The organism is Actinomycetospora sp., from assembly GCF_036497245.1.
GTDB lineage: Bacteria > Actinomycetota > Actinomycetes > Mycobacteriales > Pseudonocardiaceae > Actinomycetospora.
Window position 1 is genome coordinate 1 of sequence record NZ_DASXJS010000226.1, and the last position, 56,642, is coordinate 56,642.

54 protein-coding genes and 1 pseudogene (1 of these 55 running past the window's edge) are annotated in these 56,642 nt (G+C 72.8%); 36 read left to right on the forward strand and 19 right to left on the reverse strand.

Annotated elements, in window-relative coordinates; genetic code table 11:
* On the forward strand, positions 1-712 hold a 712-nt coding region (rho, locus tag VGI02_RS23675; RefSeq protein WP_331631489.1), incomplete at its 5' end, for a transcription termination factor Rho.
* 148 nt (positions 713-860) lie between these two features.
* On the opposite strand, the gene VGI02_RS23680 is transcribed toward rho, so the two are convergent.
* Together VGI02_RS23680 and VGI02_RS23685 are read right to left on the reverse strand one after the other, a co-directional pair.
* Positions 861-1,511 (reverse strand): class F sortase, encoded by a 651-nt coding sequence (locus VGI02_RS23680; RefSeq protein ID WP_331631491.1) that lies wholly within the window; start codon positions 1,509-1,511, stop codon positions 861-863.
* A 70-nt stretch (positions 1,512-1,581) separates the two neighbouring features.
* Positions 1,582-2,397 (reverse strand): GVDTG sorting domain-containing protein, encoded by an 816-nt coding sequence (locus VGI02_RS23685; protein WP_331631493.1) that lies wholly within the window; start codon positions 2,395-2,397, stop codon positions 1,582-1,584.
* A gap of 270 nt (positions 2,398-2,667) precedes the next feature.
* Between VGI02_RS23685 and rpmE the strand changes: the two genes are divergently transcribed.
* From rpmE to VGI02_RS23780, 20 genes and pseudogenes are all read left to right on the forward strand, one after another.
* A complete protein-coding gene (rpmE, locus tag VGI02_RS23690) occupies positions 2,668-2,886 on the forward strand; it encodes a 50S ribosomal protein L31 (RefSeq protein ID WP_331631495.1) in 219 nt (72 codons plus the stop codon).
* Positions 2,887-2,990: 104 nt separating this feature from the next.
* Positions 2,991-4,148: a peptide chain release factor 1 gene (prfA, locus tag VGI02_RS23695; protein WP_331631497.1), complete on the forward strand. Its 1,158-nt coding sequence runs from the start codon at positions 2,991-2,993 to the stop codon at positions 4,146-4,148.
* Complete coding sequence (gene prmC / locus VGI02_RS23700) at positions 4,145-4,990, forward strand: peptide chain release factor N(5)-glutamine methyltransferase (protein ID WP_331631499.1); 846 nt, start codon at positions 4,145-4,147, stop codon at positions 4,988-4,990. The genes prfA and prmC overlap by 4 nt, the downstream gene beginning before the upstream one ends.
* Positions 4,991-4,999: 9 nt before the next feature.
* A complete protein-coding gene (locus VGI02_RS23705) occupies positions 5,000-5,644 on the forward strand; it encodes an L-threonylcarbamoyladenylate synthase (RefSeq protein ID WP_331631501.1) in 645 nt (214 codons plus the stop codon).
* 49 nt (positions 5,645-5,693) lie between these two features.
* Complete coding sequence (tsaE, locus tag VGI02_RS23710; RefSeq protein ID WP_331631503.1) at positions 5,694-6,185, forward strand: tRNA (adenosine(37)-N6)-threonylcarbamoyltransferase complex ATPase subunit type 1 TsaE; 492 nt, start codon at positions 5,694-5,696, stop codon at positions 6,183-6,185.
* A gap of 28 nt (positions 6,186-6,213) precedes the next feature.
* Positions 6,214-7,479, forward strand: coding sequence for a Sua5/YciO/YrdC/YwlC family protein (locus VGI02_RS23715; RefSeq protein ID WP_331631505.1), 1,266 nt, complete (start codon positions 6,214-6,216; stop codon positions 7,477-7,479).
* Entirely contained in the window at positions 7,476-8,486 is a 1,011-nt protein-coding gene (gene tsaD, locus VGI02_RS23720) for a tRNA (adenosine(37)-N6)-threonylcarbamoyltransferase complex transferase subunit TsaD (protein ID WP_331631507.1), read from the forward strand. The genes VGI02_RS23715 and tsaD overlap by 4 nt, the downstream gene beginning before the upstream one ends.
* Before the next feature lie 137 nt (positions 8,487-8,623).
* Positions 8,624-9,913: a serine hydroxymethyltransferase gene (glyA, locus tag VGI02_RS23725; RefSeq protein WP_331631509.1), complete on the forward strand. Its 1,290-nt coding sequence runs from the start codon at positions 8,624-8,626 to the stop codon at positions 9,911-9,913.
* Positions 9,914-10,001: 88 nt separating this feature from the next.
* The gene (locus tag VGI02_RS23730) at positions 10,002-11,156 is read left to right on the forward strand and encodes a glycosyltransferase family 4 protein (RefSeq protein WP_331631511.1); all 1,155 of its coding nucleotides are present in this window, start codon (positions 10,002-10,004) and stop codon (positions 11,154-11,156) included.
* A gap of 267 nt (positions 11,157-11,423) precedes the next feature.
* On the forward strand, positions 11,424-11,630 hold the full coding sequence (locus VGI02_RS29170) for an AtpZ/AtpI family protein (protein WP_414638360.1): 207 nt from the start codon (positions 11,424-11,426) through the stop codon (positions 11,628-11,630).
* 28 nt (positions 11,631-11,658) lie between these two features.
* Positions 11,659-12,045, forward strand: a complete 387-nt coding sequence (locus tag VGI02_RS23735; protein ID WP_331631513.1) for a hypothetical protein — start codon at positions 11,659-11,661, stop codon at positions 12,043-12,045.
* Positions 12,042-12,776, forward strand: a complete 735-nt coding sequence (atpB, locus tag VGI02_RS23740) for a F0F1 ATP synthase subunit A (protein WP_331631515.1) — start codon at positions 12,042-12,044, stop codon at positions 12,774-12,776. Before VGI02_RS23735 ends, atpB begins: the two co-directional genes overlap by 4 nt.
* 76 nt (positions 12,777-12,852) lie before the next feature.
* A complete protein-coding gene (locus VGI02_RS23745; RefSeq protein WP_331631517.1) occupies positions 12,853-13,140 on the forward strand; it encodes a F0F1 ATP synthase subunit C in 288 nt (95 codons plus the stop codon).
* A 32-nt stretch (positions 13,141-13,172) separates the two neighbouring features.
* On the forward strand, positions 13,173-13,760 hold the full coding sequence (gene atpF / locus VGI02_RS23750) for a F0F1 ATP synthase subunit B (RefSeq protein ID WP_331631519.1): 588 nt from the start codon (positions 13,173-13,175) through the stop codon (positions 13,758-13,760).
* Positions 13,760-14,587, forward strand: a complete 828-nt coding sequence (locus VGI02_RS23755; protein ID WP_331631521.1) for a F0F1 ATP synthase subunit delta — start codon at positions 13,760-13,762, stop codon at positions 14,585-14,587. The genes atpF (VGI02_RS23750) and VGI02_RS23755 overlap by 1 nt, the downstream gene beginning before the upstream one ends.
* An 85-nt stretch (positions 14,588-14,672) precedes the next feature.
* Positions 14,673-16,241, forward strand: a pseudogene (gene atpA, locus VGI02_RS23760) (F0F1 ATP synthase subunit alpha); the annotation flags it as partial.
* Positions 16,242-16,255: 14 nt separating this feature from the next.
* On the forward strand, positions 16,256-17,251 hold the full coding sequence (locus tag VGI02_RS23765; RefSeq protein ID WP_331631523.1) for a F0F1 ATP synthase subunit gamma: 996 nt from the start codon (positions 16,256-16,258) through the stop codon (positions 17,249-17,251).
* 5 nt (positions 17,252-17,256) lie between these two features.
* Positions 17,257-18,684, forward strand: a complete 1,428-nt coding sequence (gene atpD / locus VGI02_RS23770; RefSeq protein WP_331631525.1) for a F0F1 ATP synthase subunit beta — start codon at positions 17,257-17,259, stop codon at positions 18,682-18,684.
* A 68-nt stretch (positions 18,685-18,752) separates the two neighbouring features.
* Positions 18,753-19,139, forward strand: coding sequence for a F0F1 ATP synthase subunit epsilon (locus VGI02_RS23775; protein ID WP_331631527.1), 387 nt, complete (start codon positions 18,753-18,755; stop codon positions 19,137-19,139).
* 56 nt (positions 19,140-19,195) lie between these two features.
* A complete protein-coding gene (locus VGI02_RS23780) occupies positions 19,196-19,678 on the forward strand; it encodes a DUF2550 domain-containing protein (protein WP_331631529.1) in 483 nt (160 codons plus the stop codon).
* Positions 19,679-19,751: 73 nt separating this feature from the next.
* On the opposite strand, the gene VGI02_RS23785 is transcribed toward VGI02_RS23780, so the two are convergent.
* Positions 19,752-20,333: a cob(I)yrinic acid a,c-diamide adenosyltransferase gene (locus VGI02_RS23785; protein ID WP_331631531.1), complete on the reverse strand. Its 582-nt coding sequence runs from the start codon at positions 20,331-20,333 to the stop codon at positions 19,752-19,754.
* A 90-nt stretch (positions 20,334-20,423) separates the two neighbouring features.
* On the opposite strand from VGI02_RS23785, the gene murA reads away from it, so the two are divergent.
* Positions 20,424-21,704 (forward strand): UDP-N-acetylglucosamine 1-carboxyvinyltransferase, encoded by a 1,281-nt coding sequence (murA, locus tag VGI02_RS23790; RefSeq protein WP_331631533.1) that lies wholly within the window; start codon positions 20,424-20,426, stop codon positions 21,702-21,704.
* Positions 21,705-21,709: 5 nt separating this feature from the next.
* On the opposite strand, the gene VGI02_RS23795 is transcribed toward murA, so the two are convergent.
* Entirely contained in the window at positions 21,710-22,063 is a 354-nt protein-coding gene (locus tag VGI02_RS23795) for a hypothetical protein (protein ID WP_414638362.1), read from the reverse strand.
* 69 nt (positions 22,064-22,132) lie between these two features.
* Here VGI02_RS23795 and VGI02_RS23800 point away from each other — a divergent pair, with 69 nt between their 5' ends.
* Positions 22,133-24,244, forward strand: a complete 2,112-nt coding sequence (locus VGI02_RS23800; RefSeq protein WP_331631535.1) for an ethylmalonyl-CoA mutase — start codon at positions 22,133-22,135, stop codon at positions 24,242-24,244.
* A 4-nt stretch (positions 24,245-24,248) separates the two neighbouring features.
* Here the strand turns inward: VGI02_RS23800 and VGI02_RS23805 are convergent, their stop codons facing one another.
* Together VGI02_RS23805 and VGI02_RS23810 are read right to left on the reverse strand one after the other, a co-directional pair.
* On the reverse strand, positions 24,249-24,971 hold the full coding sequence (locus tag VGI02_RS23805) for a hypothetical protein (RefSeq protein WP_331631537.1): 723 nt from the start codon (positions 24,969-24,971) through the stop codon (positions 24,249-24,251).
* Between the two features lie 77 nt (positions 24,972-25,048).
* A complete protein-coding gene (locus tag VGI02_RS23810; protein WP_331631539.1) occupies positions 25,049-25,588 on the reverse strand; it encodes an NUDIX domain-containing protein in 540 nt (179 codons plus the stop codon).
* A gap of 117 nt (positions 25,589-25,705) precedes the next feature.
* Here VGI02_RS23810 and atpF (VGI02_RS23815) point away from each other — a divergent pair, with 117 nt between their 5' ends.
* From atpF (VGI02_RS23815) to VGI02_RS23840, 6 genes are all read left to right on the forward strand, one after another.
* The gene (atpF, locus tag VGI02_RS23815; protein WP_331631541.1) at positions 25,706-26,194 is read left to right on the forward strand and encodes a F0F1 ATP synthase subunit B; all 489 of its coding nucleotides are present in this window, start codon (positions 25,706-25,708) and stop codon (positions 26,192-26,194) included.
* A 10-nt stretch (positions 26,195-26,204) separates the two neighbouring features.
* Entirely contained in the window at positions 26,205-26,996 is a 792-nt protein-coding gene (nucS, locus tag VGI02_RS23820) for an endonuclease NucS (protein ID WP_331631543.1), read from the forward strand.
* A gap of 53 nt (positions 26,997-27,049) precedes the next feature.
* The gene (locus tag VGI02_RS23825; RefSeq protein ID WP_331631545.1) at positions 27,050-27,529 is read left to right on the forward strand and encodes an HIT family protein; all 480 of its coding nucleotides are present in this window, start codon (positions 27,050-27,052) and stop codon (positions 27,527-27,529) included.
* Positions 27,530-27,556: 27 nt separating this feature from the next.
* Positions 27,557-29,092, forward strand: a complete 1,536-nt coding sequence (locus VGI02_RS23830; RefSeq protein WP_331631547.1) for an aldehyde dehydrogenase family protein — start codon at positions 27,557-27,559, stop codon at positions 29,090-29,092.
* Positions 29,093-29,213: 121 nt separating this feature from the next.
* Positions 29,214-30,992 carry a 3-hydroxyacyl-CoA dehydrogenase family protein gene (locus VGI02_RS23835; RefSeq protein WP_331631549.1) on the forward strand — a complete coding sequence of 593 codons (1,779 nt, stop codon included), beginning with the start codon at positions 29,214-29,216 and terminating at the stop codon, positions 30,990-30,992.
* A gap of 60 nt (positions 30,993-31,052) precedes the next feature.
* Positions 31,053-31,313, forward strand: coding sequence for an Rv1322 family protein (locus tag VGI02_RS23840; RefSeq protein WP_331631588.1), 261 nt, complete (start codon positions 31,053-31,055; stop codon positions 31,311-31,313).
* Between the two features lie 16 nt (positions 31,314-31,329).
* Here the strand turns inward: VGI02_RS23840 and VGI02_RS23845 are convergent, their stop codons facing one another.
* From VGI02_RS23845 to mce, 3 genes are all read right to left on the reverse strand, one after another.
* Complete coding sequence (locus tag VGI02_RS23845; protein WP_331631551.1) at positions 31,330-32,523, reverse strand: DivIVA domain-containing protein; 1,194 nt, start codon at positions 32,521-32,523, stop codon at positions 31,330-31,332.
* Positions 32,524-32,720: 197 nt separating this feature from the next.
* Positions 32,721-34,007, reverse strand: a complete 1,287-nt coding sequence (gene ccrA, locus VGI02_RS23850; RefSeq protein WP_331631590.1) for a crotonyl-CoA carboxylase/reductase — start codon at positions 34,005-34,007, stop codon at positions 32,721-32,723.
* Between the two features lie 124 nt (positions 34,008-34,131).
* Positions 34,132-34,584 (reverse strand): methylmalonyl-CoA epimerase, encoded by a 453-nt coding sequence (gene mce / locus VGI02_RS23855; protein WP_331631553.1) that lies wholly within the window; start codon positions 34,582-34,584, stop codon positions 34,132-34,134.
* 123 nt (positions 34,585-34,707) lie between these two features.
* Here mce and meaB point away from each other — a divergent pair, with 123 nt between their 5' ends.
* Positions 34,708-35,679 (forward strand): methylmalonyl Co-A mutase-associated GTPase MeaB, encoded by a 972-nt coding sequence (gene meaB, locus VGI02_RS23860; protein WP_331631555.1) that lies wholly within the window; start codon positions 34,708-34,710, stop codon positions 35,677-35,679.
* A 240-nt stretch (positions 35,680-35,919) separates the two neighbouring features.
* Here meaB and VGI02_RS23865 read toward each other — a convergent pair whose 3' ends face one another.
* Both VGI02_RS23865 and VGI02_RS23870 read right to left on the reverse strand, forming a co-directional pair.
* The gene (locus VGI02_RS23865) at positions 35,920-36,846 is read right to left on the reverse strand and encodes a M56 family metallopeptidase (protein WP_331631557.1); all 927 of its coding nucleotides are present in this window, start codon (positions 36,844-36,846) and stop codon (positions 35,920-35,922) included.
* 32 nt (positions 36,847-36,878) lie between these two features.
* Positions 36,879-37,253: a BlaI/MecI/CopY family transcriptional regulator gene (locus VGI02_RS23870; RefSeq protein ID WP_331631559.1), complete on the reverse strand. Its 375-nt coding sequence runs from the start codon at positions 37,251-37,253 to the stop codon at positions 36,879-36,881.
* A 110-nt stretch (positions 37,254-37,363) separates the two neighbouring features.
* Between VGI02_RS23870 and VGI02_RS23875 the strand changes: the two genes are divergently transcribed.
* The 3 genes from VGI02_RS23875 to cydC are packed head-to-tail and all read left to right on the forward strand — an operon-like array spanning position 37,364 to position 43,181.
* Entirely contained in the window at positions 37,364-38,812 is a 1,449-nt protein-coding gene (locus VGI02_RS23875) for a cytochrome ubiquinol oxidase subunit I (protein WP_331631561.1), read from the forward strand.
* A 14-nt stretch (positions 38,813-38,826) separates the two neighbouring features.
* A complete protein-coding gene (cydB, locus tag VGI02_RS23880; RefSeq protein WP_331631562.1) occupies positions 38,827-39,828 on the forward strand; it encodes a cytochrome d ubiquinol oxidase subunit II in 1,002 nt (333 codons plus the stop codon).
* Positions 39,825-43,181 (forward strand): thiol reductant ABC exporter subunit CydC, encoded by a 3,357-nt coding sequence (gene cydC / locus VGI02_RS23885; protein WP_331631564.1) that lies wholly within the window; start codon positions 39,825-39,827, stop codon positions 43,179-43,181. The genes cydB and cydC overlap by 4 nt, the downstream gene beginning before the upstream one ends.
* On the opposite strand, the gene VGI02_RS23890 is transcribed toward cydC, so the two are convergent.
* A complete protein-coding gene (locus VGI02_RS23890; protein WP_331631566.1) occupies positions 43,174-43,677 on the reverse strand; it encodes a MarR family winged helix-turn-helix transcriptional regulator in 504 nt (167 codons plus the stop codon). The genes cydC and VGI02_RS23890 overlap by 8 nt on opposite strands.
* 41 nt (positions 43,678-43,718) lie before the next feature.
* Here VGI02_RS23890 and VGI02_RS23895 point away from each other — a divergent pair, with 41 nt between their 5' ends.
* Positions 43,719-44,048, forward strand: a complete 330-nt coding sequence (locus VGI02_RS23895; protein ID WP_331631568.1) for an MTH1187 family thiamine-binding protein — start codon at positions 43,719-43,721, stop codon at positions 44,046-44,048.
* Positions 44,049-44,134: 86 nt separating this feature from the next.
* The gene (locus tag VGI02_RS23900) at positions 44,135-45,097 is read left to right on the forward strand and encodes a tetratricopeptide repeat protein (protein ID WP_331631591.1); all 963 of its coding nucleotides are present in this window, start codon (positions 44,135-44,137) and stop codon (positions 45,095-45,097) included.
* Positions 45,098-45,100: 3 nt separating this feature from the next.
* Here the strand turns inward: VGI02_RS23900 and VGI02_RS23905 are convergent, their stop codons facing one another.
* The 6 genes from VGI02_RS23905 to VGI02_RS23930 form a co-directional block, all read right to left on the reverse strand.
* Positions 45,101-46,465, reverse strand: a complete 1,365-nt coding sequence (locus tag VGI02_RS23905; RefSeq protein ID WP_331631571.1) for a neutral zinc metallopeptidase — start codon at positions 46,463-46,465, stop codon at positions 45,101-45,103.
* Between the two features lie 115 nt (positions 46,466-46,580).
* Positions 46,581-48,905, reverse strand: coding sequence for a 1,4-alpha-glucan branching protein GlgB (gene glgB, locus VGI02_RS23910; RefSeq protein ID WP_331631573.1), 2,325 nt, complete (start codon positions 48,903-48,905; stop codon positions 46,581-46,583).
* 81 nt (positions 48,906-48,986) lie between these two features.
* Positions 48,987-50,420 carry a maltokinase N-terminal cap-like domain-containing protein gene (locus VGI02_RS23915; RefSeq protein WP_331631575.1) on the reverse strand — a complete coding sequence of 478 codons (1,434 nt, stop codon included), beginning with the start codon at positions 50,418-50,420 and terminating at the stop codon, positions 48,987-48,989.
* Positions 50,420-52,180: a maltose alpha-D-glucosyltransferase gene (gene treS, locus VGI02_RS23920; protein WP_331631593.1), complete on the reverse strand. Its 1,761-nt coding sequence runs from the start codon at positions 52,178-52,180 to the stop codon at positions 50,420-50,422. Before treS ends, VGI02_RS23915 begins: the two co-directional genes overlap by 1 nt.
* Before the next feature lie 66 nt (positions 52,181-52,246).
* Positions 52,247-52,795: an FxsA family protein gene (locus VGI02_RS23925; RefSeq protein ID WP_331631578.1), complete on the reverse strand. Its 549-nt coding sequence runs from the start codon at positions 52,793-52,795 to the stop codon at positions 52,247-52,249.
* Positions 52,796-52,914: 119 nt separating this feature from the next.
* Complete coding sequence (locus VGI02_RS23930; RefSeq protein ID WP_331631580.1) at positions 52,915-54,123, reverse strand: FAD-dependent monooxygenase; 1,209 nt, start codon at positions 54,121-54,123, stop codon at positions 52,915-52,917.
* A gap of 85 nt (positions 54,124-54,208) precedes the next feature.
* Between VGI02_RS23930 and VGI02_RS23935 the strand changes: the two genes are divergently transcribed.
* Entirely contained in the window at positions 54,209-54,769 is a 561-nt protein-coding gene (locus VGI02_RS23935) for a TetR/AcrR family transcriptional regulator (protein WP_331631582.1), read from the forward strand.
* 90 nt (positions 54,770-54,859) lie between these two features.
* On the opposite strand, the gene VGI02_RS23940 is transcribed toward VGI02_RS23935, so the two are convergent.
* Positions 54,860-56,642: the 3' portion of an alpha-1,4-glucan--maltose-1-phosphate maltosyltransferase gene (locus VGI02_RS23940; RefSeq protein ID WP_331631595.1), read on the reverse strand. The gene runs 293 nt beyond the window's last position; 1,783 of the gene's 2,076 nt are visible here — the last part of the coding sequence; its start codon lies off the right edge, out of view; it ends in the stop codon at positions 54,860-54,862.

A 56,642-nucleotide genomic window follows, 5' to 3' on the forward strand; every position in this document is an offset into this window, starting at 1 on the left:
GATCGCGAACGCGATCACCACGAACAACCCCGAGGTCCACCTCATGGTCGTGCTCGTCGACGAGCGGCCGGAGGAGGTCACCGACATGCAGCGCACGGTGAAGGGCGAGGTCATCGCCTCGACCTTCGACCGGCCGCCGTCAGACCACACCTCGGTCGCGGAGCTGTCGATCGAGCGGGCGAAGCGCCTCGTCGAGCAGGGTCACGACGTCGTCGTGCTCCTCGACTCGATCACCCGCCTCGGCCGGGCCTACAACCTGGCCGCGCCTGCGTCGGGCCGCATCCTCTCCGGCGGCGTCGACTCGACGGCCCTCTACCCGCCGAAGCGCTTCCTCGGTGCGGCGCGCAACATCGAGGACGGCGGTTCGCTGACGATCTTCGCGACGGCGCTGGTCGAGACCGGCTCGACGATGGACACGGTGATCTTCGAGGAGTTCAAGGGCACCGGCAACGCCGAGCTCAAGCTCGACCGGAAGCTCGCCGACAAGCGCATCTTCCCGGCCATCGACCCGGACGCCTCGTCCACCCGCAAGGAGGAGCTGCTCCTCTCGCCGGACGAGACCGCGGTCATGCACCGGCTGCGGCGGGTGCTCGCGGCGCTCGACTCGCAGCAGGCGATCGAGCTGGTGCTCGACCGGCTGCGCAAGACGCGCACCAACATCGAGTTCCTCATGCAGGTCGCCAAGACGACGCCGGGCAAGGACGACGTCTAGTCGGTCCGCTCATGACGACAGGCCCTGCCGGGACTCCGGCGGGGCCTGTCGTCGTCTGTCGTGGGCCGGCCCCGCCGCGCCCGAGTGAGTGGCCCTGTCGGCGTGCTCCCCTTGTTGCTCGTCAGGTGACAGGAATGGGCCATCGCTGTCATGGGCTGATCTGGTTCGCGTACACGACCGTGTTGTCGACATAGGAGCGGGCGGCCGAGTCGAACGCCCCGCCGCACGTGATGAGCCGGATCTCCGGGCGCGTCGTCGGGCCGTACACGGCCTCGGTGGGGAAGGCGTCCTTGGGATAGCTCTTCACCGAGTTCACCTTGTAGACGACCGTCCGCCCGTCGGAGCGCGTCACGGTGAACTCGTCCAGGGGCTGCAGCGCGCCGAGCCGGTAGAACACCGACGGCCCGTTCGCCGCCGAGTCGATGTGGCCGAGGACGACCGACGGCCCGGGCCGCCCAGGGGTGACCGAGCCGGTGTACCAGGCGGCATCGTCGTAGTGCGGGCCCGGCGCGGGGACTCCGACGGTCCCGTCCGGGTTCAGCCCGACCGTGCCGACCGCCGAGTCCACCCCGATCGCCGGGATCGCGATCCGCGCCGGGGGTGACACCGGCAGCTCGACCGGTGCCGCCGTCGTCGTGGGCGCCGGCGCGGACACCGTGACGGGCGCGCGGGTGTCCGCCGCCGCCACCGGAGCCGCGGTCCGTGGACCGGTCGTCAGCGCCAGCCCGATCAGTACGGCCCCCGCGACGACGAGGAGGGCGACGGCGACGATCCACCCGCGACGTCGGGTCGGTGACATGGCGGGTCCTCACAGGAGACGGGTTGCCGCGCGCGGAGGCAGGAGTCCGGGGCTCCGCGCGCGGCGGTGATCAGCCGCGGTCCGCGGAGCGACGCCGGACGACGACCAGGGCGCCACCGGCCAGCGCGAGGGCCAGCACGCCGCCGCCCAGGAGGGTCGGGTCGACCCCGCCGGTGGCGGTGCTACCGCCGCCGGTCTCGGCCCCGCCCGCCGGCATGGTGCCGGGCATGGAGCTGGTGCTGCCGCCCTTGCCGGGCAGGTTCACGACGATCGTCGCGATGCCGACGGTGGTGCCGCCCTTGAGCGCGTCGGTGGAGAACGCCTTGTTCAGCGCCGAGGCGGCGTCGGAGGACAGGCGCACCGTGGTGCCGGTCAGTGTCGCGGTGCCCGCGCCTGCGTCGGTCATGAGCGGCTTGAGCGTGGACCCGTCGAGGTCGAAGAGCGTCACGGAGTCGGCCACGGTCGAACCGTTGGCGGACACCTTGCCCTTCAGCGTGGCCGGCTGGCCCGGGTCGACCACGAAGTTCTCGAGGGTGACCTTGGTGCTGCCCTTGGTCAGGCTCAGGCCCGACCCGTCATGCATGATCATTCCCTGTACGTACGGGGTGACCTCGCCCGGCTTGTAGACCGTGACGTTGCCGCCCGTGATCGGGAACGTCGCCGTGCCGTCCGTGACCGTCCCCTTGCCGGTGGGTGCCGGGGTGACGTCGAGGGACTTGAGGGCGCCGGTGAACCCGGAGTCGAGCTTCACCGAGGTGCTCTGGCCGGTCAGGCTCGGGATCGTCGCCACGGGTGGCGGTCCGGCCTGGGCGACGGCGATCCCGGAGCCGATCCCGGTGAGGGCCAGGGCGGCCACCCCCGCGACGGCCATGGTGCGCATCTTCATCTCGTGACTCCCCGTGTCGCCCCGGCCTCGCCGCCAGGGACACCCGACGTACGGCGCTGGGCACTCACCTGTTCGGAGGGATCATCAGCACTGAACGTGAACCTCACACGCCGTGCCGCCGGTCCGGATCACCCGGGAACACGCACCGGGCCGGGGTTGTTGACGCCAGCAGTCGGTGGTCCTGAGAGAATGACTCCGGCGACAGGTGCCTCCGGTTCACCCCGATCGAGACGACGGGGACCCGGCGGTCGATACGAGAGGACCAGCCAGATGAAGACGGGCATCCACCCCGAGTACGTCGAGACGCAGGTGACCTGCGGCTGCGGCAACCAGTTCAGCACGCGCAGCACCAAGCAGAACGGTGCGATCACCGTGGAGGTCTGCTCGGCGTGCCACCCCTTCTACACCGGCAAGCAGCGCATCATGGACACCGGTGGCCGGGTCGCCCGCTTCGAGGCCCGGTACGGCAAGCGCGCCGGCCGCAAGTAGCTCCCGCGACGCCCGCCGTCGCGCTCCGGTGACCCGGGGCGCGGACGGCGGGCGTTCGTGTGTCCGGGGGATGTCCCGGATCGGGTGGGAGGATCGAGGCTGAGATGACACAGGTGGCCGGGCAGGGCGGCGCGACGGGCGACACGGCGCAGGCGAACGCGACGCAGTCGGTGCGCGCGCTCGTCGAGGAGCACGCCGGTCTGGAGGCGCGCCTGGCCGACCCGGACGTGCACGCCGACCAGGCGCTCGCGCGACGGCTGGGCCGCCGCTACGCCGAGCTGGCCCCGGTCGTCACCACGGCGGGTGAGCTGGAGCGGGCCGAGGCCGATCTCGCGGACGCCCGTGAGCTGGCCCGCGAGGACCCGGCGTTCGGTGCGGAGGCCGAGAGCCTCGAGACGACCGTCGGCGGCCTGCGCGCGCGCCTGCGGGAGCTCCTGGTGCCCCGCGACCCGGCGGACGGCAACGACGTCGTCGTCGAGGTCAAGTCCGGCGAGGGCGGCGAGGAGTCGGCGCTGTTCGCGGGCGACCTGCTGCGGATGTACTCCCGCTACGCCGAGCACCGGGGCTGGAAGGTGGACGTGCTCGCCGCCACCGAGTCCGACCTCGGCGGCTACAAGGACGTCACCGTCATCGTGTCGGCGCCGGGCCAGGATCCCGACGGCGTCTGGGCGTGGCTGAAGTACGAGGGCGGCGTGCACCGGGTGCAGCGCGTGCCGGTCACCGAGTCGCAGGGACGCATCCACACCTCCGCGGCCGGGGTGCTGGTGTATCCCGAGGTCGACGACACCGCCGCCGCGTCCGTCAAGATCGACGAGAAGGACCTGCGCGTCGACGTGTTCCGCTCCTCGGGCAAGGGCGGGCAGGGCGTCAACACCACCGACTCGGCCGTGCGCATCACGCACCTGCCCACCGGCGTCGTCGTGTCCTGCCAGAACGAGCGCTCCCAGCTGCAGAACAAGGCCCGCGCGATGGAGGTGCTCCGCTCGCGCCTGCAGGCGCTGAAGGACGAGTCCGACGAGGCCGCCGCCTCGGCGGACCGCCGGAGCCAGGTCCGTACCGTGGACCGCTCCGAGCGCGTACGTACCTACAACTTCCCCGAGAACCGGATCTCCGACCACCGCATCGGCTACAAGTCCCACGACCTCGACCGGGTCCTCGACGGCGACCTGGGCAGCGTGCTCGACGCGCTGCGCGCCGCCGATCGGGAGGAGCGGCTCGCCGAGGCCGCCCAGGAGGCCGGGCAGGAAGGAAGGGCGCGATGAGCACCTTGACCCGTACCCGCGTCACCGACGCCGCCGCACGACTGGCCGAGGCGGGGGTCGAGAGCCCCCGGGTGGACGCCGAGCTGCTCGCCGCCTACGTGCTCGGGGTCCCGCGCACCCGGCTCGTGCTGGCCCCGGAGCTCGACGACGAGGCGGGCGCCCGGCTCGACGCGCTCGTCGCCCGGCGCGCCGCCCGCGAACCGCTGCAGCACCTCCTCACCAGCGCGGTGCTGGGACCGGTGTCGGTCGCGGTCGGGCCGGGGGTGTTCGTGCCCCGTCCCGAGACCGAGCTGCTGCTCACCGAGGGTGTCGCGGCCCTGCGCGGGATCGCCGAACCGCGCGCGGTGGACCTGTGCACCGGCTCCGGGGCCCTCGCCCTCGCGCTCGCGACGGCCCGTCCGGACGCCGAGGTGCACGCGGTCGAGCTCGACGAGGGCGCGCTCGCCTGGGCGCGGCGCAACCTGTCGGGCTCGACGGTCCGGCTCACCGGCGCCGACGTGACCCACCCGGACACCCTGGCGACGCTCGAGGGCATCGTCGACGTCGTCGTCGCGAACCCGCCGTACGTGCCGGAGGGCACCGAGGTCGGCCCGGAGGTCGACCACGACCCGCGCGAGGCGGTGTTCGGCGGACCCGACGGGCTCGCGGTCATCCGGCCGCTGGCGGCCACCGCGGCGCGGCTGCTCCGCGACGGCGGGCGGGTCGCCGTCGAGCACGACGAGTCGCACGCCCCCGCCGTCCGGGACGTGCTCACCGACGCCGGGTTCACCGACGTCGCGACCCGCTCCGACCTCGCGGGCCGGCCCCGCGTCGCCGTCGGCGCCCGTCGTCGCGCGTCCTAGTCTGCGGCCGTGACCACCTTCGACTGCCGCGTCCCCGACACCCGGGCGGCCGGTCTCGCCGCCGCCACCGCCGCGGCGCGGGCCGGGCGGCTCGTCGTCGTCCCGACCGACACCTCGTACGGCATCGGGGCGGACGCGTTCGACCAGTCGGCTGTGCGGTCGTTGCTGGCCGCCAAGGGCCGCGGGCCGGAGACGCCCGTCCCGGTGCTGGTGGGCAGCTGGTCCACCATCGACGGGCTGGTCGCCGTCGTCCCGAGCGCCGCCCGCGACCTGGTCGAGGCGTTCTGGCCCGGCGGGCTGTCGATCGTGCTCCCGCACGCGCCGTCGCTGGCGTGGGACCTCGGACGGACCCGCGGCACCGTCGTGCTGCGGATGCCCCTGCACCCGGTGGCTCTCGAGCTGCTGCGCGAGTGCGGCCCGATGGCGATGACCGGGGCGAACGCCGGGGGCGGGGCGGTCCCGCGCACCTGCGCCGACGCCTACGCCCAGCTCGGTGAAGCGGTCGAGATCTACCTCGACGGCGGACCGCTGGAGAGCGACGCCGGGTCCACGATCGTCGACCTCACCGGGGCCGAGCCGGTCGTGCGGCGCGAGGGCACGGTGAGCACCGCGGAGATCGGCGAGGTCCTCGGGCACACGCCCGCCGTCGCCTGAGACTCCTCGCGGTGGGCGCCCGCGGCGCGGCTCCTATCATGGGAGGGCGATGAACGAGCAGGTGAACGCGCACGAGACGGTGCGCCGCGTGGACGGGCCCGAGGAGACGGCCCGCGTGGCCGCCGACCTCGCCCCGCACCTGGGCGCGGGCGACGCGGTGCTGCTCACCGGCGACCTCGCGGCGGGGAAGACCACCTTCGTCTCCGCGCTCGTCGCCGCGCTGGGCTCCGACGTCGCCGTCTCGAGCCCCACGTTCTCGCTCGCGCAGTTCTACGCCACGCCCGGGCCCCGGGTGCTGCACGTCGACACCTACCGCCTCGCCGACCTCACCGAGTTCCGCGACCTGGGCCTCGACGAGTACCTCGACGAGGTCATCGCGCTCGTCGAGTGGGGCGCCCTCGTGGCCCGCGAGTTCGTCGACCCGCTCTACATCCACCTCGCGACGCTGCCCGGCCCCGGCGACGCGGACGCGCGCGAGATCACCATGCGGGGCGGCGCGCGGTGGGCGCCGGTGCTCGACGCCGTCGCGGCCGCCTCGTGAGCACCACCGACGTCCCCGGAGCCCCGGCATGACCCTCACCCTCGCCGTCGAGACCTCCTCACGGGTCTACGGCGCCGCCCTGCTCGACGGCGACACGGTCGTCGCGCGCGCGACCGCGGACCGCAGCGACCCGGGCTTCGTCGACGTCGGGGTGCTCGCCGGCCAGGTCATCCGGGACGCCGGGCGCTCGGTGGCCGACCTGGACCGGCTCGCCGTCGACGTCGGGCCCGGCAACCTCGCCTCGGTGCGCGCCGGGATCGCCTACGTCAACGCCGTCGCGTTCGCGCGGGAGATCCCGGTGGTCGCGCTGGACTCGCTCGCGCTGCTCGCCACCCAGGCGGGCCCCGGACCGGTCCTGGTGCTGCGCCCCGCGGGCGGCACCGCCGTCTACGCCTGCCTGAGCGGCGCGGACGGGCAGGTCGCCGTGCGCCACGGCGAGTTCGACGTCGTGGTCAAGGACCTCCTCGGGCGCCTCGGGGACGGCACCGTCGGGCTCGCGGGCGCGCGGCGCGGTCCCGCCGCGGCGCTGCTCGCCGAGCACGGCGTCGCCACGCGGGACACCGGACTCGACGCGCCGGACGTCGACGCCCTCACCGACCGCCTGCGCGCCGGCGAGCACGACCCGCCGGTGGTCAGCGCCGCGCCGCTCACCGAGTCCTCGGTGCGGTTCCGGGGCGACGGGTTCACCGCCGCGCGCGAGGCGCTGCTCGACGGCGGGGTGGCCCTGCTGCCGACCGACACCGTCTACGGGCTCGCGGTCCACCCCCGCCGTCCCGACGCGATCGACCGGCTCTTCGCCCTCAAGGACCGCCCGCGCACCCGCAACCTGCCGATCATGGTGGCCACCCCCGACGAGCTGCCCTCGCTCGGCGTGCTGGTGCCGGAGAGCGCGCGCCGGCTGCTCGCGGCGTTCTCCCCGGGGCCGCTGACCGTGGCGCTCGGCATCGACGCCGACCGCGCCCCGTCCTGGCTGGCCGGGCGCGACGAGGTCGGCGTCCGCGTGCCCGCCGACCCCGACCTGCGCGCCCTGCTCGCCGACGTCGGGGCCCTGCTCGTGACCAGCGCGAACGCCCACGGCGAGCCGACGCAGCAGGCGCCGGGGCCGATCCTCGACCAGCTCGCCGGACGCCCGGACGCCGTCGTGGACGGCGGGGTGCGCTCCGGGGAGCCCTCGACGGTCGTCAACTGTCATATCCGGGCGAGCGGAGCGACGGGGGACATGCTCGACACCCCGAGGATCGAACGCGAGGGCGTGGTTCCGGCGTCCGAGATCGAGAGGGTGCTCCACCAGTGACCACCGTGCTGCCGGCCGACGGCCTGATGCTGGGCATCGAGACCTCGTGCGACGACACCGGCGTCGCGGTGGTCCGCCCCGACGGCGAGGTGGTCGCGGCCGCCGTCGCCTCGCAGGTCGAGCTCCACGACCGCTACGGCGGCGTCTACCCCGAGATGGCCAGCCGCGCGCACGTCGACGCGATCCTCCCCACGGTGCGCAAGGTCCTCACCGACGCCGACCTGCGCCCCGCCGACCTCACCGCGATCGGCGTGACCCGGGGTCCCGGGCTCATCGGCTCGCTCGTGGTCGGGACCAACAGCGCCGTCGGGCTCGGTGACGGCTGGGGCCTCCCGGTGTACGGGGTCAACCACCTGCGCGGGCACCTGCGCAGCGCCGACCTCGACGAGCGCCGGGTCACCTACCCCGCGATGGTGCTGCTGGTCTCGGGCGGGCACACGCTGCTCGCGCACCTGGCCGGGCCCGGTGAGGTGGAGCTCGTGGGGTCCACCCGGGACGACTCGGTGGGGGAGGCCTACGACAAGGTCGCCCGCATGCTGGGGCTCGGCTATCCCGGCGGGCCGGCCATCGACCGGCTGGCGAAGGACGGCGCCGCCGACGTGCCCTTCCCGCGCCCGGCGATGGACCTCGAGCTGGACTTCTCGTTCTCGGGCCTGAAGTCCGCGGTCTCCCGCTTCCTCGCGGCCAACCCGGACCATCCGCACGAGAACGTGGCCGCCTCGTTCGTGGCGGCCTGCCTCGACGTGCTCGTCGCCAAGTGCCGCCGCGCCCTGGAGCGCCGCCCGAGCCGCTGCCTCGTCGTCGTCGGCGGGGTCGCGGCCAGCCCGCAGGTGCGCGAGGCCGCCGGGGCGCTGTGCGAGGAGGCGGGCGTGTCGCTGTGCCTGCCGCCGCTGCGCTGGTCCACCGACAACGGGGCGATGATCGGGCTCGCCGCCTGGGACTACCTCGCCCGCGGTCTGGACGCCCGCCCGCGCCCCGACACCTCGCTGACCATCGCGGACTGGTGACCACGAGCACAAACCGCCCGACCGGGGACCGCGGGCCCGGGTACCGTCGGACCTCGGTTCCGGATCGACGTCGTCGTCCCACTCCGGGGACGCCGCCGCGTGCGGTCCACCCCCGATCAGAGTGAGGTAACACGAACGTGGCAGCCACCGACGAGCACTTCTGGGGCCCTGACTACAGCGCCCTCTCCGCCGTCGACCCGGAGATCGCCCAGGTCCTCGACGACGAGCTCGGACGGCTCCGCGGCGGACTCCAGCTCATCGCCAGCGAGAACCTGACGAGTCCGGCGGTGCTCGCCGCGCTCGGGTCGACGCTGTCGAACAAGTACGCCGAGGGCTACCCCGGCCGGCGCTACTACGGCGGCTGCGAGGTCGTCGACCGCGCCGAGGAGATCGGCATCGAGCGCGCGAAGACGCTGTTCGGCGCCGAGCACGCGAACCTGCAGCCGCACTCGGGCGCCAACGCCAACCTCGCGGTGTACGCGGCGTTCTGCCAGCCCGGCGACAAGGTGCTGGCCATGAGCCTGCCCCACGGCGGGCACCTCACCCACGGCGCGAAGGTCAGCTTCTCCGGCAAGTGGTTCGAGCCGGTGCCCTACCACGTGCGGGAGTCCGACGGGCTCATCGACTACGACGAGGTCCGCGCGCTGGCGCTCGAGCACCGGCCGAAGATGATCGTCGCCGGGGCGACCGCCTACCCGCGCCTCATCGACTTCGCGAAGTTCCGCGAGATCGCCGACGAGGTCGGCGCGATCCTCTGGGTCGACGCCGCCCACTTCATCGGTCTCGTCGCCGGCCAGGCCATCCCCAGCCCGGTGCCCTACGCCGACGTCGTCACCTTCACCACGCACAAGGTCCTGCGCGGCCCCCGCGGCGGCATGCTCGTCTCGAGGGCCGAGCACGCGAAGGCGCTGGACAAGGCCGTCTTCCCGTTCCTGCAGGGCGGGCCGCTGATGCACGCCGTCGCGGGCAAGGCCGTGGCGCTCGCCGAGGCGGCGACCCCGGACTACCAGGAGTACGCCCGCAACGTCATCGCCAACGCCCAGGCGCTGACCTCGGGTCTCGAGTCGCACGGCATGCGCGCGATCTCCGGGGGCACCGACACCCACCTGGCGCTGCTCGACCTGCAGCCGCTCGGGGTCACCGGCAAGGAGGCCGAGGCCCGCAGCGGGCTCGCCGGGGTCACGCTGAACAAGAACGCGATCCCCTACGACCCGCAGCCCCCGATGACGGCGTCGGGCATCCGGGTCGGCTCGCCGTCGATCACCACGCAGGGCATGACGACCGCGGAGATGCCCGAGGTCGCGCGCCTGATCGCGGCCGCGGTGACCGCGGACGAGACCACCGAGGACGGCAAGCGGAGCCTGGCCGACGTGCGCGACGAGGTGTCGACACTGGTCGCGCGCTTCCCCGCCTACCCGAGGGGCTGAGACCGCCACGTCCGTGAGGTCGCACGACAGCGCGACGGAGGAGCGCTGGTGTGCGAACCTCCTGGGGACGACCGTCTAACCTGGCCGCGTGGACCCGTCGCCACCGTTCGTGCCGCAGGGGCTCCCGATCCGGGAGTACCTCCTGGTCGGGCTCTCCGCGGCGGTGGTGACCTTCCTGGTGACCGGCGTCGTCCGGCGCCTCGCGATCCGTGCCGGGGCCATCGCGGTCCCGCGCGGGCGCGACGTCCACACCGTGCCCATCCCGCGCCTCGGCGGGGTCGCCATGTACATCGGCGTCCTCGCCGGGGTGTTCGTGGCCTCGCAGCTGCCCGTGCTGCGCCGCGCGTTCGACTACTCCTCGGAGACCCGCGCCGTGATGGTCGCGGGCGGGCTCATCGTGCTGGTGGGCGCGCTCGACGACCGCTTCGGCATCGACGCTCTCACCAAGCTCGCCGGCCAGGCGACCTCGGCGGGCGTGCTGGTGCTGCTCGGCGTGCAGTGGTTCGTCCTGCCGATCCCCGACGGGTCGGGCGGATCGGGCTGGACGCTCCTCATCCTGGACCCCAACCAGGGCGTCGTGCTCACGGTCTTCCTGTGCGTCGTGCTGGTCAACGCGGTGAACTTCGTCGACGGCCTCGACGGGCTCGCCGCGGGGATCGGGCTCATCGCGTCGGCGGCCGTCCTCGCGTTCTCGCTCGGCCTGCTCGAACAGCGCGGCGGCGACGTGACCGCCTATCCGCCCGCCCTGATCGCCGCCGTGCTCGCCGGGGCCTGCGCCGGATTCCTCCCGCACAACTTCCAGCCGGCCCGCATCTTCATGGGCGACTCCGGCTCGATGCTCATCGGGCTGATGCTCGCGGCCGCCACCACGAGCGCGTCGGGGCGCATCACCTACGCCGACTCCGCGCCGCGCAACGCGCTCGCCCTGCTGGCGCCGATCGTCGTCGTCGCCGCGGTGGTCCTGATCCCGCTGATCGACCTGCTGCTCGCGGTCGTGCGCCGCACCCGCGCCGGGCGCAGCCCGTTCGCGCCGGACAAGATGCACCTGCACCACCGGCTGCTCGAGATCGGGCACTCCCAGCGCCGCGCGGTGCTGCTCATCTACCTGTGGGCCGGGGTCTTCGCGTTCGGGGCGGTGGCCCTCGCGCTCATCACCGATGTCTTCCTCGTGGTGGGGCTCGTGGCCTTCGGACTGCTCGTCGCGGTGCTCGCCTCGGCGATCCCCCGTCTGCGAGCTCGGTGATCTTCGCCCGACCCCCGAGTTCGATCACCACACGGCCACTGAGTAGCGGATTGCGTACGACGACAGGTCGTCGTAGGGGGTGTGATAGGTTCCTCGCGTCCCGTCGAAACGGGGCAAATCGAGTGGTCCAGATGAGTGAGTCGGGCCGCCCGAGGACGGCACGGGAACGTGGCGCCGGGGCTGCTCGGTGTCGCCGGTCGTCGTCGAGGAGGACTGACCATGGTCGTGTCAGCCCTGCGTTCCGTATGAGGGCGTGGGCTACCGGTCATGGCGGATTCACGGGCGGACGGATGGGCTCTCCTCGGATTGGGCACCACACTGGCGGGCTGTCTCATCGGGCCCACTCTCCTGGGGTGGCTGGTCGATCACCTGGCGGGTACGTTCCCGATCTTCCTGTTGATCGGGCTGGCGCTGGGAATCGTGAGCACGGCGAGACTGGCCTACACGGAAATGCGCAAGTTCCTCGGGAGCTGATGTGAACGAACCCCTCGGTCATGCACCGATGCTGACTGTTCCCGGGGCCACGCGTGAGGCGTTCCGGATCTCCCTGATCGTGGCGGTCGTCATCGGGGTCCTCGGCCTCGTCGCCGGCTACATCTTCGGTGCCGCGGGCATCGCCGCGTTCGGTTGCGTCGGCCTCGCGCTCGGGGCGGCCAACGCCCTCATGGTTCAACGGTCGGTCCTGCGCCAGTCGGCGGCGGATCTGCCGAGCAAGGCCGCGCTCGTGCGCGGCGTCGGAGCGCGGCTGGCCATCGTCACGGCGGTGTCCGTCGCCCTCGCTCTCTTCTTCTTCCCGACCGGCCTGGGGACGTTCCTCGGGCTGGCGCTGTTCCAGGTCATCAACACGATCGTCGGATCCGTGCCTGCGCTCAAGGAGCTCCGCAAGTGACGACCGGATTCCTCGCCGCCGAAGGCGGCTCCTCGATCTCCCCGAGTGAGCACACCGGGCAGTTCGAGTTCCTCGGTATGACGTTCAACGGCGACACGATGTGGACGTCGACCATCGCCGCGCTCATCGTGGTCGGTGCCGGCTTCTACGTACGATCCCGCGTCACGTCCGCCGTCCCGAACAAGGTCCAGATGGCCTACGAGGCCCTGACCGGCTACATGGTGGATCAGGTGCAGGGCCGGATGGGGCGTCGCCCCGCCGAGTACCTCGCCCCGCTGACCATCGCGCTCTTCGCGTTCATCCTCTTCTCGAACTGGCTCGGCGTGATCCCCAGTGGTCACCCCGAGATCCTGAAGCCCCCGACGTCCGACGCGAACACCGCCTACGCGCTGGCGATCTTCGTCTTCGTGTCCGCATGGGTCTGGGGCTTCCGCGAACAGGGCACGCGCACGTTGCGCCGGTTCGTCCAGCCCTACGTGGCGCTCGCGCCGCTGAACATCATCGAGGAGATCGCCAAGCCGATCTCGCTCTCGCTGCGACTGTTCGGCAACATCCTCTCGGGCACGATCATGATCTCGGTGATCGCGCTGATCCCGTGGTGGGGCCTCTGGCTCCCGAATGCCGCGTGGAAGCTGTTCGACCTGTTCATCGGTGCTATCCAGGCCCTGATCTTCGCGCTGCTGACCATCATGCAGTTCTTCGGCCCGGCCGTGAGCGAGGAGGGGCACTAGCCTCTCGGCGCGCCCGGCTGCACCCCTCGGCCGGCACGGCCCGCACCATCCCCACTCAACACATCAAGGAGCGTTCATGTCGGTTGTGCAATCCGTCCTCGCCCAGGGCGGCGACCCGTCCACCGGGCTGAAGTCCGGTGGCGCCTTCATCGGCGGTGGGATCGCCCTGGCCGGCGGCGCGATCGGCGCGGCCATCGGTGACGGTCTGGTCGGTGCCCAGACCATCGCGGGTGTCGCCCGTCAGCCGGAGGCCCAGAGCCGCCTGTTCAACATCTTCTTCCTGACCGTCGGTCTGGTCGAGGCCATGTACTTCATCAACCTCGCGTTCATGGCGCTCTTCGTCTTCGTGCTCGGCAGCGGCTGATCCACGTGACCGCACAGCCGAGCACGGAAGCCGTGCTGGCGCAGGGGGGCAGTTCGCAGAACTTCCTGCTCCCCAACGGCACGTTCTTCTATGTCCTGATCCTCTTCTCGGTCGTCTTCTTCCTGCTCGCGAAGTTCATCGTCCCGCCGATCCGGCAGGCGATGGAGGAGCGGGCGGAGCGTGTCCGGCAGCTCCAGCGGGACCGCGAGGAGGCCGACGAGAAGTACCGGCAGGCCGAGAGCCGTCATGCCGAGGTGCTCTCGGACGCCCGCAACGAGGCCTCGTCCATCCGTGACGAGGCCCGGGGCACCGCCCGGGAGCAGGCTGCCGAGCAGCGTGGGCAGGCGGAGCGGGAGATCTCGGAGATCCGTGAGCGCGGCGAGCGCGAGCTCGACACGCAGCGGACCCGGGCCCGCGGTGACCTGCAGGAGAAGCTGCCCGACCTGTCGCGCACCCTCGCGGAGCGCATCCTCGGGCGGCCGATCTCCGACGACGCTGCCGCGCGGTCGACGACCGAGTCGTACGTGCGGTCGCTGGATTCGTCGGGGTCGTCCTCGGCGAGCACGGTCGCGGCCGGCTCCTCCTCGGGGCCGGCGTCCACCGAGTCCGGGGAGGCCTGATGCACGGCGCCAGCCAGGGGGCCGTCGACCACGCCACCGAGGCGCTCGAGCAGGTGGTCTCGGACCCGACGTCGGGCACCGCGGAGCACCTGGCGCGCGTGTCGGACGAGCTGTACGGGGTGGCCGCGGTGCTCAACGAGCACCTCGAGCTCCGCAGGCACCTCGTCGACCCGACCGGGTCGGCGTCGCTGCGTCGCGGCCTCGTGGAGAACCTCTTCTCCGCGAAGCTGGACGCCACGACGGTGCAGCTGCTCACCACGCTGGTCCAGACGCGGCTGAGTTCGCCGACCGACCTGGTGGAGGCCGTCGAGACCCTCGGGCGAACCGCGGGCCTGGCGGCGGCCGAGAAGGACGGGACGCTCTCGGACACCGAGGACGACCTGTTCCGCTTCGGCCGGATCCTCCAGCGCGAGCCGCGACTGCGGACGCTGCTGGCGGACACCACCGCGCCGACCGACAAGCGGGTGTCACTGCTGGGGCAGGTGCTGGGCGACAAGGTCACCACGACCGCGCGTCGCCTGCTCTCCCAGATCGTGCGCCACCCCTACTCGAAGGCCCTCGACTACGCGGCCGAGCGCCTCGCGGACGCCGCGGCGGCGCGCCGGGATCGTTCGATCGCCCGGGTCGTCGCCCCGATCGTCCTCTCCGAGGAGCAGGAGGACCGGCTCGGCGACGTGCTGTCCCGCCTGTACGGCCGGTCGATCTCGGTGCAGTCGGACGTCGACCCGGACATCCTGGGTGGCCTGGTCGTGCGGGTCGGGGGTGAGCTGCTCGACGGCAGCGTCGCCCGGCACCTGCGCGGTGCTGCCGACGCCTTCCCGACGTGAGCGCGGGGCCCGCTCCGGAGGACTCCGGGGCGGGCCCGCCCCATCCCAGACCACCAGCAGTCGTGAGAACAGATAGCAGGGAACCATGGCGGAGCTGACGATCTCCTCGGACGAGATCCAGAGCGCGATCGAGAACTATGTGTCGTCCTTCTCGGCGGAGTCTTCCCGCGAGGAGGTCGGAACCGTCGTCGACGCCGGGGACGGGATCGCCCACGTCGAGGGTCTGCCCTCGGCGATGACGAACGAGCTGTTGCGCTTCCCCAGCGGATCGCTGGGCCTCGCCCTCAACCTCGACGAGCGCGAGATCGGCGTCGTCGTCCTGGGCGACTTCGCCCAGATCGAGGAGGGCCAGCAGGTCAGCCGCACCGGGGAGGTCCTCTCGGTGCCGGTCGGCGACGGCTTCCTCGGTCGCGTCGTGAACCCGCTCGGCGAGCCGATCGACGGTCAGGGCGAGATCGAGGACACGGAGCGCCGCGTCCTCGAGCTGCAGGCCCCGACGGTCGTCCAGCGGCAGTCGGTCGGCGAGCCGCTCCAGACCGGCATCAAGGCCATCGACTCGCAGACCCCGATCGGCCGCGGCCAGCGCCAGCTGATCATCGGTGACCGCAAGACGGGCAAGACGGCCGTCTGCACGGACACGATCATCAACCAGCGGGAGAACTGGGAGACCGGGGACCCGGACAAGCAGGTCCGCTGCATCTACGTCGCCGTCGGCCAGAAGGGCTCGACGATCGCCGGCGTCAAGGCGTCCCTCGAGGACGCGGGCGCCATGGAGTACACGACGATCGTCGCGGCTCCGGCCTCCGACCCGGCGGGCTTCAAGTACATCGCCCCGTACGCGGGCTCGGCCATCGGCCAGCACTGGATGTACCAGGGCAAGCACGTCCTGATCATCTTCGACGACCTGTCGAAGCAGGCCGAGGCCTACCGCGCGATCTCCCTGCTGCTGCGCCGCCCGCCGGGCCGTGAGGCCTACCCGGGCGACGTCTTCTACCTGCACTCGCGGCTGCTCGAGCGCTGCGCCAAGCTCTCCGACGAGCTGGGCGCAGGCTCCATGACCGGGCTGCCGATCATCGAGACGAAGGCCAACGACATCTCGGCCTACATCCCGACGAACGTCATCTCGATCACCGACGGGCAGTGCTTCCTCGAGTCGGACCTGTTCAACCAGGGTCAGCGGCCGGCCATCAACGTCGGTGTCTCGGTGTCCCGCGTCGGCGGTGACGCCCAGATCAAGGCGATGAAGTCGGTCGCGGGCTCGCTGCGCGTGGAGCTCGCGCAGTACCGCGAGCTGGAGTCGTTCGCGGCATTCGCGTCGGACCTCGACGCCGCCTCGCGCGCCCAGCTCGACCGCGGCCAGCGGCTCATGGAGCTGCTCAAGCAGGGCCAGGGCGAGCCGTACCCGGTGGAGCAGGAGGTCGCCGCGATCTTCCTCGGCACGCGTGGCCACCTGGACACGGTGCCCGCCGAGGACGTCCGCCGTTTCGAGAGCGAGTTCCTCGAGTACCTCCAGCGCAACGGCTCGGAGATCCTTTCGGAGATCCGGGACACCGGGAAGCTCGAGGAGGACAACGAGAAGCGGCTCACCGACACCGTCACCGAGTTCAAGAAGTCGTTCGAGGCCTCGGACGGGTCCTCGGTCGTGGCTTCCGAGAGCTGAGGTAGCGGATGCCGGCTTCATTGCGCGTACTGCGCCGACGTATCAAGTCGTCGCGCAACATCGCCCAGATCACCAAGGCCCAGGAGACCGTCGCGACGTCGCGCATCTCCAAGGCCCAGGCGAGGGTGGAGAACTCCCGTCCCTACGTGGAGGAATTCACCAACGTCCTCACCCAGGCGTCGAAGGCGGCCGCGACCGACCACCCGCTCCTCGTCCCCCGGGAAGAGGTCCGGCGGGTGGGTGTGCTGGTCGTGACCAGTGACCGTGGACTCTGCGGTGGCTACAACGCCAACACCCTCCGGCTCGCGAACAAGCGGATCACGGAGATCACCGACGCCGGCCAGGAGCCGATGCTGTTCGTCGTCGGGCGCAAGGGCCGGGACTTCTTCCGGTTCCGCGGTCGTGAGATCGCCCAGAGCTGGACGGGGTTCTCCGAGCTCCCGCAGTACGAGAACGCGGTCTCGGTCGCCGATTCGCTCGCGGCGGCGTTCCTCGCCGGTGGCGAGGGCACGATCGAGGCCCCGGAGGAGGGCGAGGACCCGGCGGTCGTCGCGCCCGAAGAGGTCCAGGGCCTCTCCGGGGTCGACCAGCTCCACGTCATCTACACGGCGTTCTCCTCGATGCTCAGCCAGACGCCGAACGCGCGCCAGATCGCGCCGCTGTCGCTGGAAGAGCTCGAGGGTTCCGACGAGTCCGAGGACTCGTCGGACGGCGACGCCTCGTCGTCCCAGGAAGCGGAGTACGACTTCGAGCCCGAGGCCGACCAGCTCTTCGACGTGCTGCTCCCGAAGTACCTCCGTACCCGGGTGTTCGCGGCCTTCCTGGACGCGGCGGCCTCCGAGTCGGCGGCGCGGCGGCGGGCCATGAAGGCCGCCACCGACAACGCGAACGACCTCATCGACGACCTGACCCGCGAGGCCAACCAGGCTCGTCAGGCCCAGATCACCCAGGAAATCAGCGAGATCGTCGGTGGTGCCGACGCCCTCGCCACGGCAGGGGAGTGACACCCATGACGCAGGCAACCGAGCAGAAGGCCGGCACCGGGCGCATCGCCCGAGTGCTCGGCCCCGTCATCGACGTCGAGTTCCCGCGCGATTCCGTGCCGGACCTCTTCAACGCCCTCACCTTCGACGTGACGCTCGACGGTGAGACCAAGATGTTGACCCTGGAGGTCGCGCAGCACCTGGGCGACAACCAGGTCCGCACGATCGCCATGCAGCCGACGGACGGCGTCGTCCGCGGCACGGAGGTCACCGACACCGGTACGGCGATCAACGTGCCGGTCGGCGACCTCGTCAAGGGTCACGTGTTCAACGCCCTCGGCAAGTGCCTGGACGACCCGGGCTACGGCGACGACGCCGAGCGCTGGTCCATCCACCGCGACCCGCCGCCCTTCGACCAGCTCGAGGGCCGCACCGAGATGCTGGTCACCGGCCTCAAGGTCGTCGACCTGCTCACGCCGTACGTGCAGGGCGGCAAGATCGGCCTGTTCGGCGGCGCGGGCGTGGGCAAGACGGTGCTCATCCAGGAGATGATCCAGCGCATCGCCCGCAACTTCGGTGGCACCTCGGTGTTCGCCGGCGTCGGGGAGCGCACCCGTGAGGGCAACGACCTCATCGCCGAGCTCACCGACGCGGACGTCCTCAAGGACACCGCGCTGGTGTTCGGTCAGATGGACGAGCCGCCGGGCACGCGCATGCGCGTCGGGCTGTCGGCCCTGACCATGGCGGAGTACTTCCGCGACGAGGTCGGCGTCGACGTCCTGCTGTTCATCGACAACATCTTCCGGTTCACGCAGGCCGGCCAGGAGGTCTCCACCCTCCTGGGTCGCATGCCCTCGGCGGTCGGTTACCAGCCGACGCTGGCGGACGAGATGGGTCAGCTCCAGGAGCGGATCACGTCGACCAAGGGCCGCTCGATCACCTCGATGCAGGCGATCTACGTCCCCGCCGACGACTACACCGACCCGGCGCCGGCCACCACGTTCGCCCACCTGGACGCGACCACGGAGCTCTCCCGCAACGTGTTCGCCAAGGGCATCTTCCCCGCGGTGGACCCGCTGACCTCGACCTCGACGATCCTGGACCCCCAGTTCGTCGGCGACGAGCACTACCGCGTCGCCCGCGAGGTCATCCGCATCCTGCAGAAGTACAACGACCTGCAGGACATCATCGCGATCCTCGGCATCGACGAGCTCTCCGAGGAGGACAAGCTCACCGTCGCCCGCGCGCGGCGCATCGAGCGCTTCCTCGGGCAGAACATGTACGCGGCCGAGCAGTTCACCGGCGAGGCGGGCTCGTTCGTCGACGTCAAGGACACCGTCGAGGCGTTCGACAAGATCGCCAAGGGTGAGTACGACGACTATGCGGAGCAGGCGTTCCTCATGTGCGGTGACCTCGACGACGTCGAGGAGAACCAGAAGAAGTACAAGGACTGACCCGCTCCCCGGGTGGGGCGCGTAGCCGCGCGCCCCGCCCGGGAACCGCTTGACGAAAGGACTTCTCCGTGGCCGAGATGCAGGTCGATCTCGTGGCGGTGGAGCGGAAGGTGTGGTCCGGCACGGCCGACTTCGTCTTCGCGCGCACCAGCGTGGGCGAGATCGGCATCCTGCCCCACCACGAGCCGCTCATCGCCCAGCTCACCGACGCCGGCATGGTGCGGATCGACCCGAGCGACGGTGAGTCGGTACGGGCGGCCGTCTTCGGCGGCTTCCTGTCGATGGACGGCGAGAAGCTGACCATCCTGGCCGAGGAGGCGGAGCTCGCCGACGAGATCGACGTCTCCTCCGCCCAGCAGGAGCGCGACCGCGCCGACGAGGACGACGCCTCCGGGCGGGCGGCCAAGGCCCGGGCCGAGGCCCGGCTCGCGGCCGCAGGCCAGGCCGGCGACTAGGCGAGACGGGCGGAAGCGAGGCACGTGGCGGCCCGACCCACGATGGCGCGACGAGCATGAGCACCTCCGGGGTGGTCGTGGAGATCGTCCTCGTCGCGGTGGCGGCGGTCCTGCTCCTGCTCGCCCTGATCGCACTCCGACGGCTCCAGCAACTGCGCCGTGGCGGGGTGGACGTCGCGTTGCGCCGCGCACCATCGGCGGACGCGACGCCCACCGACCCCGCCCCGTCCGCGGCCGACGACCAGCGCGGCTGGCACTCCGGGATCGCGCGCTACCGCGGCGACCAGTTCCGCTGGTACCGGGTCAGCGGGTTGCGCTCGGGCCCCAACGTGGTGCTCGACCGCACCGACGTCGAGATCGTCGACCGCCGGCCCCCGCGCGCCACCGAGCTGCACGCCCCGGGCGCGACGGTGCTGCGATGTCGCACCTCCGAGGGCAGCTACGAGCTCGCGATGAGCGTCGACGTGCTCACGGGGTTCTCCTCGTGGCTGGAGTCGACACCCCCCGGCCGTTCGACGGGATACCGCCAGGCCAGTTAGCAGGTGGGCTACGCCCTTGTGAGCACTTTCGGTCGCTATAGCCACCGAAAGTGCTCACAAGCGCGAAGCGCACCTATTTCTGTGCTTCCGGGCCGCCGGGGACCCACATCACGTCCCCGCCGGGGTTCGCGACGCGGCCGAGGATGAACAGCAGATCCGAGAGCCGGTTGAGGTAGCGGGCGGGCAGCACGGTGGTGCGCTCCGGGTCGACCTCGAGCACCGCCCAGGTGGCGCGCTCCGCACGTCGCGTGACCACCCGCGCCACGTGCAGGTACGCCGCTCCCGGGGTACCGCCCGGCAGGATGAACGAGTTGAGCGTCGCCAGCTCCTCGTTGAACTCGTCGCACCATCCCTCCAGCCGCTCCACCTGCGCCTCGGTGACCCGCAGCGGCGGGTACTCCGGGTTCTCGACGACGGGGGTGGCGAGGTCGGCCCCGACGTCGAACAGGTCGTTCTGGATCTGCTGCAGGGGCGCGACGAGGCGCTCGGGCAGGTTCCCGAGGGCGAGGGCGACACCGATGGCCGCGTTGGCCTCCTCGGAGTCGGCGTAGGCGTCGAGGCGGGGATGCGTCTTCGGCACGCGGGAGAAGTCCGAGAGACCGGTCGTCCCGTCGTCGCCGGTGCGCGTGTAGATGCGGGTCAGGTGAACGGCCACGGCGTCAGTCTAGGGCGGTCCGGGCGCCGGGCCCGGGCGCGTGACAGCCGGGGGAGGGGGCCCGAAGCGGGGGCGGTAGCGTCGCCGAGCGTGAACGAGCACTTCGTCGTGCGTGCGGCGGGGCCCCTGGCGGGCACGGTCGACGTCGTCGGCGCCAAGAACAGCGTGCTCAAGCTGATGGCCGCGGCCCTGCTGGCCGAGGGCCGGACGACGATCACGAACTGCCCCCGGATCCTCGACGTCCCGCTCATGGGCGACGTGCTGCGCAGCCTCGGGTGCGAGGTGGCGGTGGATGGCGACGTCGTCGTCATCGACGTGCCCGCCGAGCTGAATCCCGAGGCGGACTACCGCTCGGTGTCGCGGCTGCGCGCGTCGGTGTGCGTGCTGGGCCCGCTGGTGGCGCGGTGCCGGCGGGCGGTGGTGCCCCTGCCCGGCGGCGACGCGATCGGCTCGCGGCCGCTGGACATGCACCAGGCGGGCCTGCGCCTGCTGGGGGCGCGCTCGGAGATCCTCCACGGCTGCGTCGTCGCGGAGGCCGACGGGCCCGGCGTCGCGCTGCGCGGTGCGCAGGTCTGGCTGGACTTCCCCTCGGTGGGCGCCACCGAGAACATCCTCATGGCGTCGGTCTTCGCCGAGGGCACCACCGTCATCGACAACGCGGCGCGCGAGCCCGAGATCGTCGACCTGGTCCGCATGCTCCAGGAGATGGGCGCGAAGATCTCCGGCGGCGGCACGTCGACGCTGACCGTGCACGGCGGCGCCGAGCTCACGCCGACCACCCACCGCGTGATCGGCGACCGGATCGTGGGCGCGACCTGGGCGTTCGCCTCGGTGATCACCGGGGGCGACGTCACCGTCCAGGGGGTCGACCCGCACCACCTCGACCTCGTGCTCGACAAGCTCACCCAGGCCGGCGCGACCGTGGATCCGGTCGGCGAGGGCTTCCGGGTCCGCGGCGGACCGCGCCCCCGCTCGGTGGACTGGGTGACGCTGCCCTACCCGGGGTTCGCGACCGACCTGCAGCCGATGGCGATCGCGGTCTCCGCGGTCTCCGACGGGACCTCGATGATCACCGAGAACGTGTTCGAGGGGCGCTTCCGGTTCGTCGAGGAGATGGTCCGGCTCGGGGCCGACGCGCGCACCGACGGCCACCACGCGGTGGTCCGGGGCGTGGAGCGGCTCTCCTCGGCGCCGGTCTGGGCCTCGGACATCCGGGCGGGCGCCGGCCTGGTGCTCGCGGGCCTCGTCGCGGACGGGGAGACCGAGGTCTGGGACGTCGCCCACATCGACCGCGGCTACCCGCTGTTCGTCGAGAACCTGACCGCGCTCGGTGGGGACATCCAGCGGGTCAACGCACCGCCCGTCCGGTAGGCCACCTACAAGGCCCGGAGGGCCACCTTCGCGTCGTCCGCGTCCGCCGGGAACACGAGCAGGTTCCAGCCGCTCTCGGCATGGGCGATCGTCGCGCGGACCTTCTCGCGGGCCAGGCGTGCGGCCAGGACCTCGGCGGCCTCGCGGGTCGGCACCGTCGCGACCGTCTCCAGCAGGCCAACGTCGCCGTCGTCACCGGGCACGGCGCCCTTCGGGCCGGTGCCGAAGGTCCAGCGCAGGATGCCGGCCAGCAGGATCACCACGGCGATCGCCGTGAAGATCTCACCCACCGAGCCGACCATGCGCACCTCCCGCCGCCCCATCCTGACCGATCCTGTGAAAAGCAGCATGGCCAGCACCGATGGGTCCGGGAAGGACCCGCCGGTAACCTCATCGGGTCCGGCCCCTGCGCGGAGGTGCTCAACCCGATGCCGTACCCCACCGACGACTCCCGTGACCGCCCCTGGGTCATGCGGACCTACGCCGGCCACTCGTCGGCGAAGGCGTCCAACGAGCTCTACCGGCGCAACCTCGCCAAGGGCCAGACCGGCCTGTCGGTCGCGTTCGACCTACCGACCCAGACCGGCTACGACCCCGACGACGAGCTCGCCCGCGGTGAGGTCGGCAAGGTCGGCGTCCCGGTCTCGCACATCGGCGACATGCGCGCGCTGTTCGACGAGATCCCGCTCGACGAGGCCAACACCTCGATGACGATCAACGCGACGGCCATGTGGATGCTCGCGCTCTACACGACCGTCGCCGACGAGCAGGCCGACGCCGCGGGGAAGGACCGGGACGAGGTCCGCGCGAAGCTCTCCGGCACCACGCAGAACGACATCGTCAAGGAGTACCTCTCGCGCGGGACGTACGCGTTCCCGCCCGCGCCGAGCGTCCGGCTGATCACCGACATGATCGCCTGGACGGTCTCGAACGTCCCGAAGTGGAACCCGATCAACATCTGCAGCTACCACCTGCAGGAGGCCGGCGCGACGCCGACGCAGGAGGTCGCGTTCACGATCTCGACGGCGATCGCGGTGCTCGACGCCGTCCGCGACTCCGGCCAGGTGCCGGAGGAGGACTTCGGCAAGGTCGTCGGGCGCATCTCGTTCTTCGTCAACGCCGGACTGCACGTCATCGAGGAGATCGCCAAGCTGCGGGCGTTCGCGCAGCTCTGGGACGAGCTGTGCCAGGAGCGCTACGGCGTCACCGACCCGAAGATGCGCCGCTTCCGCTACGGCGTACAGGTCAACTCGCTGGGCCTGACCGAGGCGCAGCCGGAGAACAACGTCCAGCGCATCGTGCTGGAGATGCTCGCGGTGACGCTCTCCAAGGACGCCCGCGCCCGCGCCGTCCAGCTCCCCGCGTGGAACGAGGCCCTGGGCCTGCCGCGCCCGTGGGACCAGCAGTGGGCGCTGCGCATGCAGCAGGTCCTCGCCTACGAGACCGACCTGCTCGACTACGAGGACATCTTCGAGGGCTCCCACGTCATGGAGGCCAAGACGGCCTCGATCGTCGAGGGCGCCCGGGCCGAGATCGCGAAGGTCGCCGAGATGGGCGGCGCGGTCGCGGCGGTCGACTCCGGCTACATGAAGTCCCAGCTGGTGTCCTCGCTCGCCGGGAGGCGGATGCGCCTGGAGTCCGGTGAGGACACCGTCGTCGGGGTCAACAAGTTCACCTCCACGGAGCCGAGCCCGCTGCAGGCCGAGGGCGCCGAGGCGATCTTCGTCGTCGACAAGGAGGTCGAGGAGCAGGCCCGCGAGGCCGTCGCCGCGTGGCGGGCCGACCGGCACGACCAGGGCGCGAAGGCCGCGCTCGACCGGCTCGCCGAGGCGGCGGGCGGCACCGAGAACCTCATGGACGCGACGCTGGAGTGCGCCCGGGCCGGGGTGACGACGGGGGAGTGGGCCGGCGCCCTGCGCGGCGTCTACGGCTCCTACCGCGCCCCGACCGGCGTGACGGCGGCCTCGTCGTCGGGATCGGCCGGCTCCGAGAACGGCGATGCGACGGCGGACGGCACGCCGACCGACCTCGACGAGGTGCGCCGGCGCGTCCGGAGCACGGCCGACGAGCTGGGCGTGGCCGCGCTGCGCATGCTGGTCGGCAAGCCGGGCCTCGACGGGCACTCGAACGGCGCCGAGCAGATCGCCGTGCGGGCCCGCGACGCCGGCTTCGAGGTCATCTACCAGGGCATCCGGCTCACGCCGGGCGAGATCGTGGCGGCGGCGGTGCAGGAGGGCGTGCACGTCGTCGGGCTCTCGGTGCTCTCCGGCTCGCACCTCGAGGTGGTGCCTGCGGTCCTCGACGGGCTGGCGCGCGCCGATGCGTCGGACATCCCCGTCGTCGTCGGCGGCATCATCCCGCCGAAGGACGCCGAGCAGCTGCAGCGGCTCGGGGTGCAGCGCGTGGTGACGCCGAAGTCGTACTCGCTGACCGGGATCATGGGCGAGTTCGTCGACGTCATCCGCGAGGTGCACGGCCTCGGCCGGAGCGAGCGCAGCGATGGGGAAGAGCAGCGGGAGGAGACCCCGACCGGCGTCTGACCGGCTAGACGTCCTCGTCCTCGCGGGACTCCCCGCGGCGCTTGAGGAACGAGAACCCGGGGATGCCGTCGATCGCGCGGCGCAGGTCCTTGGTGACGTCGAGGAGCTCGTGCAGATCCGGTCCGACGCGGTCGAGGGTCTCCAGGATCGGCATGATGTCGGTGGACATGTGGTGGGCGAGAGCGGGGAGCTCGTCCACCAGCTTGATGGCCGCCTCGATCTCCTCCGGGGCGAGGTCGTCGACGAACTTCTTCGTCAGCGGGGCCGCCTGCTCGAGCATCGGCCGGTAGAGGTCGAGCAGCTCCTGCGCGTGGCGGCTCGTCGCCGCGGCGGAGGTCATCACCTCGTCGGCGCCGCCGGTGATCGTCCGGGCGGACTCGACGACGTCGGCGGCTCCGCCGGTGACCCGGCCGGCCTGGGTGACGACGCCGTCGGCGCCCGTCGTGATGGAGCGGGCGGACTCGACGACCTCGGACGCCCCGGTGGTGATGCCGCGCGCCTCGCCGATCACGCCCTCGATCTCGCCGACGATGCCGTCCGCGCGGTCGACCAGGCCGTCCACCCGCCCGGCGATCCCGTCGAGCGTCGTCAGCAGCCGTGTGACCTCGTCGAGCAGCGTCGCCACCCGCCCGGGCAGCCGGACGCCCACCTCGACCGTCGCGGCGGTCCAGGAGAGGACCTCGGCGGGCGTGGGGACGGCCAGCGGGCCGAGTCGCACGAGTGGCATGCCTCCCAGTGTTCCCCGGTGGGCAGTGACCCGCGGATGGCCGGTGGCGGACGGGCAGGGCGAGCGGCGGGGCCGGCTCAGCGGCCGGACAGCATCAACATCGCGTACGCCGCGATCGACTGGGCGTCGGTGATCTCGCCCGCGCGCACCATGTCCTCGAACTCCGCGCGGCTGACCCACGCGGCGCGCATGTCGGCCTCGGTGTCCTCGCGGTCCGGCTCACCCACGGTGAGGTCGGTGGCCAGGAAGGCCCGTCCCCGCTGCGAGGACAGCCCCGGGGCGACGTCGAGCAGGCCGAGCGGCAGCCAGCGCGCCGCGGCCAGGCCGGTCTCTTCCCGCAGTTCGCGCGCGGCCAGCTCGCCCGGCTCCATCACGGCGCGGTCCGGGGCCGTGCCCTGCGGGAACTCCCAGCGGCGCAGGCCGAGCGGGTACCGGAACTGCTCGACCATCATCATCCGCGCCGCGGGCCCCGAGCCGTCCATCGCGATGACGAGCGCGTAGTGCGGCTTGTCCACGACGCCGTAGAGGCCTTCGCCGCCGTCGGGGCGTCGGAAGGTGTCCTCACGCACCGTCATCCAGGAGTTCTCGTACACCGGGCGGCTCGAGAGTGTGTCCACGCCATCGATCATGCCCGCGGTGTCCGACTCCGCCGCCCGGGCTACGCCGGCCCTTGCTACGCTGCGCCGCAAGCAGGGCGATACCGGTCACCGCGGAACGGGAGCACGGCAGAGCACATGGTTAGCACGATCCTCGCTGAGGTCTTCGCATTCCTGATCATCCTGTACGTGCTGTACCGCTACGTCCTCCCACCGCTGAAGTCGATGACCGACAAGCGGGCGCAGGAGATCGAGCAGCAGGTCGAGGACTCCCGCAAGGCGCGCGAGCGGCTGGACCAGGCCGAGGCCGCGTACCGCGAGGCCGTGGAGAACGCCCAGAACGACGCCGCGCGCATCCGTGACGACGCCCGGGCCGACGCGCAGCGCATCGCCGACGAGATGCGCCAGAAGGCCGAGGAAGAGATCGAGCGCCTGCGCCGCCGCGGCGAGGAGCAGCTCGAGAACGCCCGCTCCCAGGTCGTGCGCGAGCTGAAGACCGAGCTCGGGGGGCACTCCACCGAGCTCGCGGGCCGGCTGGTGCGCCAGGAGCTGCAGTCCGACCAGGCGAAGAAGGCCTCGGTCGACTCCTTCCTCGACGAGCTGAACCGGTCGGCGTCGCGGAACTGATCTCCGCCCCGTGCGACTCGTCATCGCCCGCTGCACGGTCGACTACGCGGGCCGCCTGACCGCGCACCTGCCCAGCGCGATCCGCCTCCTCCTGGTGAAGGCGGACGGCTCGGTGAGCGTCCACGCGGACGACCGGGCCTACAAGCCGCTGAACTGGATGAGCCCGCCCTGCTGGCTCACCGAGGAGTCCGGGGCGAGCGGAGCGACGGGGGACGCGCAAGGGGCGAGCGCAGCGACGGGGGACGTGCAAGGGGCGAGCGCAGCGACGGGGGACGTGCAAGGGGCGAGCGGAGCGACGGGGGACGCGCAGGACGATGCGCAGAGCGTGTGGACGGTCCGCAACAAGGCCGACGAGACGCTGACGATCACCCTCGAGGAGATCCAGCACGACTCGCAGCACGAGCTCGGCGTCGACCCCGGACTGGTGAAGGACGGCGTCGAGGCCCACCTCCAGGAACTGCTCGCCGAGCACGTGCACACGCTCGGGGACGGCTGGAGCCTCGTGCGGCGCGAGTACCCGACCGCGATCGGGCCGGTGGACCTGCTCTGCCGCGACGACTCGGGCAGCTCGGTCGCCGTCGAGATCAAGCGCCGCGGCGACATCGACGGCGTCGAGCAGCTCACCCGCTACCTCGAACTGCTCAACCGCGACCCGCTGCTCGCCCCGGTCGCGGGCATCTTCGCCGCACAGCAGATCAAGCCCCAGGCCCGGGTGCTCGCGACCGACCGCGGCATCCGCTGCGTCACGCTCGACTACGACGCGCTGCGCGGGATCGAGTCGGACGAGTTCCGGCTGTTCTGAGTGCCAGAAACGTCGCGTTGCAGACACTGGGTGTCCGAGAATCGTCGTTGATCATGCGCCTCCCCCCGATCCGCCGGACCCCCAAGCGGCGCGTCCTGCCCGCCGAGGTCGACGGCGAGTGCGTGTTCTGCCGGATCGTGGCGGGCACGGCCGAGCGGAGCCTGCTCGCCGAGGACGACGACGCCGTCGCGTTCCTCGACGTGCAGCCCGCGGTCACCGGCCATGCGCTCGTCGTCCCGCGCCGCCACGCCGTCGGGCTCGCCGACCTGACGCCTGCGGAGGGCGCGGCGGTGTGGGAGCTGGGCCGCCGGGTGGCCGCGGGTGCGCGTGCCGCGGGCCTCGCGGAGGCCGTGAACCTCTTCCTGGCCGACGGTGCCGCCGCGGGCCAGGAGGTGTGGCACGCCCATCTGCACGTGCTGCCCCGCACGCCCGGGGACGGCCTGCGGCTCGACGGAGCGTTCCGGCCGATGGAGCGGGGTGCCCTGGACGCGGTCGCGGAACGGTTGCGGGCGTCGCTCCCTCTCGCGAACTAGGTGTACCCACCGGTAACGTCCATCGGTATGACGACCACGGCACCGAAGCCCGCGAGCACCGGCCCCGCGGCTCCGTCGGACACCTTCGACTCCCTCGACCCGCGCGACGGCTCCGTCGTCGCCACCCACCCGCGACACACCTCGGAGCAGGTCGAGGCGGTCGTGGCCCGGGCGCGCGCCGCCGCGGGCTGGTGGGCCGACCTCGGCTTCGACGAGCGCCGCACGCGGCTCGCGGCCTGGCGCAAGCTGCTCATCACGCGCACCGACGAGCTCGCCGCCCTGGTCAGCCACGAGACGGGCAAGCCGCTCGACGACGCCCGGATCGAGGTCGTCCTCGTCATCGACCACCTGCACTGGGCCGGTAAGCACGCCAAGGCCGCACTGGGCCGCAGGCGGGCCGAGGCGGGCGCGCTCATGGTCAACCACACCGCGACCGTCGAGTACCGGCCGCTGGGCGTCATCGGTGTGCTCGGGCCCTGGAACTACCCGGTCTTCACGCCGATGGGCTCGATCGTCTACGCGCTCGCCGCGGGCAACGCGATCGTCTTCAAGCCCTCCGAGCTGACGCCGACCGTCGGGCGCTGGCTCGTCGACACCTTCGCCGAGGTGCTGCGCCGGACCGACCCGGGCTGGGACGACGCGGGCCACGTGTTCGGCCTCGTCACGGGCGAGGGGGAGACCGGCGCCGCGCTGTGCCGCGCGGGCGTGGACAAGGTCGCGTTCACCGGCTCGACCGCCACGGCGAAGAAGGTCATGGCGACGTGCGCCGAGTCGCTCACCCCGGTCCTCGTCGAGTGCGGGGGCAAGGACGCCCTGCTCGTGGACCACGATGCGGACCTCGACGACGCCGCGGCCGCCGCGGTGTGGGGCGCGATGTCCAACGCAGGCCAGACCTGTGTCGGGGTGGAGCGGGTCTACGTCGTCGACTCGGTGGCCGAGGCCTTCCTCGACAAGGTGGCCCAGCGGGCGGCGACGGTGCGCCCGGGCGGCGAGCCACGCTCGGTCTACGGCCCGATCACCATGCCGAGCCAGTTGGGGATCATCTCCGCCCAGATCGACGACGCCCTCGCCCGCGGCGGACGGGCCGTCGTCGGGGGACCCGGCTCGGTGCGCCCCCCGTACGTCGACCCCGTGGTGCTCGCCGACGTCCCCGAGGACTCGACGGCGGTCACCGACGAGACGTTCGGCCCGACGGTCGTCGTCAACCGCGTCCGCGACATCGACGAGGCGGTGGAGCGCGCCAACGCCTCCCGCTACGGGCTCGGCGGCTCGGTGTTCGCCAAGCGGCGGGGCTACGAGATCGCCCGGCGGATGCGCTGCGGGATGGTCTCGGTCAACGGTGTCATCGCGTTCGCCGCCATGCCCTCGCTGCCCTTCGGCGGCGTCGGCGACTCCGGGTTCGGACGCATCCACGGCCGCGACGGTCTCCGGGAGTTCACCCGTCCCCTCGCGGTCTCCGAGCGCCGGTTCAAGAGCATCAACGTCATGACGTTCGAGCGGCCCGGCTGGGTCGTGAAGGCCATGACGGTGCTGGCGGGTCTGATCTACCGACGGAACCGGTAAAGCTGCCCGGAGGGGTGCATCACGGGGCCGGGTCGAGGGGTACGGCCGGTCGGACCCGCATGACAGGATCGCCCGAATCAGGTCCCCTCAGGACCTGGGTGTCGACGAAGGGACTGTGGACGTGGCTCGCGAGTTCGCCCGGGTGGGTGTTGTCGGTCTGGGCACGATGGGTGCGGGCATCGTCGAGGTGTTCGCCCGCGCGGGCGTCGAGGTCGTCGCGGTGGAGGTGGACCAGACCGCGGCAGCCCACGGCAAGGAGCACATCGACTCCTCCACGTCCCGGGCGGTGTCGCGCGGCAAGCTCGCCGAGGACGACCGCGCCGCGCTGCTCGAGCGCGTGCGGGTCTCGACGGACCTGGCCGACCTCGCGGACGTCGACCTCGTCGTCGAGGCCGTGCCCGAGCGCATGGAGCTCAAGGCCGCCGTCTTCACGGCCCTCGACAAGGTCTGCGGACCCGACACGATCTTCGCGTCGAACACCTCGTCGCTCTCGATCACCGAGCTGTCGGTGCGCACCGAGCGCCCCAGCCGGGTCGTCGGGATGCACTTCTTCAACCCGGCCCCGGTCCAGGCACTGGTCGAGCTGGTGCGCACCGTCGTCACCGAGCCCACCGTCGTCGAGGACGTCCGGGCCCTCGCCGAGCGCCTCGGCAAGTCGCCGGTGGTCTGCGGCGACCGCGCGGGCTTCATCGCCAACCAGCTGCTGTTCACGTACCTCAACCAGGCCGTGGGCATGTTCGAGTCGCACTACGCCGGCCGCGAGGACCTCGACGCCGCGATGAAGTACGGCTGCGGCTACCCGATGGGCCCGCTGGCGCTCATGGACCTCATCGGCCTGGACACGGCCTACGAGATCCTCGAGGAGATGTACCGGCAGTCGCGCAACCAGCGTCACGCGCCCGCCCCGATCCTCAAGCAGATGATCACGGCGGGTCTGCTCGGCCGGAAGACCGGGCGCGGCTTCTACACCTACGCCGAGCCGGGTTCCTCCGAGGTCGTGGCCGACGGCCTCACCCCGCCCCCGCCCGGGTCCGACGACGCGGCGCTGCGCCCGATCAGCCGCGTCGGCGTGGTCGGCACCGGCACCATGGCCACCGGCATCGCCGAGGTCTTCGCCAAGGCCGGATACGACGTCGTCGTGCGCGGCCGCTCGGAGTCCAAGGGCGACGGCGCCGTCGCGGCCGTGCGCAAGTCGCTCGAGAAGGCCGTCGTCAAGGGCAAGCTCTCCGAACAGGCCCGGGACGAGACGCTCGGGCACATCTCGACGACGGTGGACTTCTCCGGCCTGGCCGAGTGCGACCTCGTCGTCGAGGCCATCGCCGAGGATCTCGGGGTCAAGCAGGCCGCGTTCTCGGCCCTCGACGAGGTCTGCAAGCCCGGCACGATCCTCGCGACGACGACCTCGTCGCTGCCGGTCGTGGAGTGTGCCGCCGCGACCTCGCGCCCCGCGGACGTCGTCGGCATGCACTTCTTCAACCCGGCCTCGGTCATGAAGCTGGTCGAGATCGTCAGCCCGATCACCACGGCGCCGGAGGTCACGGCCACCGTCCGGGACGTCTGCTCGCGGATCAAGAAGAACCCGGTGCTCTGCGGGGACCGCGCGGGCTTCATCGTCAACGCGCTGCTCTTCCCCTACCTCAACGACTCGGTGTCGATGCTCGAGGCGCACTACGCCACCGTCGACGACATCGACTCGGCCATGAAGAACGGCTGCGGTCTGCCCATGGGACCGTTCGCGCTGCTCGACGTGGTGGGCCTGGACGTCTCGCTCGCGATCGAGCGCTCGCTCTACCAGGAGTTCCGGGTGCCGGGCTTCGCCGCCGCCCCGCTCCTGGAGCACCTGGTCACGGCCGGGCGGCTCGGGCGCAAGACCGGCCACGGGTTCAGGGACTACAGCTGACGCCTGGTGAGCGGATGTCGCCGTCGCGGCGACGACACCCGCTCACCCGGGCTGCGCCTCATGGCACGCCGCAACCGACGGGCAGCGGGCGGGGAACCCCGCCCGCTGTTCGGCGGTGCCCTGTCCTACGTCGAGCGGGCCGGCCGCCGGTGGGCGGTGCGCTCGATCAGCGGGTCGGCGGCGACGAAGACCTACCGCTGCCCGGGCTGCGACCACGAGATCCGACCCGGCACGTCGCACGTCGTGGTGTGGCCGACGGACGGCCCCGGCGGCGGGGGCGACGAGCGGCGCCACTGGCACAGCGGCTGCTGGCGCCGGTGACACGCCCGAGCCGGCCTCAGGAGGACGAGGCGGCCGCGCTGCGGGTGTCGTAGGAGCCGCGGGCGCCGCCTGCGGGCTGGTCGTAGTCGTCGTCGGGGTGGCCGCCGTTCTGGTGACCGCCCTGCTGGTGGCCACCGTCCCGGTAGCGGCCGTCCGGCTCGGTGTCCCGGGTCGACTCCGGCCCGGTGTCCCGGGTCGCCGGGCCCGGGGCGTGCACCGGGCGCGTCTCGTCGGACGAGTCCTCGGGGAAGGAGTCCAGGCCGGGCAGCCCGGCGAGCGACTCGCGCAGCGTGGCCAGCTGGTCGGTCACCCGGGTGCGCAGGCGGCGGGTCTCGGCCACCTCGGCGTCGGCCTCGCTGAGCCGTCGGTGGGACTCGTCGGCGGCCTCGCGCAGCTGGGTCTCCGCCCGGGAGCGGGCGTCGGCCTCGCTGCGGGCGAGTACGCGCATGGACTCCGTGCGCCGCGAGGCCATCGCGATCTCGAAGTCCTCCTCGATCTGGACCCGCCGGGCCCGGGACTCCTCGTCCAGGTGGCGGCGCTCGGCCTCCGCCTCGGAACGGACGCGGACGGCCTCGGCGCGCGCGGACTCCATCAGCGTGTGGTGCTCGGCCTCCATCTCGGCGCGCCTGCGCTCGTTGTCCTCGACCCCGGAGTCGTACCGGGTGCGGACCTGGGCGGCCTCGGCCTGAGCGGCCTCGTGCATCTCCTGAGCCTGGCGGCGGGCCTCCTCGAGCATGCCGCGGGCCTGCTCGTCGGCCTCGGCGACGGTCCGGTGCGCGTGCTCGTCGGCCTGCTCGACGGTGCGGCGCCCGTGCTCGTCGGCCTGCTCGACGGTGCGGCGGGCGCGCTCGTCGGCCTCCTCACGGGTGCGGCGGGCGGCCTGCTCGGCGCTGGAGCGCATCTCCCGGGCCTCGTCCTGCGCGAGCCGGAGCATCCGCTGCAGGCGCTCGGAGAGGCCCTCCATGGAGTCCGGGGGCGCGGCCAGCCGGTCGATCTGCGCGCGGAGCTCCTCCACGTGGGACCGCGTCCGGTCGAGCGCGCGGGCGAGCTCCGAGGCCTGGGCCACGGCCGCGTCCCGGTCCGCGGTGAGGATGCGCAGGTCGGCCTCGACGCGGTCGAGGTGCTCCTCGACCTGGCCACGGTCGTACCCGCGGCGGACCACGTCGAACCCGGTGCCCAGAGGCAGCAGGTCACGCTCTCCCGACGGCATCGGCCCAGGTTACTAGGGCTGTGTGCGACACGGCCACGGACGGGTGACGGACACGCCGTCGGCGGACCGATCGCTCCCGGTCACGCCGGTGGTGAGTCCGCTCACCCGCCGTCGAGAACCCCACGGACGACGAACGGCCCGCCGGTCACTGACGCGAGTGACCGACGAGCCGTCCGTGACGTCGGGGAGGACGCGGGCTACTCGCCGCGGAAGCGGTTGATCTCCTGGAGGTACCGCTGGCGCAGCTCCGGGTTGGTCACGCCGAGGCCCTCCTCCGGGGCGAGGCACAGCACCCCGACCTTGCCCTGGTGGCTGTTGTGGTGGACGTCGTTGGCCGCCTCACCGGTCTCCTCGAGCGCGTAGGTCTTCGAGACCGTGGGGTGGATCTTCCCCTGGGCCACCAGGCGGTTCGCCAGGTAGGCCTCCTTGTAGTTCGCGAAGTGCGAGCCGATGATCCGCTTGAGGTTCATCCACAGGTAGCGGTTGTCGTACTGGTGCATGAACCCCGACGTCGAGGCGCAGGTGACGATCGTGCCGCCGCGCTTGGCGACGTAGACCGAGGCGCCGAACGTCTCGCGGCCCGGGTGCTCGAAGACGATGTCGGGGTCGTCGCCGCCGGTCAGCTCACGGATCTTCGAGCCGAACCGCTTCCACTCGCGCGGGTCCTGGGTCTCGGGGTCGGACCAGAACTTGTAGCCCTCGGCGGAGCGGTCGATGATCAGCTCGGCGCCCATCTTGCGGCAGAGCTCGGCCTTCTCCGGCGAGGAGACCACGCAGACCGGCGTGGCGCCGCCGTTGAGCGCGAACTGGGTGGCGTAGGAGCCCAGCCCACCCGAGGCGCCCCAGATGAGCACGACGTCGCCCTGGGTCATGTTCGCGCCGTTGTGGCTCACGAGCTGGCGGTAGGCCGTCGAGTTCACGAGCCCCGGGGAAGCCGCCTCCTCCCAGGTGAGGTGCTCCGGCTTGGGCATGAGCTGGTTGGTCTTGACCAGCGCCATGTCGGCCAGGCCGCCGAAGTTGGTCTCGAAGCCCCAGATGCGCTGCTCGGGGTCCATCATCGTGTCGTCGTGCCCGTCGGGGCTCTCCAGCTCCACCGAGAGGCAGTGCGCCACGACCTTGTCGCCCGGCTTCCACATCTGGACGCCCGCGCCGACCCGGACGACGACGCCGGACAGGTCCGAGCCCACCACGTGGTAGGGCAGGTCGTGGCGCTTCGCGAGCTCGGAGATACGCCCGTAGCGCTTGAGGAAGCCGAACGTGGACACCGGTTCGAAGATCGATGTCCACACGGTGTTGTAGTTGATGGCGCTCGCCATCACGGCCACGATGGCCTCGCCCGCGGCCGGCTCGGGGGTCGGCACCTCGTCGAGGTGCAGCGACTTGCGGGGATCCTTCTCCTTCGAGGACATCCCGGCGAACATCTCGGCCTCGTCGGCGTGGACCGTGATGCCCCGATAGGACTCGGGGACGGTGAGGCCCGGCATGGCGGACGTCTCGTCGGCGAGGATGGCGTCGCGGATCTCGTGCACGGTCAGAAGCCTCCGTGGGTGTCGGTTCGCCTGAAGGCTACCGACGGGTAGGTCGAGCGGAAGAGGTGGCTGCGACGGGTCAGTGGCCGGTGGCCGCGGGCTGGACCAGTTCGACGAGCACGCCACCGGCGTCCTTGGGGTGGACGAAGTTCACGCGCGAGTCGGCGGTACCGCGGCGTGCGTCCTCGTAGAGCAGGCGCACGCCCTTCTCGCGCAACGCCGTCGCCGCGGCCTCCACGTCGGTGACCCGGTAGGCGACCTGCTGCAGGCCGGGGCCGTTGCGGTCGATGAACTTCGCGATGGTCGAGGACTCGTGCAGCGGGGCGAGCAGCTGGACCGCGGTCCCGGACGGGTCGTCCGGCGCGTGCAGCATCGCCTCCCGGACGCCCTGGTCCTCGTTGGTCTCGGTGTGGGTGGCCTCGAGCCCGAGCGTCTGCGCGTACCAGTCGATGGCCGCGTCGAGGTCGGGAACGGCGATCCCGACGTGGTCCACGGCCACGATGCCGACGCTCACGTCCACCAGTGCAGTCATGCTTGGGAATGTAAGCGACTGAATCGAGAAGTACAGCAGGTGACGGCCACCACCCCGACCTCCCATCGGGTGACCCCCTCCGACCGGTCCGGGGGTCGGGGCCGGGATGCCAGGATCGGCGGAATGGCAGCCCTGCGCACGGATCTCGACGACCTCGTCGCGCGCGCCCGGGACGGGTCCCCCCGCGCCGTGGCGCAGCTGATCTCCCTGGTGGAGGACGCGGGTCCACTCGTCCGCGACCTCGCGGCCGCCCTCGCTCCCCACAGCGGCCACGCGGTCGTCGTCGGGCTCACCGGGTCGCCGGGGGTCGGGAAGTCGACGACGACGTCCGCGCTCGTCAGCGCCCTGCGCGCGGACGACCGTCGCGTGGGCGTGCTCGCCGTCGATCCCAGCTCGCCCTTCTCCGGGGGCGCTTTGCTCGGTGACCGGGTCCGGATGAGCGAGCACGCCACCGACCCCGGCGTGTTCATCCGCTCGATGGCCACCCGCGGCCACCTCGGCGGGCTCACGGCCGCGGCACCGCAGGCGCTGCGCGTGCTCGACGCGGCCGGATGCGACGTCGTGCTCGTGGAGACCGTGGGGGTCGGGCAGTCCGAGATCGAGGTCGTCGCGCTCGCCGACACCACCGTGGTGCTGCTCGCGCCGGGGATGGGCGACGGCATCCAGGCGGCGAAGGCGGGCGTGCTGGAGATCGCCGACATCTTCTGCGTCAACAAGGCCGACCGTGAGGGGGCCGACGCCACGGTGCGCGAGGTGCAGAACGCGATGGCCATGGCGCGCCGCGAGAGCGGGCCCGGGTGGCGGACGCCGGTGGTGCGCACGGTCGCCTCAGCAGGTCAGGGCGTCGACGACCTGCTGGCCGCGATCGACTCCCACCGCGACTGGATGGTCTCCCAGGGCCGGGCCGACGAGGGCAGGCGGCGCCGGGCCCGGGCCGAGATCGAGGCGATCGCGCTCGCCGACCTGCGCGCGCAGCTCCGGGCGGTGTCCGGGTCGGCGGCCCTGGACGCCCTCGCCGGCGAGGTGGCGGGCGGCGGGCTCGATCCGTTCGCCGCCGCGGACCGGCTGCGGGAGGCCGCTGTCGACGAGAGTTGACTCATCGCGTGTCGTTGCGGCGATGACGATAGGTGAGTGGGTAGCGTCGACACCCGGTGAGGGGGGTCGGCGATGATGTGCTGGTGGGTGGTCGGGGCGCTGGCGCTCCTGCAGGGGGTCGGTCTCGCCGGCCGGGTCCGACGCCGCAGTCGGGATCGCGGCGCGCACCGCGGGCGCGGGAACGGCGCCATGCGGAACTGGCCGGGGGACCGGCCGGACCGGGATTCCTGAGCGGGAGCCCTAGTGGACGCCGACCGTCGGCAGGGCGTCGACGAGCCAGGGGATGACGATGGTGACGGTCGGGACGACGACGAGGGCGACGGCGGCGAGGTAGGTCCCGACGGAGAGGGCCCGCCCGCCCTGCACGTGGGCGCGGATGCGGTCGCGTCGGAGCAGGACATCGTCGTGCTCGCTACCCGCTCGCGCGCGCGAGGCGAAGGCGTCGAGCGCCCCGGCCATCGCGTCGTCGCCGTGGCGGCGCCGCCCGGCGTCGTCGGCGAGCATCTCGAGCAGCAGGGCCACCGCGTCCCGGGCCTCGCGGCTGCGGGCCACGACGGGGAAGGCCTGGTGCAGGGCGGTGAAGCCCTCGCGGACCAGGTCGTGGCGGGCGTCGAGGTGGGCCTGCTCGTGGGAGATGACCGCGCTGAGCTCCTCGGCGTGCAGCGCGTCCAGCGCCGCCCCGGTGACAACGACGCGCCCCTCGCGCCCGACGCGGCCCGGCACGCAGTAGGCGAAGGGCACGGCGCCGTCGAGCACCCGCAGCACGGTGCCCGCCCGCAGCGAGCCGACGGCGTCGTTCTCCTCGGCGCGCGCGATCAGGTCGACCATGTCCCGGTGGCGGGTGCGACGCATCCGGGTCCGCACGGCGAGCAGGACCAGCACGCCCAGCAGGCGCGCGACGATGAGCCCCGCGAGCACCGCGGCCACCCCGACGGCGATCACCAGCGGGAGCCCGGTGCGTTCCTGGGGGTGGGTGAGGACGCGCAGCAGGGCCTCGGGGGCGGCGAGGGCACTGCCGACCGCGGCGAGCACGGCGGCCACCGCGACGGCCTGCCAGAGGACGATCGCGGCCCGCGGGACGGCACGGGGCCACCGGGCGCGCGCGAGCAGGGCAGGCACGGGCCCGGCGAGCACGAGGGCGAGCCCCGTCAACCACACCGACGCCATGACAGGTCAGTGTGGCGGGCTGGTGGCCCTTCTCACGAGTCGGGTGATCGCGGCATTCCGTGCGGCGGGGTGTCCAGCGCCCGGCGCAGCGCGTCGGCCTCCTCGGGGCCGACGCGGTCGACGAACGCCACCAGGGCCGCCGTGCGGTCCCCGCCGACGTCCCCGAGCGCGTCGAGCATGACCTCGGCGGCCATCTGTCCACGGCTCGAGGCGGCGGCGTAGCGGTAGGCCTTGCCGTCGCGCTCCTGGCGGACCAGGCCCTTCTTGGCCAGCCGCCCCAGCACCGTCATCACGGTGGTGTAGGCGAGCTCGCGTTCCAACCGATCGTGCACGTCCCGCACGGTGAGCGACCCATCGGCCGACCACAGCTGGGCCATGACGGCGCGTTCGAGCTCTCCGAGGGCCACAGTGGTGAGTGTACCCAGCGACACCGTGTGTCAACGACCAATGTCGTACTACGCTTCGTCGTAGGTACTACGAAGTGTCGTAGATCCTTCCGCGCGAAGGGAGTCGCGTCGTGACCGCACTGGAGCTCTCACGACTGCAGTTCGCGGTCGTCACCGTCTACCACTATCTGTTCGTCCCCCTGTCGATCTCGCTCTCGGCGCTCACGGCAGGCCTGCAGACCGTGTGGTGGCGGACCGGTGACCCGCGCCACGGGCGGGCCACGATGCTCGTCGGGAAGCTGCTGATGGCGACCTTCGCCGTCGGGGTCGTCACGGGTCTGGTCCAGGAGTTCCAGTTCGGGCTCTCCTGGTCGGCGTTCGCGCAGTACTACGGCGACGTCTTCGGGCCCACGCTCGCGATCGAGGGGATGCTCGCGTTCTTCCTCGAGGCGACCTTCCTCGGACTGTGGTGGTTCGGCCGGGACCGGCTGCGCCCGGGGCTGCACCTCGCGACGATCTGGGTGGTCGCGATCGGCACGCTGATCTCGGCGTACGTGATCCTCGCGGCCAACGCGTTCATGCAGCACCCGGTCGGCGTGACCCTCGACCCGACGACGGGACGGGCCCGGCTGGGCAGCTTCGGCGCGCTGATGAGCAACGAGGTCGTGGTCGCGGCGTTCCCGCACACCATCGCCGGGGCGTTCATGGCCGGCGGGGCGCTGCTGCTGGCCCTCGGGGTGTGGCGGCGCTGGGGGAGGGCCACGTCCTCGCCCGCCGACGACGCGCCCACCTGGCGGCTGCTCGCCCGGGTCGGGGCGTGGACCACGCTGGCCGGCGGCGTCGCCGTCGCGCTCACCGGCGACCTGCTCGGCAAGGTCATGACCGAGGTCCAGCCGATGAAGATGGCCGCGGCCGAGGCGCTCTACGAGACGACCGACCACGCGCCGTTCTCGCTGTTCGCCGTCCAGCTGCCCGGCCAGGAGCAGCCGTGGTCGCTCGACGTCCCGTGGCTGCTGAGCTTCCTGGCCACCGGTGACCCGACCGCGACCGTCCAGGGCATCGACGACCTGCAGGCGCAGTACGCGACGCAGTTCGGCGCGGGGAACTACACGCCCTGGATCCCGGTCGCCTACTGGACCTTCCGCCTGATGATCGGGTTCGGGGTACTGGCGACGGTCGTCGCGGCCTGGCTTCTCTGGCGCACCCGGCGGGGCCGGGACCTGGAGCCGACCGGGCGCGGCTGGTTCCCGTTCGCCGACCGGTGGCTGATGCGCTTCCTCCCGGTGATCCCGGCGCTCCCCGCGGCCGCCGCGACGTTCGGGTGGCTGTTCACCGAGACCGCGCGCCAGCCGTGGCTGGTCTTCGGGCTCTTCCGCACCACCGACGGCGTCTCGCCCACGCTCACGCCCCTCGAGCTCTGGGCCTCGCTCGCCGGGTTCGCGCTGGTCTACGGGGTGCTCGCCGTGGTCTGGGTGCGGCTGGTCCTGCACGTCTCCCGCGGCGACCTCGTCGACCTGCACCCGCAGCCCGACGGCGCGCCGAACGGCCCGGACGACGCCCTGCTCGAGCCCAGCTACTGACACGGAGGCCGGTCATGGATCTCGCGATTCTCTGGTTCGCCCTCGTCGTCCTGTGCTGGGTGCTGTTCGCCGTCCTCGAGGGGTTCGACTTCGGCGTCGGGATGCTCGCCGGGATCGTCGGCCGCGACGAGCACGAGCGCGGCGCCGCCGTGCGGACGGTCGGCCCCGTCTGGGACGGCAACGAGGTGTGGTTGGTCGCCGCGATCGGCGTGACGTTCGCGGCCTTCCCCGACTGGTACGCGGCGCTGCTCTCGGGGCTCTACCTGCCGCTCGTGCTCGTGCTGCTCGCCCTCGCGGCGCGCGGCGTCGCCCTGGAGTTCCGCGGCAAGGTAGACACCGCCCAGTGGCGGCGCCGCTGCGACGTCGCGCTCGGCGTCTCGTCGCTGGTCTGTGCGGCGGGGTTCGGCGCGGTCATCGGGGTGGCGACGACGGGTCTCGCGCTCGGCCCCGGCGGGGCGGTCGCCTCCGGCGGCGGGGCGGGCGGGGCACTGGCCCGCTCGCTGTCCCCGCTGGCGTCCTGGCCCGCGGCGGCCGGCGCGCTGCTCGGGGTGCTCGCGGCGCTGCTGCAGGGCGCGGCCTTCCTGGGGCTGCGTACGACCGGTCCGGTGCGGGTCCGGGCCCGCCGGGTCGCCCTCGCGACGGCGGGCGTGACGGCCGTCGTCGTGGCGGTCCTGGCCGGGGTCGCCGCCCCGGTCGCGGCGCCCGTCGCGCTGCTCGCCGTCGTCGCCGGGGTCGCCGCGGCGCTCCGCCGGGAGGCGACGGCGTTCGCGGCGGCCTCGGTGGCGCTGCTGGCCGGTGTCGTCGCGGCGTTCGTCGCCCACGTCCCGGTGGTGCTGCCCTCGACGCTCGACCCGGCGTACTCGCTGACGATCGCCGGCGCGGCCGCGTCCCCGACGGCGCTGCAGGTCATCACGATCGGCGGGGTGATCATCCTGCCCGGGGTGATCGCGTACCAGGCCTTCTCGTACTGGGTGTTCCGGCGCCGCGTGGCCAGCGGGCGGGAGGTGTCGGCGTGAGTACGGGAGACGCAGCCCAGCGGAGCTCGACCACTGGAGGCGGAGGCGCAGCGGAGCGGAGCTCGACCGGTCCGCGGGGCCCCGTCGACGTGCGCCTGCTGCGGCTCGCGCGCCCCGCGCTACCGGGGGTGGCGGCCCAGGTCGTGCTCGGGACCCTCGGCGCGCTGGCGGACGCGGCGGCGCTGGTGGCGGCCGGGCTGCTGGTGGCCGGCCTGGTCGGGGGCACGGCGGTCGCCGGCACGGCGGTCGGCGGGACGACGGTCGCCGGTGTCACCACCCCGATCGCGGCGCTGGCCGCGGCCCTCGTCGTGCGGGCGCTCGTCGCGGTGGTCGCGCCGCGCGTGGCGGCCGGGACCGCGGGGCGCGTCGTCGAACCGCTGCGCGAGCGCCTGCTCGACGCGCGGGATCCCGACGCCGAGCGCCGTGACCCGGGCGGGCGGCTGCGGCGCGAGCTGGCCTCGGGCGGGATCGACGACCTGCGCGCGTGGTTCACCGCCTACCTCCCGGCGCTGGTGCTCGCGGTGGTGCTGCCGCCGCTGGTGCTGGTCGGGCTGCTGGTGGTCGATCCGTCGTCGGCGCTGGTCGTGCTGCTGACCCTGCCGCTGCTGCCGGTGTTCGCGGCGCTGGTCGGGTGGGCGACCCGGGCCCGCGCGGCCCGGCAGTGGGCGGCGGGCGAGCGACTGGCGGGCCACGTGCTCGACGTCGTCACCGGGCTGGCGACCCTGCGGGTGTTCGGCCGCGCGCGCCGTCAGGTCGACGAGGTGGCCCGGATCGGGGAGGCGCACCGGCGGGCCACCGGGTCGGTGCTGCGCACGGCGTTCCTGTCGACGACCGCGCTGGACCTGGTGGCGACGGTGTCGGTGGGCCTGGTCGCGGTGTCGGCCGGGCTGCGGGTGGTCGACGGCTCGCTGGGGCTCGGCCCCGCGCTCGTCGCGATCCTGCTCGCCCCGGAGGCCTACCGGCCGATCCGCGAGGTCGGGGCGCGGTTCCACGACACGGCCCGGGTCGCCGCGATCATGGACGGGATCCAGGTGAGCGGAATCGGTCGCCAGGACGACGACATCCGCTCACCCGGCGTCCGCGCGTCCGGTGTCCGCGTGCGCTACCCCGGGCGGCGCGGGGACGCGCTGCGCCTCGACCGCCTCGACGTCGCGCCCGGCGAGATGGTGGCGCTCGCCGGGGAGTCCGGCGCGGGCAAGACCACGCTGCTGCGGGTCCTGTCCGGTGCCGTCCGCGCGGACGCCGGCAGCGCCGCCGTCGGGGACCCGCTGTTCCTGCTCCCGCAGCGCCCGACGCTGCCGCACGCCCGGACCGTCGCCGCGGCGCTCTCGGACCGCGCCACGCCCCGCGCCCGGATGCTCGGTGTCCTGCACGCGCTCGACCTGCCGCTCGACCCGGACGACGCCCTCGCCGACGAGGGCACCTCGCTCAGCGCGGGCCAGCGCGAACGACTGGCGCTCGCCCGCGTCCTGCTCGCACTCGAGGACCACCCCGGCGCGACGGTGCTCCTCGACGAGCCCACCGCCCACCTCGACCCCGCCACCGAAGCCCGGGTGCTCCAACTGCTGCGCGCCGCCGCCGAGCGGGGTGCCGCCGTCCTGCTCGTCGCGCACCGCCCGGCCGCGCTGGCCGCGGCGGAGCGGGTCGTCACGCTCGCGCGCCCGCCCGCCGAGGTGGCCGACGGGCGTCGTCGAGCGGTCCCGGTGGCCGGCGATGCGCTCCGGCCGCCACCGGAACGCGCCGAGCGACGGGGCACGACGGCGGGCGGGGTCGCCCTCGGCGCCGCGGCGGTGCTCGCCGGCCTGCTGCTCACCGCCGCGTCGACGTGGCTCATCGTCCGCGCCGACGCCCGCCCGCCGGTGCTCACGCTCTCGATCGCCGTCGTGCTCGTGCGCGCCGCGGCGGTGCTGCGCCCGCTGCTGCGCCACCTCGAGCGGCTCGTGGTGCACGACGGCGCGCTCGCCCGGGTCGCGGGCTGGCGGCGCGCGCTGGTCGCCGTGCTCGCCGACCGGGTCCCGGGGGCGGTCGCGGGCCGCCGGGGCGAGCTGCTCGCCCGCGCGGTCGAGGACGTCGACACCCGGATCGACGGCCTGGTCCGCGGGCGGCAGCCGCTGCTGGTGGGTGCCGTCGTCCTGCCGGTCGTGCTGCTGGTGGCCTGGGCCGCGGTCCCGACGACGGTGCCCGCGCTGGCTGTCGGCCTCGGGCTGGCCGCCGTCGTCGTGCCCGCCCTCGCGGCCCACGGCGCCCGTCGCGACGGCCGTGCGCTCGACGCGGCGGGCGAGCGGTTGCGGGCGGCGGTCGTCGAGACCGTGGCCGCGCGGGAGGAGCTCGCCGCCCGCGACCGCGACGTGGTGCTCGCCGTCCCCCGCGCCCGCGCCGCCGAGCTGGACACGGCCCGCAGGCGCGCGGCAGGGCGCGAGGGGTGGCTCGACGGCGCCGCCCACCTGGGCCTCGCCGCCGCGACCCTCGGGGCCGCGCTCGCCGCCGTCGCGCTCGTCCCGGGGGCGTCGCCCGAGCTCGTCGGGATCGTCGTCCTCCTGCCGACCGCGCTGGCCGGGACGGTCCTCGCCCTGCCCGGCGCGGCGCGGGCCGTGGTGCGCGGCGGCGCGGCGCGGCGGCGGCTCGCGGCGCTCGGGACGACGCCCGTGCCCGCCGTCGAACCGGCCCGTCCACGCCCGCTGCCCGCCGGCAACGACCTGCGGATCCGGGGGCTCACGGCCGGCTGGGCGACCACCACGGTCGTGAACGGGATCGACCTGGACCTGCCCGCCGGGGCGCGGGTCGCGGTGACCGGGGCGTCGGGGTCGGGCAAGTCGACCCTCGCGGCGGTGCTCCTGCGCCTGCTCGACCCGGCCGCGGGCACCGTCGCCCTCGGCGGGATCCCGATCGCCGGGCTCGCCGGTGACGACGTCCGGCGCCGCGTCGGCCTGCTCGGCGACGCCGACCACGTCTTCACCGCGAGCGTCCGCGCGAACCTGCTGCTCGCCGCGCCCGACGCCGACGACGACCGGCTGCTGGCCGCCCTGCGCCGGGTCCGGCTCGGCGCCTGGGTCGCGGGGCTCGCGGAGGGTCTGGACACCGTCGTCGGCCCCGACAGCATCTCCGGGGGCGAACGGCGCCGCCTGGCCGCGGCGCGTCTCGTGCTCACCGACCCGGCCGTCGTCGTGCTCGACGAGCCCACCGAGGGCCTCGACGCGCAGACCGCCGAGGCGCTCATGGCGGACCTGCTGGACACCCGCGCGACGGTGCTGCTGCTGACCCACCGGCGGGAGGGTCTCGACCGGATGGATCAGGTGCTCGAGCTCGCCGACGGCCGGCTCGCCGAGCCGGCGGGCGCGGTCGCCGTCAGGTGAAGTCGCCCGCCGCCTGCCGGACCTTCGCGAGCAGCGACGTCAGCGACGCGACCTCGTCCTCGGAGAGTCCGACGAGCCCGAAGTCGATCGCCATCACCGACGCGGTCGCCTCCTCGCCGCGGCGGCGGCCCGCGTCGGTGATCTCGACGAGGGTGGTGCGCTTGTCGGTCGGGTGCGGGACGCGGCGCACCAGCTCGGCCGCCTCGAGACGGTCGACGATGTTGGTGATCGACGTCGGGTGCAGCTGCAGCCGCTGACCCATGAGGCTCATCGGGAGCGCGCCCGCCTTCGAGAAGCGCAGCAGGACCAGCGCCTCGTAGCGGGCGAAGGTCAGCTCGTGGGGGCGCAGTGCGGTGTCGACGGCCTGCTGAAGGATCTGCTGGACCCGGAACACGCTGGTCACGGCAGCCATCGAGTTCGACTCGCCGATCCTGGTCGACCAGATCTGCGCAGCCCGGTCGATCGGGTCGAACGGCAGTGGATCTGACGCGGGCATCAGGGCCGGAATCTAGCAGCGACCGGTGGCAGGCTGGGGCGATGATCGTCGCCTTCAGCGTTGCGCCGTCCGGGTCCGCACCGGACGCCCCCGACGGACCGGTGTCGGACTCGGTCGGCGACGCCGTCGCGGCCGCGGTCCGCGTGGTCCGCGAGTCCGGGCTGCCGCACGAGACGTCGTCCATGTTCACCTCGATCGAGGGCGAGTGGGACGAGGTGATGGACGTGGTCAAACGGGCCACCGAGGCGGTCGGCCGCTACGGCTCGCGCGTCTCGCTCGTGCTCAAGGCGGACATCCGGCCGGGGTGGACCGGGCAGCTGGCGGCGAAGGTGGACCGGGTCGAGCAGCACCTCGCCCGGGACCAGGACTGACGCGTTCTCCCGACCCTGGCAGGATTGAGCCCGTGGCACGACCCGATCCCCGCCAGCAGGCCGCGCAGGCCGCCATGTCCTCGGCGATGGCCGGAGCCGTCGACCTGTCCGGGCTCAAGGCCCGCGCCGAGCAACGCGGGTCCGCCCCGCCCGACGCGGGCCCCGGCGGGCCTGGACAGGCGCCCGTCGTCGAAGGCGCCCCCGCACCCGCCGGCGGGTACGTCATCGAGGTCACCGAGGACAACTTCCAGACCGAGGTCCTCGAGCGGTCGATGACGGTGCCGGTCGTCGTCGACCTGTGGGCCGAGTGGTGCCAGCCGTGCAAGCAGCTCTCGCCGACGCTCGAGAAGCTCGCGTCCGAGGGCGGCGGCGGCTGGATCCTCGCGAAGGTCGACGTCGACGCGAACCCGCGCATCGCCCAGATGTTCCAGGTGCAGTCGATCCCGACGGTGTACGTCGTGGTCGCGCAGCAGCCCGTCACGTCGTTCTCCGGCATCCAGCCCGAGCCGGAGCTGCGCTCCTGGATCGCGCAGATTCTCGACGCGCTCCGGGAGCGGATGCCGGGCATCGCCGAGGCGGAGGCCCGCGCCGGGCAGGACGGCGGCGAGGACGAGGGCGCCGAGCCGGTGCCGGAGCCGGAGGACCCCCGGTTCACCGCCGCCGAGGACGCCCTCGAGCGCGGTGACTACGACGCCGCCGTGTTCGCCTACGAGAACATCCTCGCCGAGGAGCCCGCGAACACCGAGGCCCAGGCCGCACTCGCCCAGGTCCGCTTCATGTCCCGGGCGGAGCAGGCCGACCCGTCGGCCGTGACGCGGGCCGACGCCGCGCCCGACGACGTCGACGCCCAGAAGGCGGCCGCCGACGCCGAGCTCGCCGGGGGTCAGGTCGAGGCGGCGTTCGACCGTCTCGTGAAGACCGTGCAGCGGACCGCCGGGGAGGACCGGGACACCGCCCGGGAGCACCTCGTCGGGCTGTTCGAGCTGTTCGCGGCGGACGACCCCCGGGTCACCGCCGCGCGTCGCGCGCTGGCCCGGGCCCTGTACTAGGGATCAGCCCAGGCAGCGCTTGGCGCCGCCGGTGACGCCGTTGCGGAAGTCCTCGATCCGCGCGTAGGCGCCACCGGGGGCGGTCGCGCCGTCCGTGCCGCGGGCGGCGGAGTCGTCGCGCTGCAGGAGGCCGACGGACTCGTCGAGGTCGCCGGGGGAGAGGCTGAAGCCGGTGCCCGGCGTCCCGACGTCGCCGGTGTAGGCGCCGGCCAGGCACAGCGCCGTCGTGCCCGCCTCGGCACCCGTCGTCGGACGGCCGATCGCGGCCATGGCCGCCAGCGCGTAGCGGGAGGCCAGCACCGTCCCGCTGGCGTAGTCACCGATGCCGTCGTGGATGCGGGAGAGCGCCCGGTCGTCCACCGCAAGCGTCGGAGGGGTGCCTGCGCAGAAATCGACCGCGTCCGAGCCGCAGCCCGTCGCGCCCTCGCGGATCGTGGGCGCCGTCCAGGTGCCGCCGCGCTGGCGGACGAGCCCGCCGAAGTAGCGGTCGAGGTCGGTGCCCATCGAGCGCAGCAGGTCGGGCAGCGGGAGGTTCCCGCCGCTCTGGGCGTCGGACAGGGTCGAGAACGACTCCTGGGTGAAGGTGCGGTTCTGCAGCGTCATGCCCGCGCAGGCCGCCGGCCCGCCGTCGAATCCCTCCTGGAACGACGAGACGCGGTCGAAGGCGTTGCCGTGCGCGCGGTCGTCTCCGGCGTCGGTACCGACCGGGTCCCGGAAGGTGATCAGCGCGTTCATTGCGGCGTCGATGCCCTGGTCGCCGGTGCGCAGGTCGGGCGTGGCGCCGTCGCGGACGGCGCGCAGGAAACCGCCCGCGTAGCAGTCGGCCTGCCCCTCGGAGAGGATCGTGGGCGCGCCGGAGCTCAGCCCGGCCGCCGTCGGGGAGGAACTCTCCAGGCGCTGCTGGACCGCGTGGCCGAACTCGTGGGCGATGACGACGATGACCGCGGAGTCGCCGAACTTCTGCCGCAGCACGGGCAACAGGGACGCCCGGTCGTAGGCGATGATGTCGGCGCGCGGGCAGTAGAACGCGTTGCCCTCGACCTCGGAGGCGGACTCGGTGCAGGGCGGCCCGGGACCCTCGCGCGAGGAGTCGACCGAGAAGTAGCCCTTCAATCCGGTGAAGCGCGCGCCGTTCGCGAGCTTCGGGAACTGACCGCCCCACCAGCCCTCGAGGTCGCGCAGGACGGCGGCGGCCAGGCGGTCGTCGTCGCCGCCGTCATTGCCCTTGACGAAGCCCGGATCGATGCCCGCGGTCACCGTCGGGGCCGCGAACGCCTGCCCGTCGACCGTCGCGGCGCACCCGGAGCCGAGCAGGGCCACGACGGCGCACACGACCGCCAGCGCCACCGTCCCCAGCCTCGCCCGCACCCGATCAGTGTGCGGCAGCGGCGCCGGGTGTGGGTGTCGAACGCGGTCACTCGGCCCGAGGATGTGGAGCTACTGACGTTGAACGTCAGCGACGCCGCATCGCTGACACCCGGGGTCACTCGGGCTCGTGCACCAACCAGAGCACCCCCGACGCGGGCAGCGTCATCTCCGCCGAGGCCGGGCGTCCGTGCGTCGCCACCGAGGCGGCGAACACCGACCCGAAGTTGCCCGCGCCGTCGCCGCCGTAGATCTCGGCGTCCGTGTTGACGACCTCGCGCCACCGGCCCGCGCGCGGCAGGCCGATGCGGTAGCGGTCGTGCACGATGCCGGCGAAGTTGGCCACGCACACCAGGTCGGGCCCGATGGACGCCCCCTGCGCGTCGACGGAGTGCCGGACGAACGAGAAGACGTTGCCGACCGCGTCGTTGGCGTCGATCCAGGAGAACCCGGCCGGGTCGGTGTCGGCGGTCCACAGGGCGGGGTGCTCGCGGTACGCGGCGTTGAGGTCGCCGACCAGCCGGGCGACGCCGCCGTGTAGCGGGTCGTCGAGCAGCTCCCAGTCCAGCGAGCGCTCCTCGGACCATTCGCGGACCTGGCCGAACTCCTGGCCCATGAACAGCAGCTGCTTGCCGGGGTGGGCCCACATGTAGGCCAGCAGCGCGCGCAGGCCCGCCGCCTTGCCGTGATCGCCGCGGCCCTGGTCGGGCATCCGCGTCCACAGCGAGCCCTTGCCGTGCACGACCTCGTCGTGGCTGAACGGCAGCACGTAGTTCTCCGACCAGGCGTAGGTCAGCGAGAACGTCATCTGGTTGTGGTGGTACCCCCGGTGCACCGGGTCGCGCATGGCGTAGTCGAGGGTGTCGTGCATCCACCCCATGTTCCACTTCATGCCGAACCCGAGGCCGCCGAGATGGGTGGGCCGGGTGACGCCGGGCCACGCCGTCGACTCCTCGGCGATCGTCACGACGCCGGGGTGGGCCTTGTAGACGGTGGCGTTGAACTCCTGGAGGAACGACACCGCCTCGAGGTTCTCGCGGCCGCCGTACCGGTTGGGCACCCAGCCGCCGTCGGAGCGCGAGTAGTCCAGGTAGAGCATCGAGGCGACCGCGTCCACGCGCAGGCCGTCGATGTGGAACTCCTCGAGCCAGTACAGGGCGTTGGCGACGAGGAAGTTCCGGACCTGGGAGCGCCCGAAGTCGAACACGAGCGTGCCCCAGTCGAGCTGCTCGCCGCGGCGCGGATCGCCGTGCTCGTAGCAGGGGGTCCCGTCGAAGCGGGCGAGCGCCCAGGCGTCACGGGGGAAGTGCGCGGGCACCCAGTCGACGATGACCCCGATGCCCGCGCGGTGCAGGGTGTCCACGAAGGCGCGGAAGTCGTCCGGGCTCCCGAAGCGCGAGGTCGGCGCGTAGTACGAGCTGACCTGGTAGCCCCAGGAGCCGCCGAACGGGTGCTCGGCGACCGGCAGCAGTTCGACGTGGGTGAAGCCCTGGGCGGTCAGGTACTCGACCAGCTCGTCGGCGAGGTCCGCGTAGTTCAGACCCTGGCGCCACGAGCCGACGTGCAGTTCGTAGACGCTCATCGGCTCGGCGTGGGGGGTCGAGCGCGCCCGCTTCGCCAGCCAGTCCGCGTCGGCCCACTCGTGGGTGGACGTGGTGACGACGGAGGCGGGGGTCGGGGGCAGGTCCGCGGCGAACGCCATCGGGTCGGCCTTGTCCAGCCAGCTCCCGTCGGCGGTGAGGATGCGGAACCCGTAGCGGGTCCCGACGCCGACCCCCGGCAGGAAGATCTCCCAGACCCCGGAGCCGAGCGCGCGCATCGGCGTCGCGACCCCGTCCCAGCTGCCGTGCTCGGGGGCCCAGTCGCCGACCACCCGCACGCCGCGGGCATTCGGCGCCCAGACCGTGAACGACGTGCCCTCGACCGGCCCGGAGGGAGTGGGCCAGCGCCGGAAGTGGGCGCCGAGCGCGTCCCAGAGCCGCTCGTGGCGTCCCTCGCCGATGAGGTGCAGGTCGACCGGGCCGAGCACGGGGGAGAACCGGTAGGGGTCGTCGATCAGGGTCTCGACCACCTCGCCGTGGGTGTCCCCGCCGGACTCGTCCGGAATCCATTCCCCGTCGCTCCGCTCGCCCCAGCCACGGCGGACGGCCAGCCGGTAGTGCGGCAGCGGCCCCGGCACGTTGCCGGCGAACACCCCGGCGGTCCCGACCGGAGCCAGCGGGTATCGACCCGCCGTCGGCCCCTGCTCGACGACGACGTCGACCGCGTCGGCGCCCGGCTGCAGCGCCCGGACGATGACGGTGCCGGGCGTGTCCGGCCTGCGGTGCGGACCGAGGACGCCGTGCGGGTCGCGGTGCGAGCCCTCGAGCAGCAGGTGACGGTCGAGTTCCCCGGGCGCGACCGGGAGTGCGCCCGTGGACGACGGCGGGGTGGATCGGGTCATCGGTGGTGCGACTCCGGGGTGCGAGGCTGGGACGGCGGGTCGACTACCCCGTCGATCGGGGTGTCCAACCGGACCGTTGCGTCAGGGGCTGTCGATGAGGCGCTCCATCGAGCGGAGCGGGATGGCCAGCCAGTTCGGCCGATTACGGGTCTCATAGAGCACCTCGTAGACGGCCTTGTCCAGCTCGTAGGCGCGCAGCACCGCGAGGTCCGCGCGCGGATCGGCTCCGGTGATCTCCGCGTAGCCGTCGCAGAACGCCGAGCGGTTGCGGTCGGCCCACTCCTGGGCGCGCCGCTGCAGGTAGCTCGGGGACTCGGCGCCCGGCTCCCACTCGGCCAGCTGGTGGAACGCGGCGTAGTCGAAGGACCGGAGCATCGCCGCCACGTCGCGCAGCGGGGAGTCCGGGCGCACGCGGTCGGCCAGCGAGCGCGACGGCTCGCCCTCGAAGTCGATGACGAGCCAGCCGCGCGGCGTGCGCAGCTCCTGGCCGAGGTGCAGGTCGCCGTGGATGCGGTGGACGAGCAGGCCGCCCTCGCCCGCGGACATGACGCCCTCGAGGACCGCCGTGATGGCCGCGCGGCGCTCGGCGACCTCGGGGACGGCCGCGGCGGCGTCCTCGAGGCGGGCGAGCATCCAGTCCGCGACGCCGCGCACCCCGGTCGCGTCGAGCCGGGCCGTCCCGAGCGCCCGGGCGAGCTCGGCGTGCACGCTGCCGACGGTGCGCCCCAGCCGTGTGGCCTCGCCGGCGAAGTCGCCGCCGACCTCGTCGGGACGCAGGTCGCCCTCGGCGAGCAGGTCGCGCACGCTGGTCAGGGCCATCGACCAGCCGTCGGCGGAGTTCGACGCGTAGTCCTGCAGCATCGCCACCGTCATGGGGGCGCCGCCCCCCTCGCCGTCGGGTAGCTCGCCCTCGATCGCCCCGAGCAGCGGCGCGACCTCGGCCGAGTGCTCCCGGCCCAGTGCGCGGTGCAGCTCCAGGTCGGGGTTGAGGCCCGGGGTGGCGCGGCGGAAGAGCTTCATGATGGCGCGCTCGCCGTAGATCACCGACGAGTTCGACTGCTCGCCCAGCAGTGGTCGTCCCGGCCCGACGATCGGGGCCTCGGTCTCCGGCTCGGGCACGAAGCGCAGCGACCCGACTTCTGTGTCCGAGACGATGAGCGACAGCAGCAGACGATTGATCTCGCCGTCCGCGAGGCCGTCGTAGACGGTCCGGCCGGCCACCGTGCCGATCACCGCGTGGTCGAGGTCGCCCGAGGTCTGGGGGCGGGAGCCGAGCAGCAGCTGGAAGCTCTCCTCCGGCCCGTCGTCGGTGAACCCGACGACGATCACCGCGTGCGTCACCGCGGGCACCGCGTCGGTCGGGGTGATGTCCTGGTGCCCGACCAGGCGCACCGCCGCGATCGTGCGGTCCTTGGCCGCGAACCAGCGCTGCTGGGGCAGCCAGCCGACCAGGGCCGGGAGCAGGGCCTCGAGCGCCGGCGCGGCGTCGGTCCGTGAGCCTCCGGGGCCTGTCATCACCGCTCCTGGGCCTGGTGGATGGAGAACCAGTAGAAACCGTGTCCCGGCAGCGTCAGCAGGTAGGGCAGCTCACCGATCGGGGGGAAAGGGACGCCGCCGGTCAGTTCGGTCGGCACCCAGCCCTTCCACGCGATGAGGTCGAGCTCCACCGGCTGGGGAAAGCGGGACATGTTGTTGACGCACAGGACGACGTCCCGGGTGCCCTCCTGGTCGACGAACTCGCGCACGTAGGCCAGCACCGAGGAGTTCGAACCCCCGAGCTCGTGGAAGTCGCCGAGCCCGAACGCCGTGTGCTGCTTCCTGATCTCGATCATCCTACGGTTCCAGTGCAAGAGGCTCGCGCTGGAGTTCGACTGGGCCTCGACGTTGACGGCCTGGTAGCCGTACACGGGGTCCATGACGATCGGCAGGTTGAGCCGGCCCGGGTCGCAGGTGGAGAAGCCGGCGTTGCGGTCGGGGGTCCACTGCATCGGGCTGCGCACGCCGTCGCGGTCGCCGAGCCAGATGTTGTCGCCCATCCCGATCTCGTCGCCGTAGTAGAGCACCGGCGATCCGGGCAGGGAGAGCAGCAGCGCGGTGAACAGTTCGAGCTGGTTGCGGTCGTTGTCGAGCAGCGGGGCCAGGCGCCGGCGGATACCGATGTTGGCCTTCATGCGCGGGTCCTTGGCGTACTCCGCGTACATGTAATCGCGCTCGTCGTCGGTGACCATCTCGAGCGTGAGCTCGTCGTGGTTGCGCAGGAAGATCCCCCACTGCGCGTTCTCCGGGATCTCCGGGGTCTGCGCGAGGATCTCCGAGATCGGGAACCGCGACTCGCGCCGCACCGCCATGAAGATGCGCGGCATCAGCGGGAAGTGGAACGCCATGTGGCACTCGTCCCCGCCGACCTCGGCCTCGCCGAAGTACTCCACGACGTCCGCAGGCCACTGGTTGGCCTCGGCGAGCAGGACCCGGCCCGGGTACTCGTCGTCGACCACCTTGCGCACCCGGCGCAGGAACGAGTGGGTCTCCGGGAGGTTCTCGCCGTTGGTGCCGTCGCGCTCGTAGAGGTAGGGCACCGCGTCGAGGCGGAAGCCGTCGATGCCGAGGTCCAACCAGAACCGCAGCGCGTCGATCATCGCCTCGCACACGGCGGGGTTGTCGAAGTTCAGGTCCGGCTGGTGGGAGAAGAAGCGGTGCCAGTAGAACTGCCCGCGGACCGAGTCGTAGGTCCAGTTGGACGACTCGGTGTCGACGAAGATGATCCGCGCCTCGGACCAGCGGGTGTCGTCGTCGGACCAGACGTAGAAGTCGCCGTACGGCCCGTCCGGGTCGCGCCGCGACTCCTGGAACCACATGTGCTGGTCGGACGTGTGGTTCATGACCAGATCGGTGATGACGCGCATGCCGCGCGCGTGCGCCTGGTCGAGGAACTCCACGAAGTCCTCGACGGTGCCGAACTCGCCGAGGACCTTGCGGTAGTCGCGGATGTCGTAGCCGCCGTCGCGCAGCGGCGAGTCGTAGAACGGCGGCAGCCAGAGGCAGTCGACCCCGAGCCACGCGAGGTAGTCCAGCTTGTCGGTCAGGCCCGGCAGGTCCCCGAAGCCGTCACGGTTCGAGTCGGCGAACGCGCGGACCAGGACCTCGTAGAAGACGGCGCGCTTGTACCAGTCGTCGTCGACCGGGAGCTCACGTGCGCTGCGGAAGTCCCGCGACGAGGGCTCTGCGACGGCGTCGGGTGGCGGAGATTCCCGCGGCGCGGTGACGGTGCCGGTCATGCTCGTGTCGGGCGCGCCGGCGGTGCCCGTGCCGATCCCCTCGTTCATCAGGCGTCACGCTAGTGGTCAGCCCGTGCGCCGCGTTCCCCCGGTCCCGTTCTCGTCCGGGCTGTCGAGATCGCGTTCGTCGGCCTCCGCGACCTGCCCCTCGATGACGCGCCCGTGCCACGGATCCCCGTTCCCGGCGGCCGGACCCCAGGGGCCGTGGCCGCCCGGGGCGCCCGCGCCCACGACGGTGATCGTCGGGCCCATGCGGGCGCTCCCGGCACGCACCGCCCGGGCGGCCGCGCGGCGGGCGAGCACCCGCCGTACCGGCGGCACGAGCAGGATCAGGGCGGCCAGCGTGGAGAGCATGCCGGGCACGACGAGCAGCACGCCGGCGAGCGCGACGTACATCCCGCCTGCGACCTCCGCCTCGGCCGGACGCCCGGAGCGCGCCGCGCGCCCGAGGTCGGCCAGCGATCGGCGTCCCTCGTGCTTGAGGGCCCAGGCCCCGACGACCGCGGAGACGACGAGCAGTGCCAGCAGCCCGAGGAAACCGATCGACTGGCCCACCAGGATCAGGACCCAGATCTCGAGGGCGACGTACGCCAGCAGGGCGAGCAGGACGGGCACGGGGACCTCCAGGGTGTCTCTTCGGATTCAACGCACGGGCGCCCCGGAAAGTGCCCCGTCCCGATGGATGACAGCAATGGTCCGTTGCTGTCATCGGGTGAGCGGAGGGCGCCACTCACTCACGGGACGAGCGCCGGGACGGGCATCTCCGGCAGCGTCAGCGCGTTCGCGGCCCGGCCGATGGCTCCACCCTGGGACGGCACGCCGAGGCGCTCCAGCGCGGGCAGGGACCGCAGGAGCGCGTTGCGGGTCCAGAGCTGCAGCGGGGTCGCCGGTGAGGTGATGCGAGCGCCGGACGTCGCGAGGTCCTGGTTCGCCGTGGCGAAACCGCGCACCCGGGCCTCGTAGGCCGGCAGGGCCGCGCGTACGTCGTCGGGGTGGGCGGCGATCTCGGCGGCGAGGACGTAGGCGCCGACCGTGGCGATGCTGGTGCCCTGGCCGGAGCGGAACGACGGCGCGAAGGCCGCGTCGCCGACCAGCCCCACCCGGCCGCGCGTCCACGACGGCATCCGGATCTGGCTGACGGTGTCGAAGTAGAAGTCCTCGGCCCGGCGCATGCGCACGAGCAGATCCGGGACCCGCCAGCCGAGCCCGCCGAAGACGTGCTCGACGAGTCGGAGCTGGCCCTCGGTGTCGCGGTGGTCCAGCGTCGGCGTGGGGCCCGCGAAGGAGAAGAGCGCGGTCACCGGCTGGTCGCGGACCGCGTAGAGCGTGGCGGAGCGGCCCGGGACGTTCATCATGACCGCCTCGCGGTCGAGCCCGAACACGTTCGGCACGGAGAACGCGGCGTAACAGGCGTCGAGGTCACGCCGGAAGGGCGCTTCCGGGCCGAACGTCAGCCCCCGCACCCCGGAGTGCAGGCCGTCCGCGCCGATCACGAGGTCGAACACCCGGGGCCCGCCGCGCCGGAAGGAGACGTGGACGCCGTCGTCGCGGTCGTCCAGCGCGGTGATCCGGTCGTCGAAGACGTACTCGACGTCGTGGCGCGTGGCCTCCCAGAGCACCTCGGTCAGGTCCCCGCGCGGCAGTTCGATCGCCCGGATCGACTGCTCGCCGAGCAGGGTCTCGGTGGTCAGGGACGCGATCGTGCGGTCCCGCTCGGAGACGAACGTCAGCGCCCGCGTGCCGGTCCGGGCCGCCTCGATCGGCTCGAGCAGGCCCATGCGCTCGACGACGTCGACCGCGACGCCGCGCAGGTCGATGGGATAGCCGCCGCCCCGCACCCGGTCGGCCTTCTCGACCACGGTGACGTCGACCCCCGCCCGCCGCAGCCAGAACGCCAGGACCGGGCCGGCGACGCTCGCGCCGGAGATGAGAACGCTGGTCATGGGAAGACCCCTCTCGTGGATTACCTGCCGCACGGTAAGTTACTGACCGTGCGGCAGGTAGTCAACGTGGTCTAGGGTTTCCGGCATGCCCCGCGCCACCGTCGACACCCGGGCGGAGATCCGCGTCGCCGCCCTCGAGCTGTTCTCCGAGCGTGGCGTCGACGCGACGAGCCTGCGCGAGATCGCCGAACGGATCGGGATCACCAAGGCGGCGCTCTACTACCACTACGCGTCGAAGGACGCCCTGCTCGGCGAGCTGGTCGACCCGATGTTCGCGGAGCTGCGGGAGCTGGGGGACGAGCTCGAGGGCCGGACCGTCGACGCCGGCGACGAGGCCGCCGTGCGCGCGGTGATCGAGCGGTTCTGGGAGCTGTGCCTGCGCAACCGGCACGTGATCCGGGTGCTGATCCACAACCCGGCCGTCGTCGCCCGCGCGGAGATCGCCCCGCGGATGCTGCACTGGCGCGAGCGCGTCGACGCCGTCCTGGTGGGCAGCGACGAGGCGGTCGACCGGGTCCGGGCCGTCGTCGCCCTGGGCGGGGTCCAGGACACCGTGATCGTGTTCGACGAGGCCGAGCTGCCCGGCCTGCGGGAACCCGCGATCGACGCGGCGGTGCGGGCGCTCCGGCCGACGGCCGGTCCCTGACGGCCGGTTCCTGAGAGCCGGCCCCAACGGAACGAACGACTCGTTCGTCACCATCTTCAGTGACGAACGAGTCGTTTGTTCCAGGGTGGGTTACCGCTTCTGGACCGAGATCACGTGCGCGACGTCCCGCCAGGGCTCGAGGCGGACGTAGTTCGTCTGACCCCAGTCGAAGACCTGGCCGCTCACCTCGTCGAACGCGCCGAAGCGCGCGAACGGGTCGAGGCCCAGCGCCTCCATGTCGAGGCGCACCATGCCGTCCTCGGCACCGAACGGGTCGAGCGTGACGACGACGAGCACGGTGTCACCACTGACCGGGTCGGTCTTGGAGAAGGCGAGCATCGCGTCGTTGTCGGTCTCGTGGAACCGCAGCGTCCGCAGCTGGCGCAGCGCCGGATGCGCACGACGGATCTCGTTGAGCCGGGTGATCCAGGGCTGCAGGCTGCGGCCCTCGGCGAGCGCGCGGTCGAAGTCGCGCGGCCGGAGCTGGAACTTCTCGGTGTCGAGGTACTCCTCGCTGCCCGAGCGCACCGGCTGCCACTCGAACAGCTCGAACCCGGAGTACATGCCCCAGCTCGGGGCGAGCGTCGCGGCGAGCGTCGCCCGGATCGCGAACATGCCCGGCCCGCCGGTCTGCAGCGACTCGTGAAGGATGTCCGGGGTGTTGACGAAGCAGTTCGGTCGGCACTCGTCGAGACGGTCGCGGTGCATCTCGAAGAACTCGCGGATCTCGTCCTTGCCGGTCCGCCACGTGAAGTACGTGTAGGACTGGCTGAACCCGGCCTTGGCCAGCCCGAAGAGCCGCGCCGGCCGCGTGAACGCCTCCGCCAGGAACACCACGCCCGGATCGACCTCGTGCACCTTGGCGATCAGCCAGGCCCAGAAGTCGGCGGGCTTGGTGTGCGGGTTGTCCACGCGGAAGATCCGCACACCGTGGGAGAGCCAGAACAGGACGATCCGCAGCGACTCGCGGTAGATGCCCTCGGGGTCGGTGTCGAAGTTGACCGGGTAGATGTCCTGGTAGCGCTTGGGCGGGTTCTCCGCGTACGCGATCGTCCCGTCCGGGCGCACCGTGAACCACTCGGGATGCGCGGCGGCCCAGGGGTGGTCGGGAGCGCACTGCAGCGCGAAGTCCAGCGCGACCTCGAGCCCGAGCTCCGTCGCCCGCGCGACGAACGCGTCGAAGTCGTCGATCGTCCCCAGCTGCGGGTGGACGGCGTCGTGCCCGCCCTCGGCCGAGCCGATCGCCCAGGGCGACCCGACGTCGTCGGGACCGGGTGTGAGCGTGTTGTTCGGGCCCTTCCGGTTCACCGTGCCGACCGGGTGGATCGGCGGCAGGTACGCGACGTCGAAGCCCATCGCCGCGGCCCGCTCGAGCTCGCGCTGCGCCGTGGCGAAGGTGCCGTGCACCGGGAGGCCGTCGGCGTCGGTGCCGCCCGTCGAGCGCGGGAAGAACTCGTACCAGGCGCCCTCGAGGGCGCGCGGCCGCTCGACGACGACGTGGTGCTCCGCGCCGCGGGTGAGCAGATCCCGCACGGGACGCTCGACCATCGTGCGGTGCACCGGCTCGGAGAGGGCCTTCGCGAGCCGCTGGGGCAGGCCCTTGTCGGTCTCGCGCAGGCTCGCCGCCGCCTCGCGCAGGGCGGTGGCGAAGGTCAGCGTCGGCGGCATCTCCAGCGGGGTGGTCGCCTCGGTCGCGCGCTGCTCGGGGGCGTCCGCGGCGCTCGCGCGGTCCTCGATCCGGGCGGCCCCGCGCTCGAGCAGGCGGGCGCCGGACTCCAGGTCGTTGGAGAGCTCGCCGGGCCCCTGACCGGCCGCGACCTTCACCTCGACGGCGTGGCGCCAGGTCGCCCACGGGTCGCTCCAGGCATCCACC

Bases quoted from the DNA above. Each gene is read 5' to 3' on its own strand.
- VGI02_RS23680 (WP_331631491.1), bottom strand. From the start codon at position 1,511: ATGTCACCGACCCGACGTCGCGGGTGGATCGTCGCCGTCGCCCTCCTC.
- VGI02_RS23685 (WP_331631493.1), bottom strand. From the start codon at position 2,397: ATGAAGATGCGCACCATGGCCGTCGCGGGGGTGGCCGCCCTGGCCCTC.
- rpmE (WP_331631495.1), top strand. From the start codon at position 2,668: ATGAAGACGGGCATCCACCCCGAGTACGTCGAGACGCAGGTGACCTGC.
- prfA (WP_331631497.1), top strand. From the start codon at position 2,991: ATGACACAGGTGGCCGGGCAGGGCGGCGCGACGGGCGACACGGCGCAG.
- prmC (WP_331631499.1), top strand. From the start codon at position 4,145: ATGAGCACCTTGACCCGTACCCGCGTCACCGACGCCGCCGCACGACTG.
- tsaE (WP_331631503.1), top strand. From the start codon at position 5,694: ATGAACGAGCAGGTGAACGCGCACGAGACGGTGCGCCGCGTGGACGGG.
- VGI02_RS23715 (WP_331631505.1), top strand. From the start codon at position 6,214: ATGACCCTCACCCTCGCCGTCGAGACCTCCTCACGGGTCTACGGCGCC.
- VGI02_RS29170 (WP_414638360.1), top strand. From the start codon at position 11,424: ATGGCGGATTCACGGGCGGACGGATGGGCTCTCCTCGGATTGGGCACC.
- VGI02_RS23735 (WP_331631513.1), top strand. From the start codon at position 11,659: ATGCTGACTGTTCCCGGGGCCACGCGTGAGGCGTTCCGGATCTCCCTG.
- VGI02_RS23745 (WP_331631517.1), top strand. From the start codon at position 12,853: ATGTCGGTTGTGCAATCCGTCCTCGCCCAGGGCGGCGACCCGTCCACC.
- VGI02_RS23755 (WP_331631521.1), top strand. From the start codon at position 13,760: ATGCACGGCGCCAGCCAGGGGGCCGTCGACCACGCCACCGAGGCGCTC.
- VGI02_RS23765 (WP_331631523.1), top strand. From the start codon at position 16,256: ATGCCGGCTTCATTGCGCGTACTGCGCCGACGTATCAAGTCGTCGCGC.
- atpD (WP_331631525.1), top strand. From the start codon at position 17,257: ATGACGCAGGCAACCGAGCAGAAGGCCGGCACCGGGCGCATCGCCCGA.
- VGI02_RS23780 (WP_331631529.1), top strand. From the start codon at position 19,196: ATGAGCACCTCCGGGGTGGTCGTGGAGATCGTCCTCGTCGCGGTGGCG.
- VGI02_RS23800 (WP_331631535.1), top strand. From the start codon at position 22,133: ATGCCGTACCCCACCGACGACTCCCGTGACCGCCCCTGGGTCATGCGG.
- VGI02_RS23805 (WP_331631537.1), bottom strand. From the start codon at position 24,971: ATGCCACTCGTGCGACTCGGCCCGCTGGCCGTCCCCACGCCCGCCGAG.
- atpF (WP_331631541.1), top strand. From the start codon at position 25,706: ATGGTTAGCACGATCCTCGCTGAGGTCTTCGCATTCCTGATCATCCTG.
- VGI02_RS23825 (WP_331631545.1), top strand. From the start codon at position 27,050: ATGCGCCTCCCCCCGATCCGCCGGACCCCCAAGCGGCGCGTCCTGCCC.
- VGI02_RS23830 (WP_331631547.1), top strand. From the start codon at position 27,557: ATGACGACCACGGCACCGAAGCCCGCGAGCACCGGCCCCGCGGCTCCG.
- VGI02_RS23840 (WP_331631588.1), top strand. From the start codon at position 31,053: ATGGCACGCCGCAACCGACGGGCAGCGGGCGGGGAACCCCGCCCGCTG.
- VGI02_RS23845 (WP_331631551.1), bottom strand. From the start codon at position 32,523: ATGCCGTCGGGAGAGCGTGACCTGCTGCCTCTGGGCACCGGGTTCGAC.
- ccrA (WP_331631590.1), bottom strand. From the start codon at position 34,007: ATGCCGGGCCTCACCGTCCCCGAGTCCTATCGGGGCATCACGGTCCAC.
- mce (WP_331631553.1), bottom strand. From the start codon at position 34,584: ATGACTGCACTGGTGGACGTGAGCGTCGGCATCGTGGCCGTGGACCAC.
- meaB (WP_331631555.1), top strand. From the start codon at position 34,708: ATGGCAGCCCTGCGCACGGATCTCGACGACCTCGTCGCGCGCGCCCGG.
- VGI02_RS23865 (WP_331631557.1), bottom strand. From the start codon at position 36,846: ATGGCGTCGGTGTGGTTGACGGGGCTCGCCCTCGTGCTCGCCGGGCCC.
- cydB (WP_331631562.1), top strand. From the start codon at position 38,827: ATGGATCTCGCGATTCTCTGGTTCGCCCTCGTCGTCCTGTGCTGGGTG.
- VGI02_RS23890 (WP_331631566.1), bottom strand. From the start codon at position 43,677: ATGCCCGCGTCAGATCCACTGCCGTTCGACCCGATCGACCGGGCTGCG.
- VGI02_RS23895 (WP_331631568.1), top strand. From the start codon at position 43,719: ATGATCGTCGCCTTCAGCGTTGCGCCGTCCGGGTCCGCACCGGACGCC.
- VGI02_RS23900 (WP_331631591.1), top strand. From the start codon at position 44,135: ATGGCCGGAGCCGTCGACCTGTCCGGGCTCAAGGCCCGCGCCGAGCAA.
- glgB (WP_331631573.1), bottom strand. From the start codon at position 48,905: ATGACCCGATCCACCCCGCCGTCGTCCACGGGCGCACTCCCGGTCGCG.
- VGI02_RS23915 (WP_331631575.1), bottom strand. From the start codon at position 50,420: ATGACAGGCCCCGGAGGCTCACGGACCGACGCCGCGCCGGCGCTCGAG.
- treS (WP_331631593.1), bottom strand. From the start codon at position 52,180: ATGACCGGCACCGTCACCGCGCCGCGGGAATCTCCGCCACCCGACGCC.
- VGI02_RS23930 (WP_331631580.1), bottom strand. From the start codon at position 54,123: ATGACCAGCGTTCTCATCTCCGGCGCGAGCGTCGCCGGCCCGGTCCTG.
- VGI02_RS23935 (WP_331631582.1), top strand. From the start codon at position 54,209: ATGCCCCGCGCCACCGTCGACACCCGGGCGGAGATCCGCGTCGCCGCC.